Origin of the sequence: Paenibacillus jiangxiensis (assembly GCF_046098255.1) — a bacterium.
GTDB lineage: Bacteria > Bacillota > Bacilli > Paenibacillales > Paenibacillaceae > Paenibacillus > Paenibacillus jiagnxiensis.
In genome coordinates this window covers 112,742-170,412 of record NZ_JBJURI010000007.1, presented here as the reverse complement: position 1 = coordinate 170,412, position 57,671 = coordinate 112,742, and the positions used below count along the sequence as shown (strand labels likewise).

51 protein-coding genes and 1 riboswitch (2 of these 52 running past the window's edge) are annotated in these 57,671 nt (G+C 51.2%); of the genes, 38 read left to right on the top strand and 13 right to left on the bottom strand.

All coding sequences use genetic code 11. The annotated features are described in order from the left end of the window. The 8 genes from ACI1P2_RS09770 to ACI1P2_RS09735 form a co-directional block, all read left to right on the top strand. On the top strand, window positions 1-774 hold the 3' portion of the coding sequence (locus ACI1P2_RS09770; RefSeq protein WP_355319158.1) for an isopeptide-forming domain-containing fimbrial protein. Its footprint begins 3,186 nt before the window's first position; the window shows 774 of its 3,960 coding nt (coding positions 3,187-3,960); its start codon lies beyond the left edge, outside the window; its stop codon occupies window positions 772-774. Between the two features lie 231 nt (window positions 775-1,005). Next, window positions 1,006-1,821 carry an SDR family oxidoreductase gene (locus ACI1P2_RS09765; protein WP_355319156.1) on the top strand — a complete coding sequence of 272 codons (816 nt, stop codon included), beginning with the start codon at window positions 1,006-1,008 and terminating at the stop codon, window positions 1,819-1,821. Between the two features lie 317 nt (window positions 1,822-2,138). Further along, a riboswitch (cyclic di-GMP riboswitch) is annotated at window positions 2,139-2,234 on the top strand. A gap of 120 nt (window positions 2,235-2,354) precedes the next feature. Next, complete coding sequence (locus tag ACI1P2_RS09760) at window positions 2,355-3,296, top strand: thiamine pyrophosphate-dependent dehydrogenase E1 component subunit alpha (protein WP_355319193.1); 942 nt, start codon at window positions 2,355-2,357, stop codon at window positions 3,294-3,296. Between the two features lie 73 nt (window positions 3,297-3,369). Continuing rightward, window positions 3,370-4,329, top strand: a complete 960-nt coding sequence (locus ACI1P2_RS09755; protein ID WP_355319154.1) for a class I SAM-dependent methyltransferase — start codon at window positions 3,370-3,372, stop codon at window positions 4,327-4,329. Next, the gene (locus ACI1P2_RS09750; RefSeq protein WP_355319152.1) at window positions 4,316-5,062 is read left to right on the top strand and encodes an acetoacetate decarboxylase; all 747 of its coding nucleotides are present in this window, start codon (window positions 4,316-4,318) and stop codon (window positions 5,060-5,062) included. The genes ACI1P2_RS09755 and ACI1P2_RS09750 overlap by 14 nt, the downstream gene beginning before the upstream one ends. After that, complete coding sequence (gene fabF / locus ACI1P2_RS09745; protein ID WP_355319150.1) at window positions 5,063-6,298, top strand: beta-ketoacyl-ACP synthase II; 1,236 nt, start codon at window positions 5,063-5,065, stop codon at window positions 6,296-6,298. 18 nt (window positions 6,299-6,316) lie between these two features. After that, complete coding sequence (locus tag ACI1P2_RS09740) at window positions 6,317-7,135, top strand: SDR family oxidoreductase (protein WP_355319148.1); 819 nt, start codon at window positions 6,317-6,319, stop codon at window positions 7,133-7,135. Between the two features lie 490 nt (window positions 7,136-7,625). After that, a complete protein-coding gene (locus tag ACI1P2_RS09735) occupies window positions 7,626-10,835 on the top strand; it encodes an Ig-like domain-containing protein (RefSeq protein WP_355319146.1) in 3,210 nt (1,069 codons plus the stop codon). 57 nt (window positions 10,836-10,892) lie between these two features. On the opposite strand, the gene ACI1P2_RS09730 is transcribed toward ACI1P2_RS09735, so the two are convergent. Next, window positions 10,893-11,846 carry a helix-turn-helix transcriptional regulator gene (locus tag ACI1P2_RS09730; protein ID WP_355319144.1) on the bottom strand — a complete coding sequence of 318 codons (954 nt, stop codon included), beginning with the start codon at window positions 11,844-11,846 and terminating at the stop codon, window positions 10,893-10,895. Window positions 11,847-11,970: 124 nt separating this feature from the next. Here ACI1P2_RS09730 and ACI1P2_RS09725 point away from each other — a divergent pair, with 124 nt between their 5' ends. Continuing rightward, window positions 11,971-12,396, top strand: coding sequence for a VOC family protein (locus tag ACI1P2_RS09725; protein ID WP_355319142.1), 426 nt, complete (start codon window positions 11,971-11,973; stop codon window positions 12,394-12,396). A 155-nt stretch (window positions 12,397-12,551) separates the two neighbouring features. Here the strand turns inward: ACI1P2_RS09725 and ACI1P2_RS09720 are convergent, their stop codons facing one another. Together ACI1P2_RS09720 and ACI1P2_RS09715 are read right to left on the bottom strand one after the other, a co-directional pair. Beyond that, window positions 12,552-13,211: a L,D-transpeptidase family protein gene (locus ACI1P2_RS09720; protein WP_355319140.1), complete on the bottom strand. Its 660-nt coding sequence runs from the start codon at window positions 13,209-13,211 to the stop codon at window positions 12,552-12,554. Window positions 13,212-13,243: 32 nt separating this feature from the next. Beyond that, on the bottom strand, window positions 13,244-13,426 hold the full coding sequence (locus tag ACI1P2_RS09715) for a hypothetical protein (protein ID WP_408976186.1): 183 nt from the start codon (window positions 13,424-13,426) through the stop codon (window positions 13,244-13,246). A 154-nt stretch (window positions 13,427-13,580) separates the two neighbouring features. On the opposite strand from ACI1P2_RS09715, the gene ACI1P2_RS09710 reads away from it, so the two are divergent. The 9 genes from ACI1P2_RS09710 to ACI1P2_RS09670 all read left to right on the top strand — a co-directional run bounded on the left by ACI1P2_RS09710 (window position 13,581) and on the right by ACI1P2_RS09670 (window position 22,406). Then, window positions 13,581-15,146: a sensor domain-containing diguanylate cyclase gene (locus ACI1P2_RS09710; protein ID WP_355319136.1), complete on the top strand. Its 1,566-nt coding sequence runs from the start codon at window positions 13,581-13,583 to the stop codon at window positions 15,144-15,146. A 163-nt stretch (window positions 15,147-15,309) separates the two neighbouring features. Then, the gene (locus ACI1P2_RS09705; RefSeq protein ID WP_355319134.1) at window positions 15,310-16,179 is read left to right on the top strand and encodes a YitT family protein; all 870 of its coding nucleotides are present in this window, start codon (window positions 15,310-15,312) and stop codon (window positions 16,177-16,179) included. 253 nt (window positions 16,180-16,432) lie between these two features. After that, a complete protein-coding gene (locus ACI1P2_RS09700; protein WP_355319132.1) occupies window positions 16,433-17,047 on the top strand; it encodes a PH domain-containing protein in 615 nt (204 codons plus the stop codon). A gap of 263 nt (window positions 17,048-17,310) precedes the next feature. Beyond that, a complete protein-coding gene (locus tag ACI1P2_RS09695) occupies window positions 17,311-17,586 on the top strand; it encodes a hypothetical protein (RefSeq protein WP_355319130.1) in 276 nt (91 codons plus the stop codon). A 167-nt stretch (window positions 17,587-17,753) separates the two neighbouring features. Then, complete coding sequence (locus ACI1P2_RS09690; RefSeq protein ID WP_355319128.1) at window positions 17,754-17,876, top strand: hypothetical protein; 123 nt, start codon at window positions 17,754-17,756, stop codon at window positions 17,874-17,876. Window positions 17,877-18,024: 148 nt separating this feature from the next. After that, window positions 18,025-18,336, top strand: coding sequence for a hypothetical protein (locus ACI1P2_RS09685; RefSeq protein WP_355319126.1), 312 nt, complete (start codon window positions 18,025-18,027; stop codon window positions 18,334-18,336). A gap of 667 nt (window positions 18,337-19,003) precedes the next feature. Beyond that, window positions 19,004-20,434 carry a sensor histidine kinase gene (locus tag ACI1P2_RS09680; protein ID WP_355319124.1) on the top strand — a complete coding sequence of 477 codons (1,431 nt, stop codon included), beginning with the start codon at window positions 19,004-19,006 and terminating at the stop codon, window positions 20,432-20,434. Between the two features lie 76 nt (window positions 20,435-20,510). After that, window positions 20,511-20,954 carry a MarR family winged helix-turn-helix transcriptional regulator gene (locus tag ACI1P2_RS09675; RefSeq protein WP_355319122.1) on the top strand — a complete coding sequence of 148 codons (444 nt, stop codon included), beginning with the start codon at window positions 20,511-20,513 and terminating at the stop codon, window positions 20,952-20,954. A 57-nt stretch (window positions 20,955-21,011) separates the two neighbouring features. After that, a complete protein-coding gene (locus ACI1P2_RS09670; protein WP_355319120.1) occupies window positions 21,012-22,406 on the top strand; it encodes an MFS transporter in 1,395 nt (464 codons plus the stop codon). A gap of 332 nt (window positions 22,407-22,738) precedes the next feature. On the opposite strand, the gene ACI1P2_RS09665 is transcribed toward ACI1P2_RS09670, so the two are convergent. Next, window positions 22,739-23,221 (bottom strand): DinB family protein, encoded by a 483-nt coding sequence (locus ACI1P2_RS09665; protein ID WP_355319118.1) that lies wholly within the window; start codon window positions 23,219-23,221, stop codon window positions 22,739-22,741. Between the two features lie 183 nt (window positions 23,222-23,404). Between ACI1P2_RS09665 and ACI1P2_RS09660 the strand changes: the two genes are divergently transcribed. From ACI1P2_RS09660 to ACI1P2_RS09640, 5 genes are all read left to right on the top strand, one after another. After that, window positions 23,405-23,974: a CGNR zinc finger domain-containing protein gene (locus tag ACI1P2_RS09660; RefSeq protein WP_355319117.1), complete on the top strand. Its 570-nt coding sequence runs from the start codon at window positions 23,405-23,407 to the stop codon at window positions 23,972-23,974. Window positions 23,975-24,198: 224 nt separating this feature from the next. Beyond that, a complete protein-coding gene (locus ACI1P2_RS09655; RefSeq protein ID WP_355319115.1) occupies window positions 24,199-24,369 on the top strand; it encodes an aspartyl-phosphate phosphatase Spo0E family protein in 171 nt (56 codons plus the stop codon). A gap of 264 nt (window positions 24,370-24,633) precedes the next feature. Further along, complete coding sequence (locus ACI1P2_RS09650) at window positions 24,634-26,040, top strand: helix-turn-helix domain-containing protein (RefSeq protein WP_355319113.1); 1,407 nt, start codon at window positions 24,634-24,636, stop codon at window positions 26,038-26,040. Window positions 26,041-26,233: 193 nt separating this feature from the next. Then, window positions 26,234-26,611: a RidA family protein gene (locus tag ACI1P2_RS09645; protein WP_355319111.1), complete on the top strand. Its 378-nt coding sequence runs from the start codon at window positions 26,234-26,236 to the stop codon at window positions 26,609-26,611. Between the two features lie 252 nt (window positions 26,612-26,863). Continuing rightward, window positions 26,864-27,658 carry a hypothetical protein gene (locus ACI1P2_RS09640; RefSeq protein WP_355319110.1) on the top strand — a complete coding sequence of 265 codons (795 nt, stop codon included), beginning with the start codon at window positions 26,864-26,866 and terminating at the stop codon, window positions 27,656-27,658. A gap of 21 nt (window positions 27,659-27,679) precedes the next feature. Here ACI1P2_RS09640 and ACI1P2_RS09635 read toward each other — a convergent pair whose 3' ends face one another. The 5 genes from ACI1P2_RS09635 to ACI1P2_RS09615 form a co-directional block, all read right to left on the bottom strand. Continuing rightward, a complete protein-coding gene (locus ACI1P2_RS09635; RefSeq protein WP_355319191.1) occupies window positions 27,680-28,594 on the bottom strand; it encodes a sigma-70 family RNA polymerase sigma factor in 915 nt (304 codons plus the stop codon). Between the two features lie 89 nt (window positions 28,595-28,683). After that, window positions 28,684-29,136, bottom strand: a complete 453-nt coding sequence (locus tag ACI1P2_RS09630; protein ID WP_355319108.1) for a carboxymuconolactone decarboxylase family protein — start codon at window positions 29,134-29,136, stop codon at window positions 28,684-28,686. Window positions 29,137-29,237: 101 nt separating this feature from the next. Next, window positions 29,238-30,230 (bottom strand): NADP-dependent oxidoreductase, encoded by a 993-nt coding sequence (locus tag ACI1P2_RS09625; protein ID WP_355319106.1) that lies wholly within the window; start codon window positions 30,228-30,230, stop codon window positions 29,238-29,240. A 48-nt stretch (window positions 30,231-30,278) separates the two neighbouring features. Further along, window positions 30,279-31,196 carry an oxidoreductase gene (locus ACI1P2_RS09620; RefSeq protein WP_355319104.1) on the bottom strand — a complete coding sequence of 306 codons (918 nt, stop codon included), beginning with the start codon at window positions 31,194-31,196 and terminating at the stop codon, window positions 30,279-30,281. A 153-nt stretch (window positions 31,197-31,349) separates the two neighbouring features. Next, entirely contained in the window at window positions 31,350-32,108 is a 759-nt protein-coding gene (locus ACI1P2_RS09615) for an SDR family oxidoreductase (RefSeq protein ID WP_355319102.1), read from the bottom strand. A gap of 301 nt (window positions 32,109-32,409) precedes the next feature. Here ACI1P2_RS09615 and ACI1P2_RS09610 point away from each other — a divergent pair, with 301 nt between their 5' ends. From ACI1P2_RS09610 to ACI1P2_RS09580, 7 genes are all read left to right on the top strand, one after another. Beyond that, on the top strand, window positions 32,410-32,997 hold the full coding sequence (locus ACI1P2_RS09610; protein ID WP_355319101.1) for a TetR/AcrR family transcriptional regulator: 588 nt from the start codon (window positions 32,410-32,412) through the stop codon (window positions 32,995-32,997). A 131-nt stretch (window positions 32,998-33,128) separates the two neighbouring features. Beyond that, complete coding sequence (rnhA, locus tag ACI1P2_RS09605; protein WP_355319100.1) at window positions 33,129-33,794, top strand: ribonuclease H; 666 nt, start codon at window positions 33,129-33,131, stop codon at window positions 33,792-33,794. A gap of 161 nt (window positions 33,795-33,955) precedes the next feature. Beyond that, window positions 33,956-35,077: a hypothetical protein gene (locus ACI1P2_RS09600; RefSeq protein ID WP_355319098.1), complete on the top strand. Its 1,122-nt coding sequence runs from the start codon at window positions 33,956-33,958 to the stop codon at window positions 35,075-35,077. A gap of 29 nt (window positions 35,078-35,106) precedes the next feature. Continuing rightward, a complete protein-coding gene (locus ACI1P2_RS09595) occupies window positions 35,107-35,253 on the top strand; it encodes a hypothetical protein (RefSeq protein WP_355319096.1) in 147 nt (48 codons plus the stop codon). A gap of 625 nt (window positions 35,254-35,878) precedes the next feature. Next, the gene (locus ACI1P2_RS09590) at window positions 35,879-36,661 is read left to right on the top strand and encodes a Cof-type HAD-IIB family hydrolase (protein WP_355319095.1); all 783 of its coding nucleotides are present in this window, start codon (window positions 35,879-35,881) and stop codon (window positions 36,659-36,661) included. 238 nt (window positions 36,662-36,899) lie between these two features. Next, window positions 36,900-37,841 carry a bile acid:sodium symporter family protein gene (locus ACI1P2_RS09585; protein ID WP_355319093.1) on the top strand — a complete coding sequence of 314 codons (942 nt, stop codon included), beginning with the start codon at window positions 36,900-36,902 and terminating at the stop codon, window positions 37,839-37,841. Between the two features lie 3 nt (window positions 37,842-37,844). Next, the gene (locus ACI1P2_RS09580; RefSeq protein WP_408976185.1) at window positions 37,845-38,006 is read left to right on the top strand and encodes a hypothetical protein; all 162 of its coding nucleotides are present in this window, start codon (window positions 37,845-37,847) and stop codon (window positions 38,004-38,006) included. Between the two features lie 450 nt (window positions 38,007-38,456). Here the strand turns inward: ACI1P2_RS09580 and ACI1P2_RS09575 are convergent, their stop codons facing one another. Together ACI1P2_RS09575 and ACI1P2_RS09570 are read right to left on the bottom strand one after the other, a co-directional pair. Continuing rightward, on the bottom strand, window positions 38,457-40,160 hold the full coding sequence (locus ACI1P2_RS09575) for a response regulator (RefSeq protein WP_355319091.1): 1,704 nt from the start codon (window positions 40,158-40,160) through the stop codon (window positions 38,457-38,459). Window positions 40,161-40,162: 2 nt separating this feature from the next. Next, entirely contained in the window at window positions 40,163-41,953 is a 1,791-nt protein-coding gene (locus tag ACI1P2_RS09570; protein WP_355319089.1) for a cache domain-containing sensor histidine kinase, read from the bottom strand. 163 nt (window positions 41,954-42,116) lie between these two features. On the opposite strand from ACI1P2_RS09570, the gene ACI1P2_RS09565 reads away from it, so the two are divergent. The 6 genes from ACI1P2_RS09565 to ACI1P2_RS09540 all read left to right on the top strand — a co-directional run bounded on the left by ACI1P2_RS09565 (window position 42,117) and on the right by ACI1P2_RS09540 (window position 51,408). Beyond that, window positions 42,117-42,998, top strand: a complete 882-nt coding sequence (locus ACI1P2_RS09565; RefSeq protein WP_355319087.1) for a carbohydrate ABC transporter permease — start codon at window positions 42,117-42,119, stop codon at window positions 42,996-42,998. Next, a complete protein-coding gene (locus tag ACI1P2_RS09560; protein ID WP_355319085.1) occupies window positions 42,998-43,834 on the top strand; it encodes a carbohydrate ABC transporter permease in 837 nt (278 codons plus the stop codon). The genes ACI1P2_RS09565 and ACI1P2_RS09560 overlap by 1 nt, the downstream gene beginning before the upstream one ends. A 189-nt stretch (window positions 43,835-44,023) precedes the next feature. Then, window positions 44,024-45,337: an ABC transporter substrate-binding protein gene (locus tag ACI1P2_RS09555; RefSeq protein ID WP_355319083.1), complete on the top strand. Its 1,314-nt coding sequence runs from the start codon at window positions 44,024-44,026 to the stop codon at window positions 45,335-45,337. A 995-nt stretch (window positions 45,338-46,332) separates the two neighbouring features. Then, window positions 46,333-49,434, top strand: coding sequence for a DEAD/DEAH box helicase (locus ACI1P2_RS09550; protein WP_355319081.1), 3,102 nt, complete (start codon window positions 46,333-46,335; stop codon window positions 49,432-49,434). Window positions 49,435-49,445: 11 nt separating this feature from the next. Continuing rightward, on the top strand, window positions 49,446-50,150 hold the full coding sequence (locus tag ACI1P2_RS09545; RefSeq protein ID WP_355319079.1) for a phosphoribosylglycinamide synthetase: 705 nt from the start codon (window positions 49,446-49,448) through the stop codon (window positions 50,148-50,150). Between the two features lie 139 nt (window positions 50,151-50,289). Next, window positions 50,290-51,408, top strand: a complete 1,119-nt coding sequence (locus ACI1P2_RS09540; protein ID WP_355319077.1) for a D-alanyl-D-alanine carboxypeptidase family protein — start codon at window positions 50,290-50,292, stop codon at window positions 51,406-51,408. A gap of 324 nt (window positions 51,409-51,732) precedes the next feature. On the opposite strand, the gene ACI1P2_RS09535 is transcribed toward ACI1P2_RS09540, so the two are convergent. Then, entirely contained in the window at window positions 51,733-53,286 is a 1,554-nt protein-coding gene (locus ACI1P2_RS09535; protein WP_355319075.1) for an Ig domain-containing protein, read from the bottom strand. A gap of 204 nt (window positions 53,287-53,490) precedes the next feature. Beyond that, entirely contained in the window at window positions 53,491-56,742 is a 3,252-nt protein-coding gene (locus ACI1P2_RS09530; protein WP_408976184.1) for a DUF5695 domain-containing protein, read from the bottom strand. 116 nt (window positions 56,743-56,858) lie between these two features. Between ACI1P2_RS09530 and ACI1P2_RS09525 the strand changes: the two genes are divergently transcribed. Both ACI1P2_RS09525 and ACI1P2_RS09520 read left to right on the top strand, forming a co-directional pair. After that, window positions 56,859-57,482, top strand: a complete 624-nt coding sequence (locus ACI1P2_RS09525) for a hypothetical protein (RefSeq protein ID WP_355319073.1) — start codon at window positions 56,859-56,861, stop codon at window positions 57,480-57,482. Further along, on the top strand, window positions 57,479-57,671 hold the 5' portion of the coding sequence (locus tag ACI1P2_RS09520) for a hypothetical protein (RefSeq protein ID WP_355319071.1). It continues 191 nt past the right edge of the window; only the first 193 of its 384 coding nucleotides appear in the window; the start codon lies at window positions 57,479-57,481; the stop codon falls past the right edge of the window. The genes ACI1P2_RS09525 and ACI1P2_RS09520 overlap by 4 nt, the downstream gene beginning before the upstream one ends.

Here is a 57,671-nt window from a genome sequence, read left to right as displayed (position 1 = left end):
GGCGGTGGTGGCGGAGGTTCGCACGATGACGACGCTGTCGATCCGGCTTCCCCAGTGCTTGAATCCGAGAAATCGGCGAAAGATGTGAACGGAGGCAGCATCGAAGTCGGCGATGTGATTGAGTACACGATTCGCACACGCAACACCGTAGAGGACAGTGTCGTGACCAATCTGGAAATCTCGGACGCCCTGCGTGCCGAGCTGCAATATGTGCCAGGCATGCTGAAGGTGGACGGCATTACTGTAACCGATGCGCTGGACAGCGACAAAGGCTCATACGTCAATGGCATGGTGAGTGGACAGTTCGGCGAGGTTACAGATACGGACTGGCATACGATTGTATTCCAGGCCAAACTGGTGGCAGGCCAACCGGGCCAAACGATACAAAACGTAGGTGAAGTGAGCGGGGATAATCTGGACGATTCGGATACGCCGTCTGAAGACATCATCATTGGCGGCGGAAGCGGCAGCAATCCCGGCATACCGGGAGGAGAACCGAACGACGGCTCTTCCTCCGGCAATCCAGACAACCCGGGCTGGGGAGGTTCGGATTCCGGTTCCACAGACTCCGGTCAGTCCAGAAGCTCGGGTGGAACTGGAGGAAGCGGGCAATCCGGCACCTCGGGTGACTCGGAGAGCGGAAGCTCCTCCAGCAACGGGGATGGCACTGGCAGCAAGCTGCCGGCAACTGCAACGAATATGTACGGCTATTTGCTGGCCGGATGCCTCATCCTGCTTGCAGGCCTGTTCCTGCTGAGAAGAAAGAAAGCTTAACCGGTAAGATGAAAAACAGACTGCCCTCAAGCATGCATTACTTGGGGGTAGTCTCTCCTTTACCTAAAACTTGGTAGGTATGTCCTATTCAAAAACGGGATCTCGTCCAATATCATTATGGCAGCATTATACTTTGTACGATCATAGCAAACCCGTTGATTTGGTTTTCGAGGGCATATGTTTTGCGAGCGTTCCCAAAAAATACACCAATGATTTGCAGGAGGGCAAAACATGAAAACAATTATGATTACGGGTTCATCGTCTGGAATTGGAAAAGCTGCAGCCAGGTATTTTGCAGATCAGGGATGGAATGTGATTGCTACCATGCGTTCACCTGAAAGAGAAACCGAACTGTCGCGGCTGGAGAATGTTTTGGTAACGAGGCTCGACGTTGAACAATTGGAAACGATTCAAGAGGCATTAAGGGCAGGTTTGGAGCGATTTGGCACAATCGATGTCCTGTTAAATAATGCCGGTTACGGAGTTCTGGGCATCTTCGAGGCGGCTTCATACGAGCAAATTCGAAAGCAATTTGAAGTAAATGTACTCGGCCTTATGAAGGTGACCAAGAGCATTCTTCCTCATTTTAGAGCTAATAATAGTGGAATAATCATCAATTTATCTTCAATGTCCGGAAGAGTGGGGCTGCCTTCATTTTCGCTTTATCACTCTACTAAATTTGCAATTGAAGGCTTCACGGAAACTTTATCGTTTGAGCTTGCTTCTCAAAATATCCGGTTAAAACTAATTGAGCCTGGTGTGGTCAAAACGGACTTTTTTGGCAGATCTATCGATTTATTGTCCATTGAGTCTTTGCCAGATTATCAGGAATACTCCCAATCGGTTCAGCCCTTGGTGGAGGCAATCATTAACACGGACAGCGCATGCACTCCGGAAATGGTGGCGGAGACCATCTATCAGGCGGCAACGGACGGTACAAAGCAGTTGAGATATGTAGTTGGAGAAGATGCGAAAGCGTTATTGGAGCTCAGGAAAGAGATCGGCGAAGAAGCTTTCATCCAGCATATCACGCAACAGTTTTCCTGACATCAACCAAATCACAGATACGTCACAAGGTCTCTGGTCCGTCAGAGGCCTTTCTTGCTGTTTCTGGAGCAGGAAAAATTCCTTCCATATCCAAAAACCATAGCATAGATAAACGAGCAAAATTTGCCAAAAAAATTCCAAAAAAATTCCAATAAAAACCAATCAAATGTACCACGGAATACGTTATTTACGCATATGCCCCTACATAACGAAGAAAAGCGAACATTGTCGTATGCTGAAAAATATGGTAATGAAGCCCTATTCCAAAAAAGTAAATATCATGAAACAATATACAATATATTACAACTTTATACTATGTACGATAATGGCAAACCCGTTGAAAGGCGGTGACGCAAAGCTATAGGGACTAAGGCGGATAGTACCACAATCCTCTATGTCAGCCAGTTACCGAATACGTCGGAAACCTCCGTCTATTCATTTTCAGGTAACACCAGATGAAACCAAGAAGGGAGGTTTTTTGTTTGCCCAACAAGCATCGACAACTCGGTTTGTCGAATCAGCAGCTTCTGGATATGTACCGGGATATGGCTCTGGCACGGAAAGTCGACGAACGGCTGGGATTGTTTCATCGTGCTGGAAAAATCCCTTTCCACATGTCTTGTCAAGGTCATGAAGCCGCACAGGTAGGTGCGGCGTATGCACTGGATATGACGAAAGATTTTCTTTGCCCGTATGATCGCGATATGGGCATGGCCATTGTTTTCGGCATGACGGCAAAGGAACTGATGCTCACCGCTTTTGCCAAGGCAGAAGCTGCGGACAGCGGCGGGCGGCAAATGCCTGGGCATTATGGCAGTAAAAAAAATCGTATTCTTTCGACTTCCGGCCTCACTACCACTCATGTCCCGCATGCCGTAGGAATCGCCTTGGCCGGCAAAATACGGGGAGATCATCCTGTCGTGTTAGTCGCTTTTGGAAATGGAGGCAGCCATCGGGGGGAGTTTCACGAAGCAGCAAACTTTGCAGGAGGACACAAGCTTCCGGTCATTTTTTTCTGCGAACAGAACCAGCCCTATGGTCTTTCGGTTCTCTCCTCGAAGCAGACGGTACGTGATAGTGTTGCAGATCGGGCAAAAGCATACGGCTTTCCTGGCATCCGTGTGAGCGGCAATGATCCCCTGGAAGTATACAGGGTCACGAAAGAGGCCGTCGACAGAGCGAACAGAGGAGAGGGTCCTACGCTGATCGAGGCCGGTCTCTACCGCCTGGCTCCTTATCCAAGCGATGACGATGATCAAGGATATCGTTCCAGTGAGGAAATAGAGGAAGCCGAGAAGTACGACCCGCTTGAATCCTTTAGCCGTTATCTCAGAAAATCCGGGATATTGGAGGAACACGCAGAGCAGGAAATTCATGATCGAATCGTCAGGGAAATCGACGAGGCCGCGGAATATGCGGAACTTACCCCAGACCCAGCCCTCGAAGATATCTTTAAACACGTTTATTCAAATTAGGAGAGAATAGAGCCCAACTGCCGAATTGAATGGAATGCCGCAATCGTTAGGAGTCTTTCAGGGAGGGAAACTAATGGATCAGACGATTGAAAAAGAGTTTTTTGAAGATGTTGAAATGAAGATTAATCAAGGCCAATACTCTGAAGCATTAAGTACGCTTTATGATGGATTAAGAGACTTACGTCAACAGTACTCAACAGAAGATTGGACCCAGTTTATCCCCCGATATCGTGAACACTCCATAAGCCATTTTTTCTTGCAAGAACCACTATCCCGTCGAGCATTTGAAAGACCGCGCGGTTATGCAGGTGATCCCATAATGCTGGACCTGCAGTATGACTTTGAAAAGTTGGAATCGTCCCCCTACGAGAATGAAAAATCAGAGATTGCCGATTTTCTATATTACGACTTAAACCGCATGGCTCATGCCAATAATGCTAACCGCGAAAGAAGACGTATCCTTTCCAGCAAAATTAATCAAACCTCAGAACGTGTTGCGAATCCTTATATTCTCTCGGTCGCTTGTGGTCACTTAAGAGAAACATCAGATTGTGCTGCGGTGCAAAACAAAACGATTGGAAAATTTGTCGCCATTGATCAAGATCAGGAGGCTCTTTCGGTTGCTGCAGAAGCCATAAAGGATTTTGGCGAAGCGATCCCAGCCTCAGTTGTTGACATCATCAGAAATAAAGTCCCTCTTCCCACTTTTGATTTTATCTATTCCATCGGTGTATATGATTATCTTCCAGATAAAATTGCTAAACGATTAACGAAAAAATTATTTCAACTGCTCAATCCAGGCGGCCGCTTGTTAATCATTAACTATCATCCGGGCTCTCCCACAATTGCTTATATGGAAGCTGTGATGGATTGGTGGCTCATTTACCGTAATGAGGATCAAATGCAAGAACTATTAGAAGAACTCCCCAAAGAAGATATAAATGATGTGGATATATTTGTGGAAGATCACGAGACAATTATTTTTATGGAAATCGAAAAGCGGAAAGGTGATGACAAGAATGAAGAAAAGTGATGTGCGCAAGCAAATGTCGACTCCATTGGGGGCTCCTGCTTTTCCTGTCGGACCTTATTATTTTCGTAATCGGGAGTATCTGAACATTCTCTATCGTACGGATATGGAAGCTCTGAGACGTGTAGTCCCTGAGCCGCTTGAAATTGATGAACCTTTGGTCAAATTTGAGATCATGTACATGCCGGATGTGACCGGTTTGGGGGCCTATACTGAATCAGGCCAGGTGATACCGGTGAGCTTCAATGGCGAGAAGGGCGAATACCTGCATGCCATGTACGTGGATAATCATCCTGCGATTGCTTCCGGACGGGAGATCAGTGCATACCCGAAAAAACTGGGCTCTCCAAGACTGTACATTGATTCGGACACATTAGTCGGCACGCTGGACTACGGATCTTTACGTGTGGCCACCGCAACAATGGGATATAAACATCAGCCTCTCGATCCGGAGAAGGCTCGTCAAGAGATTATGCAGCCAACGTTCATGCTCAAAATTGTGCCGAGCTATGATGGAAATCCGAAGGTATGCCGATTGGTTCGTGCTCAGATCAAAGATTTGACCATTCATGGTGCCTGGACGGCCCCGGCCAGGCTGCAATTGTTTGCCCATGCGCTGGCCCCGATGGCAGATCTTCCCGTGCTTGAGGTTGTATCCGCATCACATATTGTTACGGATTTGGCGTTATCCCTGCCTGACGTTGTTTATGACTATTTAGCGGAAAGTAGTGATTAAATGAACAGAGTCGTCATTACAGGGATGGGAATTATATCACCGATAGGCAACGATATAGACAGCTTCTGGAATCATTTAATTGCAGGCACATCGGGCATTTCAACGATAGAATCTTTTGATGCATCAGGCTTAGAAAGCCGAATTGCCGGTGAAGTGAAAGATTTCGATGCCGAAGAGCGTTGGGGACGTAAAGAAGCCAGAACGATGGCACGCTTTGCTCAATTTGCGTTAGCCGCCGCAGAACAAGCCTTTGCACAATCCCGATTACAGTTAGAAAATGTCAACCAGGAGCGTTTAGGGGTATATGTGGGCACAGCTGCTGGAGGTATAGATACCATACTGGAAAATGTCGATCTTCTTTACAAGCGTGGATCGAACAGGGTAAGTCCCAATTTGGTGGCCAAGATGTTATCCAATATGGCAGCAACACAAATTTCCATTCGTTTTGGCGCATCAGGCCCTTCCTTAGCCTTCGTAACCGCATGTGCATCTGCAACCATGGCCATAGGCGATGCCTATAGGGTCATCCAAAGAAATGAAGCGGATGTCATGTTTGCAGGGGGCAGTGAAGCTGTTATAAATCAACTTATCCTTGCCAGCTTTAATAACGCAAAAGCCCTATCCACCAGGAATGATACGCCAGCTTTGGCCAGCCGGCCTTTTGCTGAGGATCGCAACGGTTTTGTTATCAGTGAAGGTGCTGGAATATTGATTCTGGAATCTTTGGAGCATGCTTTAAAGAGAGACGCGCCTATTCTTGGCGAGATCATTGGTTATGGATCAAACTCTGATGCGTTTAATATCGTCGCAAGTCACCCGGAAGGAAAGGGTGGGGCTTTAGCGATGAAAAACGCATTGTCAGATGCGGGTATAACTACCGACGAGGTTGACATCATTAGTGCCCATGCGACGAGTACGAAAGTAGGGGATATTTCCGAGTCCATAGCTATTCATCATTTGTTTCAAGAGCGAACTGCAAAAATACCCGTAGTTGCAAATAAGTCGACTATAGGTCATTCACAGGGGGCCGCAGGCGCAATGCAAGCAATCGCTCTATTGAAAACCCTGGAAGAAGACATCATTCCCCCTACCATAAACGTTGATCATCTTGATCCGGAAATAAAGCTGAACGTGGTTACAAAGCAAGAAAACAATAAAAACCTGAATATTGGCATATCGAATTCATTTGGTTTTGGCGGGCATTGTTCTGTTATCGTTCTTAAAAAATACCAATGATTTGTAGGAGGATGAAGAATGAAAACGATCATGATTACGGGTTCATCGTCTGGAATTGGAAGAGCAGCGGCCAAGCATTTTGCTGAACAGGGATGGAATGTAATTGCTACCATGCGTTCACCGGAAAAAGAAACCGAACTGACACGGCTTGATCATGTGCTGGTAACCAGACTCGACGTTCAGCAGGAAGAAACCATTCAAGAAGCCATCAAAACAGGAATAGAGCGGTTTGGGACCATCGATGTCCTCTTAAATAACGCCGGTTATGGCGCTATGGGTATCTTCGAGGCGGCTTCCAACGAGCAAATTCGCAAGCAGTTTGAGGTCAATGTATTTGGCTTGATGGCGGCGATCAAGGCTATTCTTCCTCATTTTAGAGCCAAGAACCATGGATTAATCCTCAATATTTCTTCGATGGGCGGAAAAATAGGATTTCCTTTATTATCCTTGTACCACTCAACGAAGTTTGCAATTGAAGGCTTCACGGAAGCAGTATCCTATGAACTTGCTTCTCAAAACATCCGTTTAAAATTGATTGAGCCCGGTGTGGTCAAGACGGAATTTTTCGGAAGATCCATTGAGCTCTTAACCGATGAGTCTTTAACAGATTATCAAAGATTCACCGAAACAGCTCAGTCGACACTACAGGAATCGGCAATTGCTGCTGATAACATATCCTCACCGGAAGTGATTGCGGAGGCCATCTATCAGGCGGCAACAGACGGAACAAACCAGTTCAGATATGTTGTCGGTGAAGATGCAAAAACATTTTTGAACCACAGGAAAGAGATCGGCGAAGAAGCTTTTGTCCAGCATATGGCCCAACAGTTTTCCTGACATCAGCCAAAATGGCAGCTACATATTAAGGTCTCTGACCGTCAGAGGCCTTTCTTGTTTTTATCGTTACTCTTGAAACGGGTTTTCACCCGAATTGAGAAAAATTCCTTCTATATATATATGGCTCAATCACAAAAAATGCATATAGCTGCAAGTGTGGTTTTAACAACTGTTTTTTTACCTGAAAAATACAGATGAAATGTGCCAAAATGCTGATGTATCAAATAAAATTTCTGTCAAAGTATCCGAATTTGCTCATGCTTTGTTTTGGGACTTATGACAAATTACACATGTTTAGGTAAAAATATTGTCTAAATTTGGATGCTCGATTATACTAAACGTGATAATTGTTAAAATTTGAAATAGAATGCCCGTGAAAGGTGGTGACAAATTCGGACGAGCGGCGGCAATTTCGATCATAGCAGCTTGAGGAGAGGATCTAAATACATCGCAACAAGAGCTTTCTTACTGGAAAATAGGGAGGACAACCATGAAAAGAAAAATCAAAATAGGCAGTAAGAGTCTGAAAATTTTGCTGGCTTTTTGTATCATCTCGTACATTCCATTTTTTCCTTTAAACCATCAAAGTGCCAATGCAGCAGAGGGCAACTGGTTGACTTACAAATTTGATGGATTCTCCGATGCAACGATCAATCAATTTACCGTAAATGGTGCTGCCGAAGTTCCTGGTGGGGCGGATTTTATAAGGCTGACCCCGGCAGTTACAAGCCAAATGGGGACAGCTTTTCACAACAAGGCGCTTTGTCCCAGATATAATTATTCATTCAGTACAGCCTTTTCATTTAATATTAGTAATGTAGGCGCTGGGGGTGCAAGCGACGGTTTGACCTTTACGGTCCAGGGTGGTACAACATCCGACCCGGGGTCCATTGGTGGCAGTTTGGGATTTCACAATATTTCACCCAGTTTTACTGTCAAATATGATACCTTCCTAAATCCGGGCTCCGATCCTTCTGCCAACTATATTGGCATTGCTGAGAATGGGGCTTACCTGAATCAGCCCGGTTGGTATACTGATTTGGATCAGTATAATACCGCGAATGGTACCAATTATGCATTATCTAACGGAACCCAGTATTATACATGGATCGACTATGATGGTGTATCCCAGAATGTTCAGGTTCGTCTGGGTACTTCGCCGGATCGGGCGAGTTCTGACAAAATACTGGATGTGAATAACATAGACCTTGGCGCCAAATTTGATGGAAAGCCTTTTCATGCCGGTTTTACCGCGGCAACAGGGTCCCCAAATTACGAGACTCATGATATCAATAGCTGGTATTTTGTAAATGAATACGCACCTATTGAGACGCTTGATCCGCAAAATGATTACATAGTGAACCGGCCGCCGACCATGTCAGATGACACACAGACGACGACGGTGAACACTCCGCTCCCGGGACAAGCAGGCGGTACGGACCCGGATAGTGACAGCTTAACCTATCAAGCTGGTACCCAGCCAAGTAATGGCACGATATCCGTTAATACCGACGGAACCTGGATCTATACTCCGGCTCCGGGCTTTATTGGTGAGGATAGCTTCACCGTGATTGTGAATGACGGCAAATGCGAAACGACAGAAGCAACGACTACCGTTAAAGTGGAGCCGCCAGCCAACCAGCCTCCGATAGTTCAGGAAGGCAATGTAACGACAGAAAAAAATACTCCCGTCTCAGACGCGGTCTATGCGGCAGACCCGGACGGAGATCCTTTGACATTTACCAAAGGATCGGATCCGGAGCACGGGGATGTTACGGTGAATCCTGACGGAACCTGGACGTATACGCCCGACCCGGACTTTGTTGGCGAGGATAGCTTCACCGTGATTGTGGATGACGGCAAAGGCGGTCAAACGGAGGTTACAATCAACGTTGGTGTGGGAGAGCCATCGGCTCCGCCAGCCAATCATCCTCCACTGGCTGCGGGTGATAATGTAACAACAGAAAAAGATACTTCTGTGTCGGACTCCGTATATGGAACGGACCCGGATGGGGACCCTCTGACATTTACCAAAGGTAATGATCCGGAGCACGGGGAAGTTACAGTTAACCCGGATGGAACCTGGACCTATACCCCTGACTCTGGCTTTGTCGGCGAGGATAGCTTCACCGTGATCGTGGATGACGGCAAAGGCGGTAAGACGGAGGTCACGATTACCGTCGGTGTAACGGAACCAACTGCTCCGCCAGCTAACCAACCTCCAACCGCTTCAGTTGACAAAACAACGACGGACAAAGGTAAATCCGTATCTGGTGCGGTCTATGGAACAGACCCGGATGGAGATCCATTGACATACACCAAAGGCAAGGATCCGGAGCACGGGGAAGTTACGGTGAACCCCGACGGAACCTGGACCTATACCCCTGACCCTGGCTTTGTCGGAGAGGATAGCTTCACCGTGATCGTGGATGACGGCAAAGGCGGTAAGACGGAGGTCACGATTACAGTCGGTGTAACGGATAATGGAGGTTCCGGCGGTTCCGGTGGCGGAGGAGGCGGCGGTTCGTCGAATGACGACAACGATGATTCCCGCTCCCCTCAGCTTGAATCTGAAAAAACTGCGGTGGATGTAAACGGAGGCAGCATCGAAGTCGGCGATACGATCGAGTATACGATCCGCGCCCGCAACACCGTTTCGAGCAGCCAAGTCACGAACATGACGATCTCGGACGACCTGCCAGAACAGCTGGAGTACGTACCGGGTACGATGAAAGTAGATGGCGTGTCCGTAACAGATAGCAATGACAGCGACAAAGGCAAGTATGTGGAGGGCACTGTGACAGGCAGCTTCGGTACTGTGACGGATACGGACTGGCATACGGTAGTGTTCCAAGCGAAGATTACCAAGGGAGAGAAAGGCGGCAAGATCGAGAACGTTGGTGAAGTCAGCGGGGGGAATGTAGGCACTCCTGACAAGCCAAGCGAAGAGATTACGATCAACGACCCGGCTCCTGTCCTGGAGTCCGAAAAAGCTGCGAAGGACCTCAATGGCGGTACAATTCAGGTCGGCGATGTGATCGAGTACACGATCCGAACCCGCAACACCGTGGAAGACAGTGTCGTTGAGAAACTGGAGATTTCGGACGCACTTCGCGCTGAATTGCAATATGTGCCTGGTACGCTGAAGGTGGACGGGGTTACCGTAACGGATGCTCAGGACAGCGATAAGGGGCATTATGTTAACAGTGAGGTTGTAGGCCAATTCGGCGACGTTACGGATACGGACTGGCATACGATTGTGTTCCAGGCTAAACTGGTTGCTGGACAAGTCGGCCAAACCATTGAAAATGTCGGTGAAGTCAGCGCGGGCAACCTGAAAGATGCGGACTCGCCATCTGAAGACATTATCATTGGCAGTGGAAGCGGAAGCTATCCGGGCGTATCTGGAGAACCGAACAACGGCTCCTCTTCCGGCAATGCGGGCAACGCGAACACCCCGGGATGGGGAGGCTCTGATTCTGGTTCTACAGATTCCAGCCAATCCGGCGGAGCAGGTGGAATTGGAGGAACAGGACAATCCGGCACATCGGGTGACTCGGTGAACGGAGGCGTGTCCAGAGACGGTAAAGGTACTGGCAACAAGCTGCCGGAAACCGCAACAGATATGTACGGCTATCTGCTCGCAGGAGGCATTATCCTGCTGGCAGGCCTGATCTTACTGAGAAGAAAGAAAGCATAAGAGTAAGGTTTAAAACGGCTGCCCTTCAAGACATGTGACTTGAGGGGCAGTCTTCTATTATAATGCTTCATATTTGGCCAGCAATTCAGCAAGCATCCGCTTCATGCACTCGATCAGTTCCGGAGGACCTTTTACCGTCGCTTCATTTCCCCAACCAATAAATAACCGGGCCAGATAGGGAATATCCAACTTCGGAACCTCACCCTCCAGCCACCCGCCCCCGTCCTCCCCTAGACGCAGTAGGGAAGCCAACCACATTTCCGTCTCTGCACGCTGCACTCCTTCTTTGCTTAGCTCCGCATAAAGACTTACACGTTCTTCCCCCAAGTGCGCGAATGCCGCCTTGTTGCCCAGGTGAATATGCTGAAGATCCACAGGTTGCGTACCGGAGTCATCGTACTCGGCAGACTGGATTTTGTCGCAGCGGAACACACGCAGATCTTTGCGCAGAAAGCAGTAAGCAGGGCAATACCATAAGCCATTGTTGGCGTAGATGCCGATGGGCTGTATTTTCCTGCAGGACTTTCCTTTCTTGGCTTCATAATCTATAACCACGATCTTTTGCTGAATGGCAGCATCGAGCAGGACAGCCAAGAAGGGTGCATCCGCCTGTCTTGCCGGAGTTACGAAATCAACCCGGTTCTTCATTTGATCGATCCGGTCTCTGATGTCGCCGGACATATAATTGTAGAATTTGCTCAGCACAGAGGCGGACTCCGTTTCAAAGGGAATGGACACATAGTGGCGCAGGGCATGAATGGCGAAAAAAATAGCGACAGCCTCATGCTCTGTAAACGCGATGGGAGGCAGTATTCTTTCCCTCAGCACCTGATAGCCGCCGTGGGGTCCCACTTCCGAATATAAAGGAACACCCAGCTCGCTCAGCTCCTGCAGGTCCCGCAGAATCGTCCTCGTGGATACCCCGAATTCGTTAGCCAATTCCTTGACGGTAAACTTTCTTTTTCGATTCACGGTCATCATTAATTCCATCAGCCGCTTCGATTTGGACATTGATTTCACCTTTTTCTCATTGACTATGACAAGAGTTGTCACTATTATCGGCTACAATTGAAATCGAAGCAAGCTGGTCTAACAAGGCCGAAATAACAACTACTTACAAAGGAGATGTCGGATTATGAGTTTAAAAGCCATTCCTTTTATCATGCTGAACGGAAATGCGAAAGAGGCGATTCAATTCTATGAAAAAGCACTGGATGCGAAGCTGCTTTTTAGCCAAACCATGGGAGAAGCGCCTGATCAGGACGAAAATCTTATTCCGGAAGAGGCCAGGGATCGTGTGGCCCATGCTGTTTTGCAAGTAGGAGAGACGGGGCTATATGTTGCTGATGTATTGCCCGGCGAAGCTGCTCAATCCGGGAATCAATTATCCATTTGCTTGACAACGGACGATGCTGAATATTCCAAAAAAATCTATGAATTGCTGCAAGAAGGCGGTCAAGTGAAGGTACCGCTGACTGAGTATTATTTTAGCCCCGCTTACGCGATGGTGACGGATAAATTCGATGTAACCTTTCAAATCTTCACCAAGCGTACATCGTAATCAATTAGCATCTAAGCAATACAGATAAAAGCGGGGTGGTGCGTTTGCACTACCGGTTAGGAAAAGGTCTAAAAGGCTTGTGCGAAACGCAAGGAATATATAAAAGCACGGCCTGCCGGGAATAATCGGAAGCCGTGCTTTTTCTCGGCATTCACTTACTCAATCAATCCCAGAGAAAGATAGTCTTGAATGCCAGCAACCCCGTCCACTGGAAGTCCATTCTTCTGCTCGTAGGCTTTGAGCGCGGCTTCGGTGGCGTTGTTGAATTTGCCTTTGACCTCCCCCTTGTAAAATCCTGCGCTCCGCAGACGGGACTGGATCAGCTGTACATCCCCGCCGCTGTCGCCTTTGGCCAGACGCCTCGGATTTTCCAGCGATCTTCCGAGGACATGTCCCCCGAAGCTCACTTTGGTGCCGACATTCACCCATTCATACAGCTCCTCCACATTCCGATTAAGCATCCGTATGCAGCCGTGGCTTGCATTGTGCCCGATGGAAGCAGGCCGATTCGTCCCATGAATGCCATAGATCCCCCACGGAACGCTCAACCCGATCCACCTCGTACCGAAGCCTTTGCCCCAGTTTTTGTACTTATTGATCACGGTATACTCTCCGACAGGCGAAGGAGTATTTGGTTTTCCCAGTGCAATGGGATATTTCTTGATAAGCCGGTCGTCGGAATATAACAGCAGCTGATGGTGCAGGGGATCAATCCGAATATGTACATTATCGTGGGAATTGAAAGGCTCGGCAGCCGGTATTGGATCAAGCGCCGCCAATAAATGAATGGTCAACCACAGCTTGTGCAAAAACATGATGCATTAATGTGCTCCTTTCATCTGCTTTCTTAACGGTTTTGATCATTATACAGCTTGTCTATTTTTTGCTCGATTCGGGCCAGCCTCCGCTTCGATTGCCTGTATACCGCATATCCGATGGCGGCTTTGATCAGAAAGTAAATCAGCGCCGCAGCGGCAATAAGTACATAATTGTGCATGATTCGATCCAGCCAATGCTGAAGCCGCTCCACCTGCAATCACCTCTGCCCTTTATAATGCCATCGGGGAGTGGAGTTTATCCTTTTGCCGGGCGGGGAAAATGGCTTTAAATGCTTGTTCAGGAACATGAGTTCGAACTATACTAGAGGAAGGATCAAGACTTAACTATCAAAGGTTGATGCATACTTGGCTCACACACCACGAGGAAAAATATCGCTCAAGAAATTGTTACCCGGTATCGTTATTCTCGCCTTTCTTCTGATCATGGCCATTGCCGTCACGGCTTCTTATCAATCCCAGCGGCAGCTTCTATATGAAAGAACGCTTGCGATGAATTACTCGTCAGCCGAGCGGATGGCCATTACGATGGACACACTGTTCTCCACGATGAGGGATAGCCTTTCCGCCGTCGCGGACCAGATTCATGATAAATCGGACATTGCGGAGGCCCAAAGACAGCTGGAGTTTCTGGACGCCAGCAGCAATTATTTTAACTCCATCATCTGGGCGGATGAGCGGGGCTTCATATTGAGTGTTGCCCCATCTTCACTGGATGCCATCGGGAAACGGCCAACCACCCAGGCGGTCAAGCAGGCGCTGACTTCCCGGCAGCCGGAGCTATCCGCGCCTTATATGAGCACAACCGGCCGTATGATCGTTCTTATGTCGGAACCCGTTTTCGACGAGAAGGGCAAATATATAGGATTTATCGGCGGGACGATCTATCTGCAGGAAGAGAATGTCATTCACGAAATATTTGGTGACAACAGCATAGATACAACGGGAACGTATTATTATGTTGTAGATCCAAGCGGTAAAATTGTGTACCATCCCGACAAGGCACGAATAGGCGGAGATGTCAGCACGAATGAGGCTGTCCGGGAGCTGGTGCATGGACAGAACGGCCAGGAGCTGGTTAACAATACGTATAACACTCCCTATTTGGCTGGTTATGTAACTGTATCTGAAAACAAATGGGGGATTGTTGTCCAGTCCCCGGTCAGCATGGTGGCGGAGCAGCAGAAACGCCAGATCACGAAAATGGTGCTCTACATGATTACCCCGTTTCTGCTGGTGATGGCAATCACGGTATTCCTGGCGCGCAGGCTCACAGCTCCGTTTGTAAATCTGGCGAATTTGGTGAACAAGGCCGCCTCTGGAACAGCTTTGCTCGAAATCCCGCCTCAGAAGCATTGGAACCGGGAAGCCGATCTCCTAACCCGGGCAGTTGTCTCCTCGGTGAATGAGATGCAGAGGCAGAATCAGCTATTGGCATACACCGCCATGATAGACCCGTTGACAGGTTTGCAAAATCGCAGATCCGTGAGGCCTGTTCTGGAGCACTGGATGGAAGAAGGGCAGTCCTTCTCTCTCGTCATGATCGATATCGACAGGTTCAAGGTGATCAACGACAATTACGGGCATCAGGCCGGGGACGAAGTGCTGCGCTTTTTCGCCAGGACGATGCAGACTTATGTACGGCCGGACTATCTGTGCAGCAGATGGGGAGGAGAGGAATTTGTGATCCTGATCCCCGGGAGTTCCCCGGAGGAATGTTTTCCACTTGCCGAGCAGCTGCGGGAAGGCCTGGCAAAGTCGGAGTCTCCCATTGGCATCCCTATTACAATTTCGGCAGGGATCGCCGGCTTTCCGTACCATTCGACTGAAATTGACCAGCTGTTCGAGTGTGCAGACAAAGCTTTGTATGAAGCGAAGAAAAGCGGCAGAAACCGCATTGTAATTTATAGTTAATTGTATGTACGACGCAGCTGCCAGCGGTAGGAGCTGCGTTTTTTGCTGTAAAATCTGTCGGCAAATGTCTGTATGATCCCCGCATTGAAAGGAAATCATTTGATTATACAGTTTCTAACTATTAAAATTATAGGTAATTCACTACATAGAGAGGATTGGATTCATGGGGAAAACTCGCAAAAAAAAGATGAGACCTGTCGATTTATTGCTGAAATTCATTTATATTACGGCAGGTGCCGTGCTGGCAGGTGTGGCGCTGGAGTTGTTTCTTGTTCCGAACCAAATTATTGACGGCGGCATTACCGGTATTTCATTGGTGCTGACTAATGTGACCGGCCTGCCACTGGGGATCTTCCTGTTTGTTATAAACCTGCCGTTTCTGGCGATCGGATTCAAGCAGGTAGGAAAGGCCTTCGCCATTTCCGCGCTGTACGGGATTATTGTGCTGTCCACTACAACTACATTGCTGCACCATGTGGAGGCTTTTACCAAGGAGCCCCTTTTGGCGGTATTTTTCGGGGCATTGCTGCTTGGTATTGGCGTCGGCCTGGTGCTGCGGGCAGGAGGGACTACGGACGGGGCTGAAATTGTGGCTATTCTGATTTCGCGGAGAACGAACGCATCCGTCGGACAGGTCATACTGGGCATCAACGTGGTCATTTTTATCGCCGCCGGCTTTATTTTGGGCTGGGATGCGGCAATGTATTCGATCTTTACGTTCTATATCGCTTCGAAGGTGATGGATATTGTCGTTGAAGGTCTGGATGAATCCAAGTCGGTTACCATTATCACGAGCGATTATGAAGAGGTGGCCGAAGCAATTATGTCCCGGCTGGGACGAAGCACCACTTACCTGTACGCTAGAGGCGGCTTCACCAAAGAAGACACTCAGGTGATTTACTGCGTCGTGAGCAGGGTGGAATTATCCACGCTGAAGACCGTCGTGCGTGAAATCGACCCGAAAGCCTTCATCGCCGTTGAGGATGTGGCTGATGTGTCCGGGGGAAGCTTTACGAAGAAGCAGGCTCATTAATTCCCGACCCCCTGGCTGTTTACAAGATTACGAACAGCATGTCTATGGTGTTTATCCTGATGGTGCCCATCTTGTCCTTGCTCTACAGGAAGGGATAACAATCGTTGAACGGGCGTAGAAGACCGGTGTCGGATGAGACATCGGTCTTCTTGTTTTGCTCTGAATTTTGCGTTGTAGGACTAAAGACTGACGGGTTATAATGGAGTGGCAATTTGATCCATGGAATACATGTTATTTTGAGGGGGAGAAGGGGATGTTTAAAAAAGCGGCGGCGGATATGCTGGGACTCAGTGACATCGGCTCGGTCATCAGACGGGAAGACTATGACAAGGTGGACGCGGATGACTATGTCATGCATGAGGACAATGAACGAATTTATTTTCTCATCAAGTCCAAGGCGGACGAGTATTGCTTCACTAACCTGGCATTAATTCATCTGGATGGAACAAGCGCGATCAGCAAGAAACGTATACTGGCTCGTTATCCGTATGCGCATTACCCGATCCGTGAGGTGTTCATGGAAACGGCGGGAACAGTGGATCTGGACGTGGAAATCAAATTCAAGATCGGCGAACAGCCATTTTCCATTGACGTACATAAGAAGTATATTCACGAAATTAAGGATCTTTATAAATCTTTGCTCAAAATTGCTGAAATCACATACGAGAATAATTTGAAGTTGCAGCAGGCACAACAGAGCCTGGAAATCGCATCCTCCGTGCTGGGGCAAACCAACAAACTGGATGCCAACCTTGTCGAACAGTTTAACGGCATTAAACAGTCTGCCTTCGAGTGGATGACGGAATCCCACAAGCAATACAAACAGAAGGATTTTGGTGCAGTATTCGAGCGTTATATTAATCAGTAACCGTTGCAAAAGAACCAAGCCCGGCGGGAAGGCCGGGCTATATTTATATGAAATGAGTAATCGGAAAAATCCTTTGGGAGTTAAACGATGAAAACAGGAGCGGAAGTTATAATTTAGCGAAAGTAAAAGGATTATTTGTGACACATGTTTGACTTTTTGGTGACACCGCGCAGCGTTTGATGGTGTCCTGCCGACCGTTTTGGTACAATTAGGCTAAACCTGCCGGACGCATATTTAAGGGTCTTGCCATTTGGAGGTATAATATGTTGGTGGAAATCTTGCTGTACTGGCTTTTGTTACTTGCTGCTGCGGCTTGCGTGGTTGTTGTATCGGGCAGAAAAAGGATCGCCAGTCTAATTGTTCTTGCCCCGATCGTTTTATTCTGTACCCTGCTGTTGATGCAAACCGCCAGCTATAAGGGGCAGGATGCGAACATCGGCCTGGGGCTTACAGTGTTCCTGATATGGGCGATTACAGCGCTGCTATTTATCCTGGCCGCAGTGATGTGGTTGTTAAAGCGCAGGAATAAAAGTTCTTAAGAGAAGGGCTGTTCTGAGCAGTGTTTGTTTCTGCTGCGGGACCAGTCCTTTTTTTACATAAAAGATACGGAATGAGAATAATAATAAAGCTGGCTATAATTTTTTTCACGCTCGGTGTTTATTGCAGGGTTCGCTGTGGGTATAAAAGTGGTAAGGAGGCGAGTGCGATGACAGAACAAATGTCCCATTTGCTGTACATTATCTTTTTATCAGTGCTTGCGCTGGGCGGCATCGGCTTGATTGGCTGGTGGATGATTTCTATCGGCCGCAAGGAGAAAGACAGAGGCTGACTAATCCTACTGAGCACATACGCAGTTTCCATCCGGGGGCTGCTCTTTTTCTGTCCGGGGACTTGAATAAAACGCATGATTTTGTATATAATAAGAACAAATGTTCTTATTTTTTATCCGGGGACGGATCGTAAGGGAGGAGCTTCGTATGCTGCCTGATTTTGAGCGCAAGCTGTTGCGTATTCTGTATAACTTCTTTGCCCAGCACAGGCGGATGCCAACGGCAGCGGAGCTATCGACCAGAACGGGCCGGCAGCCGCGTGATATCACAGCCGGTCTGCTGCACCTGGAGCAGGAGAGATATATTCAATGGGATAACCGGTCTTCGACCCAGCATGTGGTCATGCTGGAGGGATGGGAACGTCCGGAGCCGCGCCAGTCTTCGCCTGTACGAATGGAGAGAGGCAGTCGCGGGACTTCTGCCGTCGAGGACGGCACAAGGTATTGGACGGAATACTAGCATAGCCTATGTCAAGAATCTAAGGTCGAATGTCGAAAAATTCCCAGAAATTAATGTAATCTTAAGATTCATATCATATAAATTTAAGGTTGGGGCTCTATAATGACTGTATTAACCCCTTTTTCATCAAGTGCTCTTGGGCCCTGCCGCAGTTTGGCAGGGTCATTCTTTTGTATATAATAGAAAAGCCCCCGGAGTCATACTCCGGAGGCTGGTGCAACGCTCAGTACTTACACACCATTGTGCGGCGCTGCCGTATAGTTAACCCCTGCAATAAGGGATGCTGATTCCATAAATGGTTTTCCAAACGACGAAAGCCCTGCCTCTCTTCCATCCTTGCGGCTCCGATGACCGCGCCAGTGTGAATGCAAAACATACTGCAAAAGCTCAAAATTCTACTCTTAGGGTTATTGATAAAATTTGAAAATGCTCCTCGCGGTGTTAGGAGTTACTTGTTGCGTGGAATCATATGGGGTTAAAAAACACTTTCTTATTATAGCAAGTCTTTTACATAAAGTAAATAGTTATTATTTTTCTCTATCAAATCACTTAGCACTTTATTGGAAAAATTGGTATTTTTCTTGTCGAAAGATGGAAAATTCGTATATGATATAACAAGCAGTGAGTCCTGATTAACAACGGAATATGGTACAGCGGGAGTGAAATTATGGAGTTTACAAAAATGTTCCTTATAAATCTCGGTATGCTGATCGCTGTTGCCTATTTGGCCAATATTACTTTTAAATATGTTCTGAGCAGGGCATCGGCCGGAGTAAAATATATTTCCTCGATATTGCTCGTCGTATTTTGCGGCTGGATTTGCTCGGTATTCGGCTTCAGCATGAACGGCCAGGTGGTGTTCGAATTAACATTCGTTCCTTTAATTATCGCTTCACTGGTCTATCTCCACGCTTCCTCGCTTGTCATCATCGGTGTGGCAACCGGCCTTGCCCTCTTTACCTTCGGCGTCAACGAGGCTTCTGTCGCGGGATTTGTCAATTTGTCCATCCTCGGTTTGCTGGCAGCCGGGCTCAACTATTGGATGAGAAAGACGGATTACCGTTTGATGATCAAGGCCTCGGTCAGCATACTGGCCATCAATCTGGTTAATGAGCTTAACATTGCTATTTTTGATGTCATCCCTTTTGATCAATACCTTACGAAGGTTGTACCGTTTACGCTGCCGCTGGGTATTGCGCTCAGTTATCTGATCGCGTTCATTCTGCGTGATTTCCAGCTTGAGCAAAGACGGAAATATCAGATCGTTCAGGCTAACCGCAGACTGTCGAAGCAGAAGGAGCAGCTGCAGAAAGCAAAGCTGGCGCTGGAAGAACGAGCACAGCAGCTCATGAGGGCGTCACAGTATAAATCGGAGTTCATGGCGACGATGTCCCATGAGCTGCGCACACCGCTCAATAGCGTGATTAACCTTGCGCAGATGATCGCTGAGCAGGGGAAGGACATGGACGAGGATGATCTGAAGCAGTACAGCAGCATTATTTATGCTTCCGGTCAGGATCTGCTGCAGCTGATCAACGACATTCTGGACCTGTCCAAGGTTGAGGCGGGCAAAATGGAAATTACGAAGGATGATATCAGCGTCGAAGAGCTGCTGCAGATCATGTTTATGCAGTTTGAGATGGCGGCCAGCAACAAAAAGCTGGAGTTCAAGCTGCAGTTTGAAGCAGATGCGCCGCTCCGGCTGTATTCGGATTCGCAGCGGGTACAGCAGATTCTGCGCAATCTGCTGTCCAATGCGTTCAAATTTACCCATTCGGGAAGCGTGATGCTGGAAGCACGCTCTGAACGGCTGGCGGAGCCCGGAAGAGAAGGGGACTGGCTGGTGCTGTCGGTGATCGATACGGGCATTGGCGTCTCGAAGGGCAAGCAGCATTCCATATTTGAAGCTTTCCAGCAGGCGGACGGCTCCATCAGCCGCAAATATGGCGGGACTGGTCTGGGTCTGTCTATCAGCCGGGATCTGGCGCACTTATTGGGCGGGTTCATCCGTCTGGAAAGCGTGGAGGGCTCTGGCAGCGTGTTTTCTCTGTATTTGCCGTTGGAGGAAGCTGCGGAGAAAGATGAAGACAGGGGCTAATATAAGCATTGACATATGCTTGTTTAAAATTTTAATATTACTTAGAGTTCTAAGTTTTTTGGAGGCGAACAGCGATATGGAATCAGAAGGGCAATTGTGGGAACAGGAAGAAAGCACGGCACTTCAGATTAAAATGACGTTTATAGCCATCCGCCGGGAAATCGGGGCTGCCCTGCGGCCGCTTGGCCTGACTTCCCAGCAGGCGCAGACGCTGCATATTCTTGCCACAGCTCCCGGAGCCACCAACGCTGATCTGGAGAAGCTGCTTTGTATTGAAAAGCCAAGTGTAACCAGTCTGATTAACGGCCTTGAAAAACGGGGACTTGTCGTTCGCCGTGCGCATTGTGCCGATGCGCGGGTGCGGGAGATTTTTATTACGGAGCAGGGGAGGGAGCTGCACACGGCTGCGCATAAGCTTGTGGCAGAGGTAAAGAAACGTACGGAAAAGGCGATTTCCAGGGAAGAAGCGGCTGTGCTGCATCAGCTGCTGCGACGGATCCGGGAAGCTTACGAAGCATAGCCTTTTTTGAAATACGAATATGATATGAACAATACAGCTCAAGAAAGGATTTGAAAAATGGATAATGTACAAGCACGGTCGAATGCCGACAAGCTTATGCTGGTGCTGGCGTTCACGCTCGTTTTCTCCGTTATGAATGCAACCATGTTTAATGTGGTGATGCCGATCATTCGGGAGGAATTCGGGGTAAGCGCGTCACAGGTAAGCTGGCTGCTGACGGCATACATGATCGTGTACGCCATCGGTTCGGTGGCATTTGGCAAACTGGCTGATAAGTACCGCCTGAAGGATCTGTTGACCTTTGGCCTGGTCTTTTTTGCTTTGGGATCGATTGTGGGGCTTGCCGCCACACATTACTGGATGATTATTTTGGCCCGTGTGCTTCAGGCTGCGGGGGCGTCGGTTATCCCGGCTACGGCCATGATCGTTCCGGTACGCTATTTTCCGCCTGAGAAGAGAGGAAGAGCGCTTGGTACGGTAGCCACTGGTTTGGCCCTGGGAACCGCGCTGGCGCCCATCGTATCCGGGTTGATTACCGGGTTTGCCAGCTGGCGGTTTTTGTTTTTGTTGTCGGTCCTGCCACTGCTGGCTCTGCCGTTCTTCCGCAAATATCTTGATGACCAGACAGGTACGGCCAAGAAGATTGATTTTATCGGAGGGCTGCTTTTGGGGGCCACGGTAGCTTTGCTGCTCATGTCGATTTCCATGGGAAGCTGGCTGATGGCCCTGCTTGGACTGGTAGTGCTGATTCTTTTTATCATTCGGGTACGCACTGCCGAGGAGCCTTTTATACAGCCGGCCTTGTTAAAAAACAAGCAGTACTCCTATGGTTTGTTCATCGCTTTCCTGGCGACGGGAATGAACTTTAGTCTCCCGTTCCTGGCTCCGCAGTTTCTGAACGGGGTGAATCAGCTTTCACCGGCCATGATCGGATTGATTATGTTCCCCGCCGCCATAAGCTCGGCCTTCATGGGACGGCAAGGAGGCAAGCTGGCTGATGAGAGAGGGAATTCCTTTCTTGTGTATACGGCGGTGGGGCTGATCCTGATCTGTTTTATCACGCTGTCCATATTCGTGGGCTTGTCCCCTTATCTGATTATGTTCCTGCTGATCTTCGGCAATTTGGGGCAGACCTTCCTGCAAATTGCCATGTCAAATACCATTTCACAGACCTTGGCGAAGGATCAGGTAGGGGTGGGCATGGGCCTTTTCTCCCTGCTCAACTTCATTGCGGGTGCGGTGACGACCAGTGTGATTGGCAAAATGCTCGATGTTGGTACTTCATCCTTCCATTTGAATCCGTTCGCGCTAAAGGATAACGCTTATGTGTACAGCAATATTTTCAGTGTACTGGCTGTTTTGGCCTTGATGATTATGGTGCTGTATACACTGCAGTCGCGGATTTCCTCTCCCGGAGGGTTGAATAAGCAGTTGAAAGTAAGCGGTAAATAACGGAAGTCCGTTTGAATAGAAGAATGCACTTTGTCTGGGTTAGGAGGCGCTCCGAGAACGAAGCATTCCTGCAATCGCTGTTGACCCTCCGGGCCAAAGGCGAACGCTCCGCTTTTCCGGAATTGCTTCGTCCTCTCCGCTGCTTTGTGCGCATCCCCTAACAATAAGAAGCGATCGCTATTCAAAAGTGGACTTCCGTTATTTCTATTTTTGGAAAAAGGTCAAGAACAGGAGTGAATTTCCTCCTATTCTTGACCTTTATGTTTGTGAATAAGAAAAAGGGATGATTCTTCGACATGAGAATTCACTGTGGAGGCTGTTTTTGTGCTGCGTTATCTCCAGCAGCCTTGCAGCTTGCGCAGTAGTACGATTTGTCCGGCGTGGTATCCGTCATGCGCGATCCAGATCGCGAGATTTTCGCCAAGCGTCATCCCGTTTTGGCCTGTTACATCCAGCGCTTCGTCCTGCATCTCGGCTAGTTCTGCGCGAATGGAATGATAGATTGTCTCCGTCTCACGTACAGTGCGTTCCCATCCTTCATTATCACTCGGGTCTCCCACATCACCGAAGGTCTCATCGTTAGTGGCGGCATTGCCTGCGGGAGCCTCGCCGCGCAGCCGATTCAAGGTACGGGTGTTGTAATAGTTGATATGGTTCACCAACTGCCAGATGGTGCTGCAGCCTTCCGCGGGCTTCCAGGCCGCCTGCTCGGGGGTTAACCCTTTCAGGGCGACGGATAGAGGAACAATCCAGTCCTCCTGATCCCAGTTTTGATCCAGCTGTCTGAGAAATGTGTCGATCTGCTTGGTACTCATTGCGTGAACGCCTCCTTTTGGTTCATTACAGTAACTTTCCTGACCGGTTCTTGTTGTGGTAACTAGCAAGCATTATGAATAATGGTTACACTCATAATATAAACGATAAAAAGTGATTTGTAACCATCTATTTTATATTTTGAATGTTACAAAATATACGGATATGTGAATGAGGGGCGATATATGATGGAGTCACTGTGGATGGACTTCGCCAACAGCATGTGGCGGGACTGGAAGGGCGGAGGCCCTTCCGTGGACCGTCTGGAGCAGCAGGAATGGCAGCAGTCTTTTACAGCCAAACTGAAATATGCAGTGAACCAGCCGGATCTGGCGGAGCTGGAAAGGGCGCGGCTGCTGCGCGACCGGCTGCTCCGGTATGCCGGGAATTTGGCAGCGGGTGAGCAATTGGAGGGTTCGGACATCGAATACTTAAATGAAGTGATGGCCGGAGGGACAGTGACACGCCTGCTGATGGCTGACGGCTCGGCACTGCGGATGGTGCTGGAGCCGGCCGGCAGGGGCTGGGGTCAGGTGCTTGCGGACGTCGCGGCGGACTTTGCCCGCATGCTCTCGGAACAGGACATATCCCGTATCCGCTGCTGTGACAATCCGGACTGCCGCTGGGTCTTTTATGACGATACCCGCAGCCGGACGAAACGGTACTGTGACGACAAGCTGTGCGGCAATCTGATGAAGGTGCGCAGGCACAGGGCAAGGCGTAAAGCGGAGGCGCATAAGGAAAAGAATAGCTGACTTGAACTGCAGAGCTGGTGCCTGACGATCGGGCACCGGCTTTTCACTGCTTGCGGGGATGTTTAACTTATTCCACGTTCAAACATTGATTTCAGTGTAGTCTCTAAAATTATAAAAAAATTTTTTTTTAGGAGCCCCCGTGAAAAATAAACCGATGCGATACTTGGGATATGAGTTAGTACAGAAGTTGAACTTATACAAATTTTGAAATGGGGTGTATAATAATGAATTTGCGCGAGATGGAGAACAGGATCGAGGGCTTGCGCGAAACCCTGTTGAAGTCGGCCGCAGCCTTCGGACGGAATGATGAACGGGTGCTGAAAACTTCACAGCAACTGGATCATCTGCTCAACATTTACTGGTATGCCAAAACCAAATTGAAAAAAACCGTATGAAGCGCAAAACGACGAGAAGAGCAGGGAATCTACAGCATTCCTTCGCTCTTTTTTTCATGTTTTTTGCAACATTTGCGCTGAAACTTTGTCCGAAGAGACTTAATACCTAGAAAAATGGCCTAATAGAGCATTGACCCATGGATAATTTTTACATATAATTTCAATAAATTCAAGCATTCAACAATCCAATATTCGAGCATTCCACGTCCTAATAATAGATGAGGCAAACAATCCTATGCGATTTTGAGCGGGGAGGGAACTTTATTGGAACAGATGAATATGCTGCGTTCAGAAATTACGTCATATTTGGAACGCTCCAACTGTTCGCTTCAAGACTTCAGCAAGCTTACAGGACTGAATAAAGGGACACTCAGCGCTATTTTGAGATACCGCGACCCGAAGCCTCTTTCACTCAAGGCGCTGGATGCCATTACGGAAGCCATGGGCCATCCTGCCGGATGGCTGTATCCGTTATATTTGGATGAATGTCTGATCGATCAGAAGTGGAAGCTGTCCCGTGTCAAGGCCTATTTGCTAAGCTGTGCCCGTTTGGGGCGAACCGACTGTATTACGGCCGCGCTTCCTCTTATCCTGGATGATCTGAGCAGCATCCCTGTTATTTTTGCGGCAGGGGAGGAGCTGTACAAGGAAGGGGAGATGGAGCAGGCGGCCCTGTTCTACGAGGCTGTGGCGGAAAGCGAGCAGTTTCAGCATTCGGAAAGGCTGGCAGTCAGCCATTATCGGCTGTTTCACATTCATACCGAGACGGATCAGGAGGAGAGCCTTAGAGCGGCCATCCGTTTCGATCCTTTCCGCAAAAGGCTGCCGGAGGATGACCAGCTGGATGCGCTGCTGCAGCTGATTAACGTGTATTATTCGTTGAACCAATGGGAGCGGGTACTTGAGCTGACGGATGAGCTGAGCTCTTTTACAACAAGTATCTATACATACGACTATGATAGACAGGCCTATGATGAGAACGAGCGCAAAACGAAATACCCGCTGGTCGTATACTACGGGTATGCGTATCTGATGAAGGCCGCTGTTTACGACAAACTTAAGAAATATGCCGAGGCCAAACGGTTCACGGAGAAGTACGCGGATTTGAGCTGGTTCAAGGGGCTTGGCCCTGCGGGCTGGCAGGAGGTGGACCGTTTTAAGACATGGGCCAAGGCGAATATGCTGGCCTATGAGCTGATGCTTGGCAAAGCGGATATCATGTGGGAATACATCAGGCATATCGAGCATGATCCGGATGAAATTTTGCCAGCGTTGGAGAAAATCATGGGTGCCGCCAATGAATTTAATCTGGACGTCGACCTGATTCTGCATTACTTCAAGGGACAAATTGAGTCATATACTGACAGCCAAAATGTTACAAATAGTTACTATCACAAACAATTCAGCATGGAACGTTTTGTGAATTTTTGTTATGAAACGTCGTTATACTACTTCCAAAGATCGAATTTTGAAAATGGTGTAAAATTTATCCTGCAAAGTTTGTCATCAGCGATTAGAATGAATAACAAAGCTGGTTTTATTAAATGCGTGACATTATTCGAAGAATATCGGGGCTGCATACGTGTCGAAAACCAGCGGGAATATGAAAATATGATCAAAGGAGTGCGTAAAAATGCGGAAAACGAAAACCTGTTTGTTACTTACGCTTAGTGTGGGCCTTCTCTCCCTGACTCCTCTAGTATTCTCGGTGGCAGGCGGAATCACCACATTGACACACGGCGCAGGCGGTTATTAAGAGGCAGCCAGGCAAGAATGAATGTTGCAGAAAGCACCGGAATTCCGGTGCTTTTTGTTGTTGTGATATAATGTAGCGGTAATATGAACGCGAAGGGAGAATATTCATATGAAACCAGTCTCAACCGAGAAGGCGCCGGGCGCCATCGGACCGTACAGCCAGGCCATGCAGGCTGGCGGCTTTATTTTCACTTCAGGGCAGCTTGGTCTGGACCCTGCGACAGGGGAATTCGGCAAGGATGTCGAAGAGCAGGCGCGTTTGTCGCTGAGCAATGTCAAAGCCATTCTGGAAGAGGCCGGCAGCAGCATGGGGCAAATTGTCAAAACAACGGTCTTCCTGAAGGATATGAACGATTTTGCGCGTGTGAACGAGGTGTACAGCTCGTTCTTTGAACAGCCTTATCCGGCCCGCAGCGCGGTAGAGGTGGCCCGTCTGCCCAAGGATGCGCTTGTGGAGATTGAAGCGATCGCGCTGAAGAGCGAGTAGAATTGATACGCAGTATGCAGTTTTGCAAAATGCAGTAACTTGTCGAAGGAGGAGCCAGAAAGGTCTATGGACTGGCTCCTCTTTTTGTATTTATGAATCGATCTGTGCAGTCCATCCTATAAGTATCTTTTGGACGCCTTCCTTACTACTTTGTCCAGATGATCACCCGCTTCGCAAGCAGATTGCATCTCCGTCCGGACGGGTGGAAACATTTGGCGTGGATGCTTCGTCATGAGGTTGAGGTGATGAATCATGAGAGCTATCAGGCAGGCTGCGCTGACTTTGGTCGCATTTGTCCCCTTGCTGACAGGCATGGGGTGTGAAGCAGGGGACAAGAAGGGGGAAGCGCTGCAGCAGCAGGCTGCTCCTGAGACGGCTGCTGAAAGGCAGTCACAGACGACATCAGTGAGGGAATCAAAACCGTGTGGTGTAGCCGAATGGGTCGATTTTCTAATGATTAATGACATTAAGTATGTTCACAGTCCTGAAGATGGCCCGGATGTAAATGAGAAGCAACTGGGGGATGAAGTTGGACGAGTCGGTTATACATTAAACGAAAATGCGTGCTCGGATCATGTGTCCCGAAACGGAGACGCGGCATACATTCCGGCAGGCACAACGATTTACGCCATGAAGGGCTACAAGCCGGAGTTTCGCGTCATAGCGGACAACAAGCTTTATCAGGCTTCCGAAAATGTAAATGCCGCCACGCTGGGGGACTTGCTGGATATCGAGGGCAGGATGGCGAAGGTCAGCCTGGAAAGCGGCCGGGATGGCAGCGCCATCGGGGACTTTAGCGGGGAGGCTTCTGAGCAATTCGTAAGGCAGCTGCTTGCGCTGCCTTACGTTGGATGGGACGCTGTTTACAATAAAACAAGGCATGAGAGCGGCGTGTTCCTGCGGGTGCATCTGCAGGATGGAACTTCTCTGAGGTTAGTGTTCTATCCGAAAGGCAACGGATTCACGGCAGGCGCCTTTGGTACGGAATCATTACAGGAACTGATCATGACCGAAAGGGCGCGCATTAAGGCAGCGGTGGGAATGTAAAGCAAAGCAGCAGGGCAGAACTTAACGGATATAACCGAGCTTCTGCGGGTTGACCATCAGATACACGCCCTGAATATGCTTGCCTTCCGCCGTAAATTCGAGGCAGAGCGCGGCAGCCACGTGCCCCTCATGCCTGAACACCAGCTGTTCTTCGCCGTTTAGCATGGCGGTGGATATCTCCGCCTCACGCGGCCTCGTCAATACACGGCGGGAGGTGAGCAGGGCCAGCACACCATTGCGCACGGTCATCGGACGCATCACCGTATGCACGATGCCGCCGCCATCCGAGACAAAGACAGGCTGCTCGGCCAGCAGCTCCAGCATGGAGGGCACGTCATGGCTCATAAAAGCGGCAGTGAATCGTTCCAGCATCCGCTTGCGGGCAGGAGTGTCTGCGGGCGTCATCGAGGGCAGCTGCACATCATTATCAGCGCTGCTGCTGTCCCCATCCGAGGGCGCGGCCTGCGCCAGGCGCTTGCGGGAACGGCTGTACAGCTGGCGGCAGTTGCTGTCCGTCAGCCCGAGCAATTCGGCGATTTCCTTATATTCATACTGGAAAGCCTCACGCAGCACAAACACCGCCCGCTCCAGCGGCTTCAAGCGTTCCAGCAGCACCAGGAAAGCGTAGGAGACCATGCTTTTGCGTTCCGCCCATTCTTCAGGCTGATCTGCCGGTGCAGTGCTGCTGACCGGTTCGGGAAGCCACTCCCCGACATACGTCTCCCGCTGCTTGCGTGCGGAATGAAGCAGGTTCAGGCAGCGGTTGACCGTGATGCGCGTGATATAAGCCTTGGAGTTGTGCACCTCTTCCGGCGGCGTCTGCTGAAGCGCAGCGAAACAGTCCTGCACCACATCCTCGGCATCCGCCGCTGTTCCCAGCATGCGGTAAGCGATGGCGAAGGCGTAGTCCCGGTATTCACGGTACCATTCCTCCACCTCTGCCGCTTTCTCTGCTGAAGCTTCTGTATTTTGTTGGTTCGGATGTTTGCCGCCCTTCAACCTGCGCGCCCCCTTGCCGAAATATGTTAGGAATTGAAGCAGCCTGGATACATGCCTGTGGAAATCGCAAGCCGATTCCAGCTGTTAATTGTATTGATCGCTGCAATCAGGTCGACATATTCCCCTTCGTCAAAATGCTCTCTGACCCTATTATACAGTTCTTGCGGCACCCCTTGCTCGGAGATACGGGTTACCGCTTCGGCCAGTTCGAGCATAACACGCTCTTTTTCCGTAAACAAAGGAACCTCCCGCCACACCGACAGCAGCAGAATATGGTCCGCATAGTCCCCGAGCTTCATCAGGTCTTTTGCATGCATATCCAGACAGAAGGCACAGCCGTTGATCTGGGACACGCGGATTTTAAGCAGCTCATACAGCACCTTGTCTTCAAAAAGGCTGCTTGTGTATTCTTCCATGCCTCTCATGGCTTTATAGGTGTCAGGCCGGACTTTGCTGTGATTTACTCGTAATTGGGTCATGATTGTTCGCCTCCAAATTTTGTTGATTCTGGCCTGCTGATTTCAGGCTCTAAAAATAAAGACAAAACAGGAGGCCGATGTGTGACAAACAAGTCGCTACATCAGTCGCCGGCAGGCAGGAAGATCAGTTTGCCATGGGCGTGTCCGCTCTGGCTGATGTCGAGTGCTCTACGCCAGTCCTCAAGGGCGAAGGTCTGGGCGACCGGAACGGTGAACTTGCCGTCTGCGGCGTACTGGGCGAACTCGCTGAGAACATCATAGCGAAAGGTCTGGTCTTCTCCGCTGCTGGCGCGGACGCCGAGCTTGGCGGCTGCGGCGAAGTCGCTGATGGTTAGAACACGGCGGGGATCACCACCGGCGATCCGGATAAGATCGGGTAGTATGCCGCTGACCGGTGCAGTGTCCAGCACCAGGTCCACCGGCTGTCTGGCGAGCTCGGTTACCCGCTCGACCATTCCGTCACCGTACGAAGTCACTACCGCTCCCATCGAACGGAGCCGGTCGGCGTAAGTATTACCGGCGGTAGCGATCACACTGGCGCCGCGCATGAGGGCGATCTGGACGGCAGCGAAGCCCATCATGGTGCCTGCTCCATGCACCAGCAGGGTGTGGCCCGACTTAACGCCAAGTGAATTAAGGTGGTTGTATGCAATTGTAACCGCCATGGGAAGCGCCGCAGCTTGCACGAACTCGAGTCCTGCAGGGATGGGGACCCAATGGTCCACGATCGCCCGCTCCGACGCCCCGGCGCCCCGAGCGCCGGCAAAGTCGACGGTGCCCAGGACGGCGTCGCCGATGACAACATCGGTGACGCCCTCACCGACCGCGTCCACAATTCCGGACAGTTCCAGCCCGATACCGCGGGGCAGATTGCCGGGAAACAGCCCTCTGCACAAGGACCAGTCGACCGGATTCAGCCCGCAAGCCCGCACCGTCACGCGAATGCGTCCTGGGCCTGGGTCAGGGACCGCAATCTGTTCCATGCGCAGGACTTCGGCCGGTTCGCCGTATTCGTGGAAACGGATCGTCCGCATAGTAGCAGGGTTGGATGCCTGATTGTTCACACCTTTGCTTGACGTATCTAAATTCTCCATTTCGATACCCTCCATTTTGTTTTGGTAAATAATCACGGTAAATCTTCATCAAATACCGGGGCCGGCGAGTGCATACTTCACTTGAGTCAGCTCCTCGGAAACCGTCCACAACCGCCGTGCGACTGCTTCGTCATGCGAGCGCGCACTTGAATCGACCTTCTTGGGGTAGCCGCGCAATTCGAGACTGCTTGGCCCAAAGAACTCTCCACCTCGGACGTCTGGCGCAGTGGCCGCATAAAGGGTCGGCAATACGCCCATTTTCGGGGGCTGCGCGAAAATCGGATTCAGGCGTCGCATGAAGCTGGAATGTCGCAGCGCATTGGTCGCTGACCAGCCCGGGTGGGCAGCTACTGCCAGCGTTGATTGGCCTGCGGTAACAAGACGACGCTGCAGCTCATAGGTGAACAGCAGATTGGCCAGCTTGCTCTGAGCATAGCCGCGCGATGGCTTGTAATTCCGTTCCGAGTTCAGATCATCAAAGTGAATGATTCCCGACCGATGTGAAATACTGCTTACGGTCACAATGCGTGCGCCCGGCGTCGCGCCCAGCCGGTCCAGCAGCAAACCGGTCAGCGCAAAGTGCCCCAGGTGATTGATTCCAAATTGCTGCTCGAAGCCCTGCGTTGTCTTTCTGTAAGGTGGATGTGCCACGCCGGCGTTGTTGATCAGGAGATCAAGCCGCTGGTAGTTCTGGTGAAAGTCCGTCGCAAAAGCGCGGACGGATGCCAGATTGCCCAGATCGAGCGCCATGACTACGACCTTGCCCGCCGGCTTAAGTGCTTTAATCTGGTTAGCGGCGGGGGTGGCTTTGTCGATACTGCGGCAGGCCATAATGACCGCCGCCCCTTTGTTGGCTAGCGCCCGCGCCGCTTCCCAACCAATCCCGCTGTTTGATCCGGTTACAATAGCCACTCGTCCGGTCTGATCTGGCATGTGGTCTTCTGTCCATGGTGTTGTTATAAGCACTCGTCCTTCCTCTGTTCAATCCGAAAACTAGCTGTACAAGAATTCCGGTGTTCGTCCAGCAAACCGTTAACCGTTATTTCACGGTTTACTGGACAATTCAATTGCTTTAGCTCGGTGTTACCAGATTATGCAGCTGCGATCCAAGACACGAACTTAGATCTGAGAGCCGCCTCCGTCCACGGGGAACTCGGCTCCGGTTGTGAAAGTTGCGTCGAACGCAAGGAATGCGACTGATTTTGCAACCTCGAGGGGGTCACCGAAACGCAGCATCGGGATCTGCTGTCTCATCTGCTCCATGGTCTGTTCTGCAGCTTCCTTCGGCATCGACTTCTCCATGATGCCGGTATCGATGGGGCCAGGGCTGACCGCGTTGACGCGAATCTTCCGCGGCAGCAGCTCGCGGGCCAGACTGCGAGTCATGGAGCGCAGCGCTGCTTTACTGGCCGAATACGCATTGAGCATCGGGATACCCACTACGTTCGTGATAGAGGTGGTGAGCACCACGCCGCTTCCTGCGTTTAGCAACGGGGTCAGCTTCTGCACGGTGAAGTACGGACCTTTGGTGTTGATTGTAAGCAACTCGTCGTATATTTCCTCGGTCATCGACTCGAAGGGGACAAAGCGTGTGATGCCGGCGTTTACGAACAGGGCGTCGATCGTGCCAAACTCAGCCTTTACCCGACCGGCCAACTCATCGATATCCGTTAACGACGCGGCGTCGCTCAGTACCGCGACCGCATTGCTGCCAAGTTTTTCAAGAGCTGAGTCAAGCTTAGCCTGGGTACGACCGGTGATCAGAACGCGTGCTCCTTCATCCGTCAGCAGCTTCGCTGTCGCGAGGCCGAGCCCGCTGCTCCCCCCTGTGATTACTACTTTCTTGCCTGCGTATTTACTTACTGGACTGTTTTCCATTTTAATCTTCCTCCCTTGGTTTATCCGGTATATGATCTCCCCAAACTAACGGCCAATTGTGGATAAGGAGCCCATTATTTCCAGCCTTCTTGTTTTGCTTTGGACCAACGATTGACCCGACAGTGTAGTATAATCCACACTGTCTGTGTTAATCTTAACTAAGCGGCTTGGGCTGCACAACCAGTAAACAAGCGCATTTGTGGCTTATACAACATACGTGCTTATTTGTTGTCCTTTGGCTTTCCTAAAACGTAAAACGCGAGCTAACCAATATAGTCTGAGGGAGAGGGAGAAGCGTAACATGCCCACTAATACAAACGATCCACGTGTGAAACGGACACGTCAACTGTTGATGCAAGCTTTTATGGAATTGCTTGAGCAGAAGAAGAATAATGTCTCTTCCATTACCGTACAAGATATTACGGCCTACGCGACCGTTAACCGCTCCACGTTCTATGCTCATTTTGAAGACAAATTCGCATTTCTTGAGAGCTGGATGAGAGATAAATTTCAAAAGAAGCTAAAGGATGAGCTGCCTAATGTTGCTTTATCCGATATAGGGAGTCTGCGAATACTTATTTTAATCGTTTTCGATTTTCTTTTCTGTACTCGTCCATATATGACTTCAACTGATAATCAGTATGAAACGCTGTTTGAGGCCGCGATGCAAAAGGAACTATATAACCTGTTATTTACCTGGTTAAGCGAACAATCGGAACCATCTGTTTCACGGGAGACGGTGGAGACAGCCGCTCTGATCGCAAGCTGGGGCATATTTGGATCAGCCGTCGAGTGGAGCAGACATCCGCAATATAGATCGGCGGAAGACATGGTGCAAGATGTATTAGTAGTCGTTGCTGCTGGTTTGGCACCCGTAATAGGGCAATAATGAAGAATTAACCCCATTTGGAGCCGGCCAACAAAACGGGATATGATAGAGTTTGAAGTTTTTGTTTATAACGGTAAAATACGAACTGCAAAGGTTGTTCAGGCAAGCGACTGCCGGAGAATGGAGGACATATGGCAAAGCAAAAATATTATGTGGTATGGGTCGGTAAAAAAACGGGCATTTACGGAAGCTGGGGGGAGTGCCAGTCCCAGGTGAACGGCGTCGCGGGCGCCAAGTATAAGGCGTTCGAATCCAGAGCGGAAGCGGAGAAGGCGTATGCGCAGGGCTGGCAGGGATATTGGGGAAGCCAGTCCGCGAAGGGCGGATCGGCTAAAACTGCGGGGGCATCAGCCGCACGCTCTACACAGGCAGCCGCCGGTACGCGGGAAGAGATCGATTATGACAGCGTTTCCGTGGATGTCGGTACAAGGGGCAACCCGGGGCCCGTGGAATACAAGGGAGTGGACACGCGAACCGGTGAAGTGCTTTTTTCCTGCGGTCCTATATCTAAGGGAACCAACAACCTCGGTGAGTTTCTGGCCATTGTACATGCGCTGGCTTACCTCAAGAAGTTAGGAAGCAACCAGACCATTTATAGCGATTCGGTCAACGCGCTCAAGTGGGTAAGGCAGAAACAAGTAGTCTCCACGCTGAAGCGCGATGAATCGACGAAGGAGATCTGGGAGCTTGTAGACCGGGCGGAGCATTGGCTACGGACCAATACATACCAGAACCGAATTCTGAAGTGGCAGACCAGGGAATGGGGCGAAATTAAGGCGGATTACGGCAGAAAGTAGTGGATTGTCGGCAGGGAGTCTGGCGGTTAAAAAATGGATGTTTTAAAGCGTGCTGAAATACTTTATATTCGGCACGCTTTTTTGTTGATTTTTTCAAAATACCAAGCATATTCATATCCTAAGGGAAAAGGAATTGATTCCCAATTCTGAAAAGGATAGAGATGCCGATGACGAATAACTCGGGAAAAACGCCGGAAGAGCAGCTGGATTTACTATCTGAAAAATGGGATCGGCTGCTTGGTTATTTGAATACTGCTGAGGTCACACATCGGAATGAGGAATACAATGAATGGCTGCTTCATAAGAATATGCTCAAGGTTGGATTCAGGGCATTTAAGAACTGGAAAGTTTTCATTACCCCTGCCATTAGTGTTGTATTAGCTGGTGTTTTTGGATATACCGTATGGCAAAGCTTAGGATGGGGACAGAAGACGCTGGGAATTGCCATCGCAGCAGCAGCAATCTATATGTTCGTTCGGCGGGAAACGATTCGGTATATGGCTACCCCGCAAAATGAATTATTTCACATCCAGGCTTTTGCGCAAAATCATAAAGTTATGTATGATGCATTATCTCCATTTATCCGGGATGAATATTTCAAATTTTCAAAGCTTAAGGAAAGCCTTAAGAAGTCCTCCCTGGACGAGAAAGTGATCAAGAGTTATGAGGGCAGGATCGATGAGCTGTTAGAGGTGAAAAACAAAAACGAAGAGAAAATCATGGAACTGAGCCAACTCCTGAAGCTTCACATAGAAGAGCTTAAACATACCCAGGATGATATAAGTTATTATGCGAATAGGGTGGAGGAAACCAGTGCATTCCTGGATAAAATCAGAAACAACTTATCCTCTTTTGTCCGCTACCCGAACCTTCAATTTCTGGATTCATTGTCGTTTGATTGTTGTTATATTATTTATAAATTGGATGATAACGAGTTCGTGGATAAACATTCTCAAGGTTTAAACTCCCGCAAAATTAAAGCAATACCTATAGATCATCACCAAGACGGGATTGTCAAATCGATGGAAGACGGTGAAATTTACATAGATTTAGAGAGAGGAGAAGCCAGTCAGTGTGTGACTCTGCATGATGGCAGTACGTGGGGGATTCGTATTATTCTCGATGATACTCGCCAGGAGGCGTTGATGGGCAGTCAGGAGTATGCTAAGATCGAACTGTCTTTAATATTTGAACACATCTGGTTAAGTCTGGATTTGGTTGTCAGGTTTGAAAGCATGAGAACTGAGGCTTCAGGGATTTACGGTCAGGATGAGAATGAATGATCTTAATAATGATGAGAGGTGTACCTGTAATGAAAGCATTATCCGCCAAAAAGGTAACTGCTACTTCGCAGCTCATTCGTGAACAGGTTAAGAAATCCAACGACCGTACCAATGAAGTCATTCGCAAAACCCAATCGTATTTAAACGATTTGAAAAAACAAACTCCCAGGGTGTAATCCTACATATCATAATAAACGAAACGGACAGCGGGTCAGTTCCCGCTGTCCGTTTTTGTTTGATGCAAAGCTCTCTCCGTCTCTTGAATCAGGCGATTAATCCGTTGATTTATTCTTTCCAGATGTTCCGTAATCATTTGTCCGGTTGTCTTATGTTCAGGATTCAATTTCACAAGTTGCCTCATGCGCATCCCTCTTTTCGATATACTGTATAACTAGCGCTGCATTAACTTTTGCACAAGACAACCTGTGGCCCTGATCCTTTTCAGAATTCCGCAAAAGCTCTGGTTTCCGAGCCTGTTATAGCGCCTTTCGGAGATCTAACGGTTGCAGCAGCTGCTATTTTACGAAAAAAGACATTTTCCAAGTTCTAACGGTTATGACTGCCGCTATTCTTCTGAATCACGGCGAAAATACCCGCGTGAAGTGAAATAAGCGCCATGGCAACCGCTAGAATTTGAAATCAACGTTCTTGGAAGCAATAACGGTTGTGGTAACCGTTAGATACTGCACATCATATGCAAACCATTCCCACGGGTTTGTGTTTTAACTCTAGGGAAATAATTGATTTCCTGAAAATTTTCTATAATAATGAGAAACATAACTGAAATCGGGGGTCCCAGTAATGAAATATAAAGCAGTCTTTTTTGATATTGACGGTACCTTGGTAAATGAAGAAAAGCAAATTCCGCAGGATACGATTGACGCCATCCGGGAGCTTAAGGGAAAGGACATTCCGGTGTTTATCGCCACGGGAAGAGCGCCATACTACTTCACACATTATGCTCAACAGCTGGATATTGACTCTTTTGTGAGCTTTAACGGTTCTTATGTCGTGTATAAGGGAAAACCGGTTTACGAGCATCCCATTTCCAAGGAAACGCTGGAGCGGCTGGAGACGCTGGCATTGTCGCATAATCATCCGATCGTGATGCAGGGAGGCACAGCCGGGTATGCCAATTTTGAAGCGCATGAGGCTGTGGCGGAATCCTTTCAATCCTTAAGGGTGGAGGTTCCGGGCTACCGGACGCAATATTGGAAGGAAGAAGCGGTGTATCAGGCGCTGCTGTACTGCCAGGAGCATGAAGAGCACATTTACACCGGGCCGGATTCACCCTTCAAGGATCTGCAATTTGTCCGCTGGCATCGGGTAGCGATGGACGTTATTCCGGCGGGCGGCTCCAAAGCCAAAGGAATCGAAGCGGTGTTGGGGCATCTTGGCATCGGCAGGGAGGAGGCCGTTGCGTTCGGGGACGGTTTGAACGACAGGGAAATGCTGTCTTATGTAGGACTGGGCATCGCAATGGGCAATGCGCATGAGGAAGTGAAGCCTTTTGCGAAATATGTGACCAAATCGGTGGATGAAGGCGGAATCCGCCACGGATTGCAATACGCCGAATTGTTATAAGTCGAATTACTATAAGTGCCCTTTGACACTCCCACGGCTAAAGCCGCCAGCCTTATAAAAGGTGGGATTCTTGGATAAGCTTAATATGGCCTGCTGCCGGGAATGCCCGTGCGCGGGCCTTTTTTTGCATCAACGCTTCACTTTGCTAAAAAAATATTGTGGTCATGCTGTATGAATATGTAGTACAATACATACTAAAAAAAATTACTAACATGATGTGTAGAGGGGATGTAAGGACGTGAACACAGTAGAAAAGATAAGCAAGTTTGTGGGGAGCACGTTTTCTGTCTGGGTGATCTTGTTTGCTTTGCTCGGTTTTTTTGTCCCTGATGTCTTTACGGGGTTGAAGGGGTATATACAGATTTTCCTCGGCATCGTCATGTTCGGTATGGGATTGACACTGTCTTCGGCCGACTTCCGCGAGGTGTTCCGCAGACCGCTGGATGTGGCGATCGGTGTTGTGGGGCACTACCTGATCATGCCACTGCTGGCGTTCGGACTGGCTCTGCTGCTGCAGCTGCCGCCGGATATCGCCGTCGGCGTCATTCTCGTGGGCTGCTGTCCGAGCGGCACCGCCTCCAACGTTATGACCCTGCTGGCTAAAGGGGATGTGGCGCTTGGCGTATCCATCGCGTCCGTATCGACTCTGATTGCTCCGCTGGCAACACCTTTCATGATCAGCCTGCTGGCTGGCCGCTGGATGAACATAGACGCCGCATCGCTCATCAAGGATATCCTGATGGTGGTGATCATCCCGATTGTGCTCGGCGTCATTGTGAAGGCGTTGTTCCGCAGACAGGCCGAAGCGAGCGTTAAGGCTTTGCCCCTCGTATCCACGATTGCCATCGTGCTGATTGTGGCCATTGTAGTGGCAGGCAGCAAGGCCAAAATTATTGAGACTGGCCCGCTCATCTTCGCGGTTGTCATTTTGCACAACGGGCTTGGGTACCTGCTCGGTTTCTGGTTCGCCAAGCTGTTCGGCATGAATCTGGCGAAGCGCAAGGCCGTTACGCTGGAGACAGGCATGCAGAACTCCGGTCTGGGGGCAGCGCTGGCTGCCGCGCACTTTAACCCGGTTGCTGCCGTGCCAAGCGCAATCTTCAGCGTATGGCACAATATCTCCGGCTCTCTGCTGGCCACCTGGTTTGCACGCCGCGAGGAGCGCAAGCAGTCTGCATAATGAATGACAGATGCCCTGCCGGGCTGCTTGAATATGAGCTTAAATATGCAGCTTGAATATGTATGCCATAAGCGGCGGTTCCAAAATCACTTCGGTGATATGTGGAGCCGCCGTATTTTAGTTAAGATGTTGGAAAGTATGAACCTCAAAACACAAGCTTCCTGAGATCGTAAGAAAACATTCGCTAGATGCTGCCTGTCTTCAGTGTAAGTGCGTCGATAGACGTTTTTCTTATAGGGAGCAGTTGAACCGGACTGAAGAGCCCTTATTACAGTAAAAAACGGCTTTTTTTGCTTGGTTGCGGACAGAGATGCCGCTATTTTAGTAAATCTGCACTGTTTTGCAAGATAAGTGGGTCGATAAGGGCTTTACGGTCCGCAAACTAGCTCGGGAGAGGCTGAGTTGTGTGAATAGCGTCATCTCAGTCCGCCAGAACGTTGGAAGCTACTTATCCTGTCGTTTCCACTTAGTCCTACCTGTTATCTCGTACTTCTAAGCTGCCTCACGTCTGCCTGTAAATTATGCCTAATGCTGCCTTCACGCCTATCCGTTGCCTCACGACTAACTGCTGACCAGTGCCTTCCTCTTACCACGCCTCCCTGGCTGACTATCGCTTTAAGCTTGTTGATTACCTGCCGTATGCCCGTATGTCTGAATCGATTCCGCCCCGGCTTTTCGGTACTCTCCCGGGGTTATGCCCTCCAGTTTTTTGAACACCTTGCCGAAATACTTTTCGTCCTGGTAGCCGACCATTTCCGAGATCTGCTGCAGGCGCAGACGGGGATTGAGCAGAAGCAGCTTGGCCTGGCGGATGCGGAGCCGGGTCAGATATTCCGACAGATTCACGTCGAACTCCTGCTTGAACTTGCGGGAGATGTATTCCCGGCTGAGGTAAAACCTGTTTGAAATATCTTGCAGGGTGATTTCATCGGCGTAATGGGCATCCAGATATGCGGCGATGTCGCGGATGATATGATTTTCCGGCGCGTGAGCCTGCGCGAGCGCCAGTGCCCGGCCTGCGGCCTGCAGCCGCTTGGCGAATCCGCTTTTCCAGACGGGGAGAGAGAGCATGCCCTCCTCGTCGACAGGCAGAACGGCCGCCGCCGCTTCCGGCTGTGCCGGATCTTCTCCGGCCGTATCCTCCGGCCGGTCGTCCAGCCAGCGGCCGAGCATCCAGTCCAGCTCCCGGTTCCAGCCCCGCATCTGCTCGGCGGTCAGATCTGGCAGCCGGGAGGCCGCTTCGTCAATCCACTCGGCCGCCGCCTCGGCTATTTTGTCTGGATTGCCGCTGAGAACAACCAGCCGCAGTTTTTCTTCTGCGTCCATCAGTCGAAGGGCTCTGGACTGCGCTTCGCCGCCTTTCTCCGCATAGTGTAGACTGACCGTCGCATGAAGACCGTCTGCCGTATGAAGACCGTTCGCCGTATGGATCAGGCTGCGCCGCCACAAGGCCTGGCGGGCCGCCTGATACGAGGCGGACATACCCTGCGGGAAAGGGCCGGCCGGTCCGATACCGAAATGCATCCGCCTGCCGAGCGCCATACAAAATCCTGTATTCATGGCATTCAGCCTCTCCCCGAATTGATCCGGCTCACCCCAATGCAGAATCACGACTTCATCCGTGTTCTCCAGATGCCTGAAGGCAATCCCCGCCCCGGACCGTTCCAAAATTTCACTGCATATATTCAGGATGGTGAATGACAGAAGCTGACGCTTTGCCCGGTATTTAGCCAGAACAGTGTCATCCAGATGAGCCAGGCTGAGGACAGCGGCAAAGCACACGGCGGCGTCCTGCGGCAACGGCAGCTTTTCAGCCAGGCGGGGCAGGGCGCTGGCCGAGCCTGCCGGGGCCAGAACGAGCTCGGTCAGCAGCTTGTCGGCATAGTGCGGCCGCATTTGATTGACCTCAATGGCCTGCAGGGTCAGGTGCAGCCGTTGCTGTTCCTCCTCCTCCCAGGCCGCCACCGCTTTGGACAAAGCTTCGTTAATCTCGGCCTGTTCGACAGGCTTGAGAATATAGTCGGTGCCGCCGCAGCGGATGGCATGGCGGACGAGCTGGAAATCATCGTGTCCGCTGACGACCAGTACCTTCGTAAGCGGCGCATGGGCCTGCAGCCAATCCATCAGCCTGGTACCGTCATATCCGGGCATTCTCATGTCCGTAATCACAATCTGCGGCGCTTCCTCTGAAACCAGCTGAATAGCGCGCCCGCCATCCTCTGCTTCAAGCACCTCGGTGATGCCGTACGCCTGCCAGTCGACCAGAAGACGGATGGCGGCTCTTCCGTGTTGTTCATCGTCCACGATCAAGGCTTTCATGTTCACTCACGCTCCTCTGTTCTGATGTCCAGAATAACCCGAACGCCATGCGGCTCAATATTCGCGATGTCCAGGCGGCCCGCTTCTCCTGAATACAGGCAGACCCGCAACAGGACGTTGCGAAGCCCGATAGGCTCATCCATAGCTGTCTGCTCCTCCGGCACCGCCGCGTCAGCCTTGCGGGACAGCAGGCTGCGCAGCTGCTCCAGTCTGTCTTGTGGTATGGACAGGCCCGTGTTTTCAATCGTCAGGCGCACCATGCCTGGGGCCGTCCGGGTGCCGGAAATTCGCAGCAATGTCTTGCCGAGGCGGGCATCCATCCCGTGCTTGAAGTAATTTTCGACAATCGGCTGCAGAATCATTTTGGGTACCTGCTCCTCCAGAACCCCCGGCTCCCAATCGAAGATCACGTCAAACTGATCGCCGAACCGTTCTTTTTGCAGATCAAGATACATCCGTATGTGCTCCGCTTCATCCTTTAAATGAACAACCGTGCTCTCCTTCATGCTGTAGCGCATGATTCTGGAGAGGGAGGAGAGCAGGGAGTAGATGCGCGGCACTTCATGCTGCAGTGCCAGCGTACCGATGGACTGCAGGGTGTTGTACAGAAAATGGGGATTGATCTGCGCCTGCAGCGCCTTTAGCTGGTTGGTCTTATTGGCCAACTCCAGGCGGTACTCCCGCAGGATCAGGTTGTTGACGGTATCCATCATGCGGCGGAAGCGGCGGAAGACCACCCCGATTTCATCCCGGCTCGTCACCCGGATGTCAACATCCAGATGTCCTGCCTGAATTTTCTCCATGTACCGCAGCAGCTGCTTGATCGGCTGTGTAATCCGGATGGAGATCAGCAGCGTGCCGATGATGGCAATGGAGAGTGCGGCGCCGGTAATGCCTGCATTAATCTCCGTCAGGCGGGTCGCGCGCGCATACAGCGTTTCATAGGGAATCTGCTTGACCAGCGTCCAGCCGGACAGCTCCGCATTCAGCTTCTGGTACACATGAAGGGCTTCACCTTCTTCAAAATATCCCTGATCCTGCTCGCCGCTTATGCCACGGATAAGGTCCGGGTTTTCCAGCTTCTGTCCGATCATGGTTTCATTTCCACTGTAGACCACAACACCTGCGGAATCCAGCAGATACAGCTGCTCGCTTCCTTCCTGATACAGCTCCCTGCAGATGCTGCGGACCGTATCCAGGCTAACGTCAATGGCGAGATCGGCCAGCCTGCGCGGGGAGGGGATACTCTGGATCGAGCGGTGAAGGGTAAACACCTTCGCATCCTTTCCGTAAGCGGGTCCAGGGGAAGAAAACCCGTACAGATGGGTGGGGTGGGATGCTTCAATATATAGGCTGTTGCTGCGGTACGGTACATCTTCGGTATAAGAGTGCTCCCGCAGCCCCCGTTTGGGCGCGCTGCCTGTGATAAGCGTGGACTGGCCCGCTTCATAAGAATGCATATATACGCTGACGACTCCCGGCACGGTGTTGCGGATCGTCTCCAGCGTCGTGTAGATTTCAGCCGCCGCCCGGTAATCGTTCGGAATCCGGGTGAGATTGGTGAGAAAATGCGGATCCTTGTACACAGCAATGGAAGCCTGGTTCACGCTCTGCAGGTAATGTTCAAGGTTTACGGCTCCCTGAAAAATAAGCCGTTCATTCTCCGCGGTCGTCTGCTCCCGCAAGGATTGCTTGGTCACCAGGAAGGTGATGGTCATCGACAGCAGCAGCGGAATGGCGACTGCCGCAAGCATGAAGGCACTGAGCCGGAAGCGGATGCTGCGGAACTTCACGGTTGTATTCCCCTTTCAGCAGTGGTAATTGTGCTTTTATCTCTGGAGGGGCGCGAGAAGGTCAATATTTTCCTCCTAAAGGCGCAGAATTCTCCATATTCATCCCTACAGCGGTCATTCATAATGAGGGAACGGCAAGCCAAACACAAAAGGGGAGATGCAAATGCACCGGGCCAAAACATCGCAGCTGCTGCAGCAGCTTGTATTCGTGGGTCCATCCACATTGTTTTTTGCCATCATCATTGTCGTCCCTTTTCTGCTGGGGATGTACTATTCGTTCACGGACTGGAACGGTGTATCCAACCAGGCGGGCTGGGTAGGGCTGGACAACTTCCGGCAGATTCTGCTGGAGGACGCTAAATTCCGAACCGCCTTCTGGTTCACCGTGCGCTTCACCGTGGCATCGGTCGTGCTGAGCAATGTGCTGGGTTTTATCCTGGCTTATTTCCTGATCAAACCGTTGAAATCGCGCAATGTACTGCGTACGGTCTTTTTTATGCCCAACGTCATCGGTGGTCTTTTGCTCGGTTTTATTTGGCAGTTCATATTTGTGAAAGGGTTTTCATCCATAGGCGCCGCAACGGGTTTTTCCTTCTTCAAGCTGCCGTGGCTCGGAGATGAGGTCACCGCCTTCTGGGGAATTATTATTGTATTTATATGGCAGACGGCAGGTTATTTGATGGTTATTTACATCTCATCCCTGACCAATGTGCCGCAGGACATTCTGGAGGCGGCCTCCATTGACGGGGCAAGCAGGATGCAGGTGCTACGGCAAATTATTATACCGCTCATCATGCCTGCGGTGACGGTGTGTCTTTTTCTGGCCATATCCTGGTCCTTCAAAATGTTCGACCTCAATCTGTCCCTGACCAAGGGCGGTCCGTTCGGATCGACGGAATCCGTTGCGCTGAACATTTACAATGAAGCGTTCGTGAACAATCGTTATGGACTGGGCACGGCCAAAGCGTTCATCTTTTTCATTATAGTAGCCTTGGTCACAAGCCTGCAGGTCCGTCTTACCAAGAGCAGGGAGGTGGAAGCCTGATGTTTACCGGAAAAAGCTACCGGCTTGGCACCTTTGCCGCTGAATTGGTCATGATCGCGGTTGGCCTGCTGTTCCTGGTCCCCTTTTATTTTCTCGCTGTGAATTCTGTCAAAACGTTCGGTGATCTGCTGATGGACTCGGCAGCGTGGCCGAAGGCCTTTGAATGGAACAACTATGCACGGGCCTGGAGCATTACCCGTTTTCCGCAGGTGTTCTGGAATTCGCTGCAGGTTACAGTGGTCAGCAATCTGCTGCTCGTCCTGATCAGTTCCATGGCCGCTTACCGGATGGTGCGGCACAACTCGCGGTACAACCGGATTCTGTTCGCCCTCTTCGTGGCGGCAATGGTGATTCCGTTCCAATCTGTCATGATTCCGCTCGTCAAGGTGGCAAGCGGTCTCGGCATGATGAACAGCATATGGGGATTGGTGATCTGTTATCTCGGCTTTGGCGCCCCGATGTCCATCTTCCTCTTTCACGGCTTCGTGAAGTCGGTACCCGTGGAGATCGAGGAGGCGGCCCGGGTTGACGGCTGCAATCCTTACGGGGTGTTCTTCCGCATCGTTTACCCGCTTATGAAGCCGATGCTTGTCACGGTCATCATCCTGAACACCCTCTGGATCTGGAACGATTACCTCCTGCCTTCGCTGGTGCTGCAGAGCGCGGAGCTGCGTACGATTCCGATCGCAACCTATGCGTTTTTCGGTCAATACACGAAACAGTGGGATCTGGCCTTGCCCGCCCTCGTGCTTGGCATTTTGCCGGTGATCGCATTTTTCCTGCTCATGCAGAAATACATTATCCACGGCATTACCGCCGGATCGGTGAAGGGCTGAGAAAAACTCTATCAATGTAACTCTAAAATGCCAGACCGCGATTAGCAGCAGTTATTCTTGCGATAACAGGAAGCCGTATGCTTTGAAGTCGACTCTTCCTGATATCATAAAAAAGGCAAGCGTTTTCATCAAGTGGAAAATTCGTAAGTCAGCAACAGGCGGCATACCATATCAAGGGGGATTCGGCACATGAAAAAACTCTTTAAATTATCGTTCATACTCGTTATGGCAATGGCACTGATTTTGACAGGCTGCGGCGGAGGCCAGCAGGGCGGGGGCAGCGCGGCAGAAGGCGGAAGCGGCGGGAACAGCGGGAATAGCGGGAACGGCGAAAAAACGATTCATATTTTCCAGTACAAAGTGGAAATTGCGGAAGCGATGAACCGGCTGAAGGAGGAATATGAGGCCTCGCATCCCGGCATCAAGCTGGACATTCAGACCGTCGGCGGGGGAAGCGATTACGGCGCGGCGCTGAAGGCGAAGTTTGCGGCTGGCGAGCAGCCGGATATTTTCAACGTCGGGGGTTATCGCGAGCTGGATACCTGGCTTGAGTATTTGGAGGACTTGTCCGACCAGCCGTGGGTTGGAGATGTCGTGGATGTTGCCAAGGAACCTATGACCAAGGACGGCAAGCTGTATGGACAGCCGTTGAACCTGGAAGGTTACGGATTTATTTATAATAAGGATCTTTTCGCCAAAGCAGGCATCACGGAGATTCCAACGACACTGACGGAGCTGGAGGCTGCGGCGAAGAAGCTGCAGGCAGCGGGAATTACCCCGTTCTCCAACGGGTATCAGGAGTGGTGGGTGTTCGGCAACCATTTGCTGAATGTGGCCTTTGCCAACCAGGACGATCCGGCGGCGTTCATTGCCGGCCTGAATGACGGTTCGCAGCAGTTTGCCGGCAATCCCATCTTTGAACAGTGGTTCAACGTGTTTGACCTGACGCTGAAATACGGCAATGAAAATCCGCTGACGACAGACTACAACACACAGGTAACGACCTTTGCCACGGGCCAGGCGGCCATGATGCAGCAGGGCAACTGGACGCAGGTGCAGATTGATGGCATCAATCCCGACCTGAACCTGGGCATTCTACCGATGCCGATTAATGATGATCCTGAGCGCAATGATAAATTATTCGTTGGTGTCGCCAACAACTGGGTCGTGAATAAAAATTCGCAGGTGAAGGATGAGGCTAAGGAATTCCTGAACTGGCTGGTCTCGTCTGAAGAGGGCAAACGCTATATCACCAAGGAGTTCAAGTTCATTCCTGCCCTGAAGAGCATTGAAGCATCACCTGAGGATCTGGGTGATTTGGGAACAGAGGTAGTGAACTACAGCAAGCAAAACAAAGTGATGAACTGGAACTTCAGCAACTACCCTGAAGGAGCAGCCCAGGAATTCGGAAGCTCCATGCAGGCGTACGCAGCGGGCAAGTTGAATAAAGAGCAGCTGCTGGAAGAGTTTCAGAACACATGGAACAATCTGAAGGCAAAATGACATTCCCATGGCAGTTGGCCAAATAAGCTGTTAACTTAACAGCCCTTAATCGAAGCAGACTCATCCCATGCCCAAGGCCATGGACTTCTCAACTGAATTTTTGTAATGATTGGAATATAAATGGTAAAAATAATGTGCATGAAGGCCGAACGGTCGGGTGCACAGCATAAAGAATGCCGCGGCTGTTGGGCCGCGGTTTCTTTTTTGTAGGCGGGTGAGGGGGGATTAAGCTGATAGCTGCCTCCTTTTGACACAGTGTTGTATAGCGGACCTGAGAGACTTTATTGTTGCCAAACCCTTTTCATGCCTTCAGGCGGGACAGAGGTGCAGCTATTTATTCCGTGATTGACTGTTTACCGACAGATTTGGGGGAATAAGGGCTGTGTAGTTCTGAAGCTAGAGCAAATGAGCTTATACACGCGGATTAACGGCACTATGGCCGGGTTCTTATACGGGATTTGTTCAACAGCTTCCGCCGCCTCATCGGGCCTGCGGCTGTGAACTGCCCGTTAACGCAATCTTTTGAGCAAAAGGGTTTTGAAAAGATTGGGTTTTCGTATATGATGGAATTTGACACTCCACACGACTAAAGCCGTGGGATTCTTGGATCGTTAGCTCACTATTTCTGCTTCGTGCAACTCCCAAGTTCAGGGCTGTGTCATCAGCTCATCCTAAGACAGTGCATATAGCATCTTAGGCTGGCAGACTGTTACCATCTGCCACAGAGGGGTGTTCAAATGTTTTTACGTCTTGTGCTTGACGGACTCCATAGATTGTACGCTCGGAAAGTCCTCTTTAAGTCCGAGCAACCGCATATCTATGCTGTTTCCAAAAGAGCGAACACCTGTTTTCATTATATCAAATGAAGCCTTGTCGAGCAGTTGAACGGCCCAAAGGCAGTTCTTGCTCGAAGCCGATTCATCCCATACCAAAAGGCAAGGGTTTTCTCGGCTAAATATTATGTAACAATTCGAAAGGCTGGACGGGAGACAGACATGGATCAACCGCTGTATGGAATTTGGCTCGGAGATGTATTTTTTTGTTTTTCCGGTGAGACGTCGGAACCACGCGTAGACGCTTGGAGCAGTATCGTACGCAAAATGAAGCTGAAGGACGGCTCACAGCCGTTCCGTCAGGCTGCCCTCCGGCTGGCGGAGCTGCGCCTGGCAGGTCCGGCGCGGCAGGAGCCGGTCAAGGGAGGCAAGCGGCGCGCCATGCTGGGACGGATGCTGGAGGGGCTTGCGATTGACGCGAAGGAGACGGCTGCTCTGCTTCTGCGGCTGAATGAGCAGGATTGCGCGGCTGCCGGCGTCCGTCTTGGCGAAGAGATCGGATACTGGCAGAAAGCGGCGCTGTTTGCGCTGGAGCTGCTGCAGCGGGGAGAGATCGTGCCCGGGTTGAAGGAGCTGCAGCAGAGCGGAGCAAGACGGCGCGGCGGTCAGGAGACCGCAGTGGGGGTGTGGCTTCCGCGGCTGAGCGGAGAGGAGAACATCGCCCGTTTCCGCGAGCTGGCCGCGGCGATGCCGGCCATCGGGCTGGCGGCGCCTGCCGCTTTTGCCGGGAGCGAGCCGGGCTCGCGTGAGGAAGCGGCCTGTACGGTGCTGCATTCCTTTATGTCCGCGATGATCCATACGGAGACGGCAGCAGCCGTCGCTCAGGCGGAGCGGGAGATCGCCAAATACCGGGCGGATTACCGACGCGGCCGGTCCCCGCTGGCGGAGCTGTGGTGGAACAGCCTGCTCACAGGCTCGCGCCCGCTGACGGTGCAGGGCACTGCGGCGGAGCTGGAAGAACTGTCGGAACAGATATTTTCGCTGCCGGGCGCAGCGATTCCATATATTGAACGGGAGGAGAAGGAGCCGGAGGAAGGCAGCCTGCGTTTATGTCTGCGGCTGGAGCCACCGCTGGAGGAGATGAAGGAGTGGCGGGTGTCCTTCTGGGCCGAAAGCGATGTAGAGCCGGGCATGCGGCTGCCCGCAGGGGCCATTTGGTCCTACCCGGAGCCGGATCTGATGCGCGGGGATGTCGTATACCGCGATGTCCATGTACAGCTTCTCACAGTGCTGGGCCGGGCATCCGAGCTGTCGGCGGATATCCGTGAGATGCTGCGGCATCCCCGGCCGGAAAGCTTTCTGCTGGCGGCGGAGGATTTCTTCCACTTCCTTGCCGAGGCGGTCCCGCTGCTGCAAAAGAACGGGGTTACCGTTCAGATGCCTTCCCGCTGGAGCCGTGAAGGACGGCGCCGGGCGGGACTCAGGCTGCGGATGAGGGACGCCGGGCAGGCGGAAGGGCATTCCACACCGCTTGGAATGAGCCAAGTCGTCGCTTTTGATGCGGAAGCGGTGCTTGGCGGAGAGAAGCTGTCCGTGGAGGAACTGGAGGCCATCGCGGCTGCCAACCTGCCTTATGTCAGGCTGCGTGGCGAATGGATCGAGGTGGACCCGAAGGAGATCCGGCAGGTGCTTCGCTTTATGAAGAAGCAGGAGGAGGGAGAGATGTCCTTCTCCGAATGGATGCACCTGGCAGCGGAACAGGATGCGACGGGCGAAGCCGTATGGAAGGGATTGTCCATTTACGGAGCGCAATCGTTCGGCCAGCTGGCTTCCCTTGCCGAAGGCGGCGGCCTGCGTTCCGTCAAGCCGCGTCCTGTACCTTCAGAGCTGCACGGCCAGCTCCGTCCTTACCAGGAGCGGGGGTATCAGTGGCTGGCGGCAATGCGTGGCCTGGGCTTCGGGGTATGTCTTGCGGATGATATGGGGCTCGGCAAAACCGTGCAGGTGATTACCTGTCTGCTGGATTACAGGAAAATCCGCACAGAGAACGGGCCCGCCCTGATTATCTGCCCCACTTCCCTGCTGGGCAACTGGCACCGCGAGCTGCAGCGCTTCGCTCCCGACCTGTCGCTGTACATCCACCATGGAGTACAGCGGGTGCATGGAACGGATTTTCAGGAGCAGGCGCGCATGCATGATATCGTGCTGACGACCTATCATCTGGCAGGCCGGGACGGGCCGGATCTGTCGTCTCTCACCTGGTCGTCCATTGTCCTTGATGAGGCGCAGTATATTAAAAATGCCCGCACCAAGCAGTCGCAGAGTGTCATGAAGCTGTCCGCCCCGCACCGCATCGCCATGACAGGCACGCCTGTCGAGAACCGGCTGAGCGAGCTGTGGTCGATATTCCAGTTTCTGAATCCCGGGTATCTCGGAACTGCTTCATCCTTCCGTCATCGTTATACGACGGCAGGGGATGAGCGGGGGGTGGCGCTGCGCGAGCTGCATCGGCTGGTGTCGCCCTTTATGCTGCGCAGGCTCAAGAGCGATCCCGACATCCGCAAGGATTTGCCGGAGAAGCTTGAGCTTAAGTCATACTGCGCCTTGACGCCTGAGCAGGCGGGCATGTACCGGGGCGTAGTGGATCAGCTGATGGGCCGCATTGACGGACAGACGGGCATCGCCCGCAAAGGTCTGGTGCTGTCGTCGCTGACCAAGCTGAAGCAGATTTGCGACCATCCCGCGCTGCTTGCCCCAGGGCGAAGCGATCTGGCGAAGCCGGAGGCCTCCGGTAAAATGCAGCGGCTGCTGGAGCTGGTGGAGGCGATCCGGGAGAACGGAGAAGCTGCGCTTATCTTCACCCAGTATGTGGGGATGGGCGAGCTGCTCGTATCCCGGCTGGAGCGTGTATATGGACAGAAGCCATTTTTCCTGTACGGCGGGCTCGCCAAATCGCAGCGGGACGACATGGTTCAGCGCTTTCAGCAGGGCGACGGCCCCGATTTGTTCGTGCTGTCCCTGCGCGCTGGCGGCGTGGGTCTGAACCTGACCCGGGCCAGCCATGTGGTGCATTATGACCGCTGGTGGAATCCGGCGGTGGAAAACCAGGCTACAGACCGTGTCTTCCGCATCGGGCAGAGCAGGAACGTGCAGGTGCACAAGCTGATCTGCCAAGGGACGCTGGAAGAGCGGATCGATGAATTGATAGAGAGCAAAAAGGCGCTCTCCGAGCAGGTTGTCGGCTCCGGCGAGAACTGGCTGACAGAAATGTCGGACGAAGAGCTGCGCGGGCTGATTTCTCTGCAAAACGACATCTGGGTATAAGGGGGAGCGTTATGCAAGTCAAGCTGCAAATTTCCGCAGGGCACTGGGAAGCAGAGGTTACGCCCGCGGCCGGTCCGGAGAGTGATCCGGACCAGGCTGTATCGGCCGGATGCCGCGTCTCCGGCACGGCCACGCTGCTCACAGCGGAGCAGAAGGAGCAGCTGCTAGCGGAGCTTGGGGACTGTCCGCTGGAGCTGTACAAGCTGCTCCAGGGTCGGGACAGTCCCCTGCTGGCCGCGTGTGGCCTGCCTCCTGTGCAGGCGGAGGCATGCTCCTGCGGAGACGCGGACTGCTGTCACGCGGCCGCCGCGGCGCAAGCTCTGGCTGCTTCGCCGCTGCAGCGGCTGGAGCTGGCGGGCCTGCCGCGGGAAGAGCTGCTGCGCGGCGTCTTCGCCGCATGGCCGCAGGAGGCGGAGGCAGCCTCCTCCACTGCGGCCACGGCTGGAGCCGGTGCGCGCAGCGGCAGCTCACGCGGCGGCGTGGCCATCAACGAATGGATTGCCGAGGCGGCCGTGGAGGACACGCTGCACCGGCCCGGGCCGGGCTTCCATTCGTTTGAGGTCAAGCTGCCACAGGAGCTTGCGGCGGACGGCGGCCTGCCGGATGCAGCGAAGCTCCTGCCCGGTCTGCCGCGTGCCGCGCAGGCGCTGGAGTTGGTCCGGGAGAAGGCTGCCGCCCGCGCCCGGGAAACGTCTTTGCCCAAAAACAGCGGATAACGCCGCATAGGGCCGCATACTGGAGCATCGGAGCATAGAGGTGCGCGGAGAGCCTTTAGGCGTGTTTCGTGCCGCCTGCGTTTTGATGTAAAATAAAAGTTGATTGCCTTATTTACATGAAGAGAAACGGAGAAGCGACATGAAACGAAATAAAGAAATCATATATGGAACAAAGTTGTTATCTGGTACAAAGCTGCTGTTCCCGGCACTGCTGCTGCCGGGCCTGCTGCTGGCAGGCTGCGGGACGAACGGCGCGGGAGCCCAAGGAAGCCCGCAGGCCAATACACCTGCTGCTGACGCACAAGCGCCGCAATCCGATACTCCAACAGCTGACGCTCCGACAACTGATGTACAAACCCCGGAAGCCGATGTTCCAACATCTGACGCTCAGACCCCTGAGTCTGATGCGCCGGGTGCTGACGGCCAGACCGTGAAGCCGGCCAAGCCGGAGACATCTTCTGGGGAGAAAGAAGCAGAAACGGAACAACAGGCCGGGAACAATGACGGTGGAGGAAAGGCCGATGCCGCTGACAGCAGTAAGGATGCTGATGACAGCAGCAAGGACGCTGGTGACAGCAATAAGGATGCGGAGGCAGCCGATCCGGTTATGGCAGCACGAGCCGCAAGCTCGCTGCAGACAACCATCAAGAAGGCGGGCGGAGTCGCCGTTGTAACGAATGCCACCGCCCAGACGGTGATTGTCAATAAACAGCGCAGCCTGCCCAAAGGTTATGAGCCCTCCGATCTGGTGGTGCCGAATGTGCCGTTTTCCTTCGATGGCCCTCATGAGAAGCGGCATATGCGGAAGGAAGCCGCAGGAGCGCTGGAAAAGCTATTCGCAGCTGCGAAAAAGGACGGTATTAAGCTGCGCGCAGTGTCCGGCTACCGCTCCTATGCACGGCAGAAAACGATCTACAATAACAACGTAAAAACCAAGGGGCTGGAGTATGCGTCCAAGGTCAGCGCTGTTCCCGGAATGAGCGAGCACCAGACCGGCCTTGCCATCGACGTATCCAGTCCGAGCGTAGGCAACGCGCTGGAGCAGTCCTTCGGCAGCTCCAAGGAAGGCAAATGGCTGGCAAAGCATGCCCCTGAATACGGCTTTGTCATTCGTTATCCGAAAGGAAAAGATGACATCACCGGTTATGTATACGAACCGTGGCATATCCGTTACATCGGGGTTGACCTGGCGGAGGATGCAGCAACCAAGGGACTGACTCTGGAAGAGTATTTTGATGAGGATCATATTAAGTTGTAACGGTACGGATAGGAATATAGCCTGTCCGCCCGTTTCAAGAACCGTCTTCAGCCGAAGGCGGTTTTTTTTGTAACGTTTAAGCATATCACATACACGTCGGTACTCTTTTCGGTCAGTAGATGCTGCGGGATCTTTAAATATTTGATATTCAACACACGAGTAGCCCGCCCCAACGGGGCAGGCAGGATACTCCGGGTAGATACAGGCTCTTCTCCCCGTTCTTATACAAGGCAACTCATCAGTGAGGAACGGACTCGTTTAAGACTAAGAACGGCACGCATGAAAAAAAGCTAAATGTCCCTCAGCTGGAATAAGCGCCGCTTCCTATAAACGAATCGTAAAGCTGCGTGTGAACGGCTTCGCCAGCTCATCATAATCCCGAAGTTCAATCGTAAATGTGTAGCTATTTTGCGATTGGCTGGCAGATACGGTGCCGCTGATCGTCCCGGTGAAGCGGTCGAGTGTCAGTCCGGCAGGAAGACTGCCGCTTTTCAGTGTCCAGTCGTAGAAAGGAACACCGCCCTTGGCTGTTAGCTTTTGGTTGTAGCTTTGCCCTCTTGTGGCATTAGGCAAGGAAGTTGTAACAATTTCCGGTTCGAGAAAAGGGGTTAGCTTGCGGTTCAGCTTCCAGCCGGCTTTCTCGGCAATGAGCAAGGTTAGCTTGGTGAGCATCCAGCGGCGTACCGGAAATTCTGCCGACCAGCCTGCGCTTTGACCGCTGAGACGGTCCCAGTATTGCCGGTCTCCCGGGATATGGTAGCTGCTATCCAGCGGAACACGTACACCCTGGTACGCTTCGACGACCGCGTCAGCGCCGCCGCTGCTGTGATAGGCTCGCATTCCTGCCCACGAATCGCTGAAAGCAACGGCATGGCCGAACTCATGCATAATGAGGCCATATACATCCGTCACCTGTGTGAGATCGGTTTTGTACCAGTCGTCATCATTCAGCGAGGTGAACACTTGAGCATCGGGATAAAAATCCAGCGCGGTTCCTAAGGAACGATGGATGGGACCTGGCACCCGTACGCCGTTTCTTGTATGGTAAGAGCCGCTGTTGCCAGGCCATCCCGTCGAATACGGGCCGTCGAGGCCCCGCAGGAAAATCCATTCCCCATTATATGGCGCGTTATTCGTTCCAATCGTATGCCCGTTCCAGTCATTGTTCGGAATATAGTTGCGTTCGGCTCCGGCAGGAACGGTATCGAATGGCTCCATATCGAAGAAGTAGAACCAGTCCTTAATCGCCTGCTCGGCGGCTTTGCGAATACCCGGATCATCAAAATAGTGATTGACTGTATCGTAGCGGTAATCGAATACCAGCGGAAAACGGGTTTCTTGATTATCGTCCTGGTCCCATACCCGGATCGGAATCGTATGCGTTCGTGAAGCTCCCGCACTGTCCGCAATGGTGAGGGAGAGCGTATAGTGCTCAATCTCGTCCGGGCCGCCGTTGCGGTCTGGTGCAACCTCCAGCTTGAAATCCTTCCTCTCGGATGCATTATTAAAATTTAACACCTTCGTAGCACCAGTGGCAGATAATGTGCTGGGCAGATTCATCATGAGCCGGGACGTGCCTTGTGCCCTGAGTGTGATGGTGATCGGATACGCCGCACTGGCAGGAGGCTTCACGGTCAGATTAATGAAGGGGTTGGCGATATAGCCCTGCCAATCCACCAGATCAACGCCGTATCCATTAATGATACGTCCGAAGCGGTCAATGACCTCGGCATCGCTGCCAATCGCTTGCGGGGACATGCTGGAGGCCGGGACTTGTACGGTTTCGTTATTGACAAGAGACTCCTTCATAGAAGCAGAGCCGCATGAATCAGATTCAATGTTTGCCGACAGGGGTGGTCTTGCATGTTCTTTACACATAACAGCATCCTCCTATAAGCCGGGCGGCCTCTAAACCGGGCAGCAGCAAGGCTTCCACGTAAACCGCCCGCCTTTTTAAATGATTAGGGCATACGGATGAATCATTCACATTACAAGCCATTCACATGTTAAAAAGTTAACGTCATAAAATGTTCGTTTTAATCGGCTCCTTCGGCATACGAATTGGCTCCCAAAGGACGAGCATTAACGGTTGCTTGCTGAGACCAAGCCCTGGATTTCCTGTGCCGTCAGCGCTTTGTTGTAAATGATCAGCTCATCTACCGCGCCGTTCAGATAGGGATCATCGAACTGGGATTTACCGATATAATTCCGGTCTGTCAATCCAAGACTAGACGGATTCAACGTCATATTAGCGTTACGCGTTGCTTCCACACCGTCCACATACAATATCCCCGTATTGCCTGACAGGGTCACGGCCACATGCTTCCAGATGCCTGTAGCCAATTCCGGTGCGTTCAACTGCTGCTCTTCCCCGTTCCCCGAGATGGTGATGGCAAAGCGCATACCTGTCCCTTCGGCCTTCGGGGTCAAAAACATATACCGATCCGTTCCTGTTCCAAAATCAAACAAGCGAGCCCAGCCGTTATGCGTGTTTACTCGTACCCAGGCTGCAATCGTAAAGTCATTTACGCTGCTAACGATACCGGCAGGCAGGCTGGCATAAGCGTTTGTACCGTTGAAGTGCAGGGCATTGCCCTTCCGTCCGGTACCCCACGTGCCACCGCTTACGCTGGCATGCTGCCCGTGACCGGACGAATCGGCTGCGGTAGATCCGGCTGTTTCATTAAAATCATAACGGGCTATAATATCTCCGGCAGGATCCGGATTGCCTGAACCTGACTGAATACGAATATCGTAGGTGGCCGCAGTTCCAATATTCAGTCTGACCGTCGTCGGCAAGGCATTGGCAGCCGTGACAGAGCCGATCTTTGTGCCGTCCACGAGCACGTCATACGTACCTGCCGCAAGCCCTGTCATAGTCAAAGCAGTGGTATGAGCCGTGCCCGGTGTCGTATTTTTCAGCGTCAGACGGACGTTGTTCTTGGACTGGGATACGATGGCCGAGCTATATTGGTCCCGGTTCAGCTCCAGGCTCAGCTTTTGGGTGATCAGATGCAGACGTTGAAATACACCGTCCTTTGGAATAACCGTATAGCTGTTATTGCTTTCCGTAACGTCACAGCCGTAGCCGTACAGGCCGAATATCGGATCGACCGCTACATCCGAGCTTAGTATTTTAATCGCTCCAAACAGCCCCAGATCGGCTTCCCCGGCCATGCCGCGCCATCCGTTAAAGAGAGGACCGCCGTCCAGGCCCAGAGCGCCGTAATTGCCCTTGCCTGCCTGATACGTCCACGCTACTGTCCCGATATTGGCAGGATCAGAACTGATCTGTCCTGAGTTAATCGCTCCGATGTTCGCCAGCTTGGCGGCATAGGATAGACGTTGGTCCACTTCAGGCTTGGATGAATATCGTCGTGTCCAATCGTCCATGGCATAGCCCGCCAGCGAGGTGGTGTACTGGAAGTTCCACCAATTCTCCCCGGTAATAGTGACTGGATCGGCATAATAGTACCAGACAGGCATATGACCGCGCGCGGCGCGTGTTTTGGCATTGATTTTGCTCATCATCGTCGTGTTGTTGTTCATTTTGGCCAGCGTATATACCGCTTCCTCGCCTGTATTGTCGTAATTGTATTCGGAGCCGTAGGGATAGGTGGTGTTTTTGAAGTTGTTGTACTTGGTGGACATTTTGCCAATGACATCGTTGGCCTCAGTGGTCAAGCCTTCTTCCTGAAGTGCTTTAATGATATCTGGTGTGGTCAGCTCACCCATGAGCCCCGTGTTCCAGTTATAAGCGACAGGACCTTCATACAATGCCTTGAAAATACGATAAGCACGCAGCAAATACGTATTTCTGCTGTTGCGGTAGCTGATCAGGTTGGGATACAGCTTGGCGAGCTTATACATACTGAAAAACGTGTTGTAAACATGCGGATAGGCATAGCCGCGGTATGTCGGTGTCGTATTAGGCTGCGGCATCAGGAAATCAGGAACCAGATAATCGGTATGATGTCCTTCCATCAGATTCGTCCAGATCGCCACCTCCAGATAATCATCGACTGCCTTGATCTCGGAGGCTACAGGTTTCTGGACATTTTTCTCCGCCAGAAACTGGCCGTGTGTCAATCCCCAATCATCCCCCCAGCCCCAGTAGCCTGCAAAGCTGTTGCGCTTGGCCTTGTATTGCATCATCCAATCGTCAAACACCTTGTCCCGCAGATCGCCAGGTACCTGCCACTGCGTGCTGTTAACCATGAAGGTGGAGTGACGCTGGAGCGCAGCATCAACAGGTTCGATCGCATAAAACTGCAGGACTGTTTTTTCGCCGTTGCCATAGTTCACCGTAATATTGTTGTGTCCCAGCCGTCCGAGCGTCAGTTCATATATTTTATGATTTGTAGAAACCGTTTGCAGATAGCTGATCGTGGTTTCGGACGGGTATTGGGCGGTAACAGAGGTAATGGATTTGCTGGTGTGCAGATCAAACTTGGCTTTGAGATTGGTTGGGACGATCATGCCTGGAACTACAGTCACATCCACATGGGCCTCGCTGTACAGCCTTTCCTTTACAGCCTGCTCGTCCGCTACCTTGAAAAATTTAAAGGCATATGTTTTGCTTTCGCCCGGAGCAAGTGACAGGCTGGTGTTCCCGAGATAGCCGCGATTGGTGCTTTTAATGACATTGGAGTGAATATAGAATACATTCAGCCCTTCGCTCCAGCCGCCTTGGTCCATCGCCCATTTACTGCCGGGATGTTCCTCCACTCTCCAGTGGTCCTGATATTCGAGACCCGCGCCGGTAGAGGCATCAGGGAGAAGTAATAAATACGGACCGATACCGCTAGGACGCGCAGCAGTAATATAGGAGCTGTTATGTCCTACAAAGGAGTGAGAGAGCACCCTTGTTTCATAGATTTGTTCGTTATTGCCGCCGGACCAAAATTCATTGAAGGGAAGCGGCAGTCCCCAATCTCCGATTTCCAGCGTTTGATTAGAGGTGTTGGTTACTTTCATTTGCCAATGCAAATAGTCATTAACCAACGAATACGTCTCAAGTAAAGTAAAATTGCGTATTCCCTGAGCATTTGATGAATTTTGATAGGACACCTGAACACTGTTGCCGGAAGAGGTGATATTGCGTGCATCAGCAGAATTGCTTGTCCATGCCCGCGTCCATGCTCCGTTACCAAGACGGTAAGTGAACATAAGCTCACCGAGCCACTGATGATCTGGTGTATTTTGATTAGGTGCGTTGGAGCCGTTCATAACATAATTCGTATTGAATGTGTCCCCTACCAGACGTAAGGAAGAGATATCTCCGTAATCTCCGACCGAGATGGAGAATACCTGATTAGATAGCTGTATTGCCATGCTATCAACCTCCTTGAAAAGATTTGTGAGAGCATACTCACAGCCTTAATATATGTAGGAGGAATGCTTTTGCAACCTTATGTGTGGAGATTGATAGAAAATAGATTCATATACTAATGCAGAAGAATAAAGGGGAAATGAACCTTCAGGCCGGCAAATCGCGTATAGTTGTAAATAGTGCCATAATCGTCAGACACGGACTGCTGCGTGAAGGGATAAAGCAGTTATGCACAATGGATGAAGAAAGGAAGGGAACAGCTATTTATTATTCGCTTATGTATCGGGAATGGTCCGAGGAAAAGAAGTGGGAGGTCCGCAGTCTGGCGCATGAATCCGTTTCAGGTGATGAGCTTTTCTTAAGAAAGCTTGTGGATGCGACATATCTGAACGGGCGATTGTGGGGACATACCTCTCATGAAAATGAAGATAATCTGGCGCATTCCATCTATGTGGCACCATTTAAGGAACAGGTGTCGGAGCCGTATGCTTCGGCGATTACAAAAGCCTTGTCCGAAGAACGATCCATACCGTCGATATTAAAGCCCTCGTACTGGTTATGGAACGAACACGGCTTCCATCCCATGGAGCGAAATGAAGCTTCGGTATTCACGCTGGAGCTGGCGAGGCGGCTGCTGGACCACTATACCGTGCTGGATGGCAGAACTTATCAATATTTATATTCCGTGCTCGATACCGGCCGCAACAGCGTGCATTTCTTCCTGGAGGAGGTCGATTTATGATGCGTGAGGAGTTCAAGACGGTGGTACCGTCAGACCTCAGCACAGGTGTGAACGGGTTGCCTTTCGTCCGGGACGAAAGCCTGACAACCGACCGCGGCGAAGGCCACGCTGCCAAACCGGGCTCCAAGGTGAAAATGGCGGCCTTCGCGCTGATGCTGGTCGTTCCGGCTGCACTGACAGGCTGCGGTA

Excerpts from the sequence above, each read along its gene's own strand:
- ACI1P2_RS09765 (WP_355319156.1), top strand. The coding sequence starts at position 1,006 with ATGAAAACAATTATGATTACGGGTTCATCGTCTGGAATTGGAAAAGCT.
- ACI1P2_RS09760 (WP_355319193.1), top strand. The coding sequence starts at position 2,355 with ATGTACCGGGATATGGCTCTGGCACGGAAAGTCGACGAACGGCTGGGA.
- ACI1P2_RS09755 (WP_355319154.1), top strand. The coding sequence starts at position 3,370 with ATGGATCAGACGATTGAAAAAGAGTTTTTTGAAGATGTTGAAATGAAG.
- ACI1P2_RS09750 (WP_355319152.1), top strand. The coding sequence starts at position 4,316 with ATGAAGAAAAGTGATGTGCGCAAGCAAATGTCGACTCCATTGGGGGCT.
- fabF (WP_355319150.1), top strand. The coding sequence starts at position 5,063 with ATGAACAGAGTCGTCATTACAGGGATGGGAATTATATCACCGATAGGC.
- ACI1P2_RS09740 (WP_355319148.1), top strand. The coding sequence starts at position 6,317 with ATGAAAACGATCATGATTACGGGTTCATCGTCTGGAATTGGAAGAGCA.
- ACI1P2_RS09735 (WP_355319146.1), top strand. The coding sequence starts at position 7,626 with ATGAAAAGAAAAATCAAAATAGGCAGTAAGAGTCTGAAAATTTTGCTG.
- ACI1P2_RS09730 (WP_355319144.1), bottom strand. The coding sequence starts at position 11,846 with ATGTCCAAATCGAAGCGGCTGATGGAATTAATGATGACCGTGAATCGA.
- ACI1P2_RS09725 (WP_355319142.1), top strand. The coding sequence starts at position 11,971 with ATGAGTTTAAAAGCCATTCCTTTTATCATGCTGAACGGAAATGCGAAA.
- ACI1P2_RS09720 (WP_355319140.1), bottom strand. The coding sequence starts at position 13,211 with ATGTTTTTGCACAAGCTGTGGTTGACCATTCATTTATTGGCGGCGCTT.
- ACI1P2_RS09705 (WP_355319134.1), top strand. The coding sequence starts at position 15,310 with ATGGGGAAAACTCGCAAAAAAAAGATGAGACCTGTCGATTTATTGCTG.
- ACI1P2_RS09700 (WP_355319132.1), top strand. The coding sequence starts at position 16,433 with ATGTTTAAAAAAGCGGCGGCGGATATGCTGGGACTCAGTGACATCGGC.
- ACI1P2_RS09695 (WP_355319130.1), top strand. The coding sequence starts at position 17,311 with ATGTTGGTGGAAATCTTGCTGTACTGGCTTTTGTTACTTGCTGCTGCG.
- ACI1P2_RS09690 (WP_355319128.1), top strand. The coding sequence starts at position 17,754 with ATGACAGAACAAATGTCCCATTTGCTGTACATTATCTTTTTATCAGTG.
- ACI1P2_RS09685 (WP_355319126.1), top strand. The coding sequence starts at position 18,025 with ATGCTGCCTGATTTTGAGCGCAAGCTGTTGCGTATTCTGTATAACTTC.
- ACI1P2_RS09680 (WP_355319124.1), top strand. The coding sequence starts at position 19,004 with ATGGAGTTTACAAAAATGTTCCTTATAAATCTCGGTATGCTGATCGCT.
- ACI1P2_RS09675 (WP_355319122.1), top strand. The coding sequence starts at position 20,511 with ATGGAATCAGAAGGGCAATTGTGGGAACAGGAAGAAAGCACGGCACTT.
- ACI1P2_RS09670 (WP_355319120.1), top strand. The coding sequence starts at position 21,012 with ATGGATAATGTACAAGCACGGTCGAATGCCGACAAGCTTATGCTGGTG.
- ACI1P2_RS09665 (WP_355319118.1), bottom strand. The coding sequence starts at position 23,221 with ATGAGTACCAAGCAGATCGACACATTTCTCAGACAGCTGGATCAAAAC.
- ACI1P2_RS09660 (WP_355319117.1), top strand. The coding sequence starts at position 23,405 with ATGATGGAGTCACTGTGGATGGACTTCGCCAACAGCATGTGGCGGGAC.
- ACI1P2_RS09655 (WP_355319115.1), top strand. The coding sequence starts at position 24,199 with ATGAATTTGCGCGAGATGGAGAACAGGATCGAGGGCTTGCGCGAAACC.
- ACI1P2_RS09645 (WP_355319111.1), top strand. The coding sequence starts at position 26,234 with ATGAAACCAGTCTCAACCGAGAAGGCGCCGGGCGCCATCGGACCGTAC.
- ACI1P2_RS09640 (WP_355319110.1), top strand. The coding sequence starts at position 26,864 with ATGAGAGCTATCAGGCAGGCTGCGCTGACTTTGGTCGCATTTGTCCCC.
- ACI1P2_RS09630 (WP_355319108.1), bottom strand. The coding sequence starts at position 29,136 with ATGACCCAATTACGAGTAAATCACAGCAAAGTCCGGCCTGACACCTAT.
- ACI1P2_RS09625 (WP_355319106.1), bottom strand. The coding sequence starts at position 30,230 with ATGGAGAATTTAGATACGTCAAGCAAAGGTGTGAACAATCAGGCATCC.
- ACI1P2_RS09615 (WP_355319102.1), bottom strand. The coding sequence starts at position 32,108 with ATGGAAAACAGTCCAGTAAGTAAATACGCAGGCAAGAAAGTAGTAATC.
- ACI1P2_RS09610 (WP_355319101.1), top strand. The coding sequence starts at position 32,410 with ATGCCCACTAATACAAACGATCCACGTGTGAAACGGACACGTCAACTG.
- rnhA (WP_355319100.1), top strand. The coding sequence starts at position 33,129 with ATGGCAAAGCAAAAATATTATGTGGTATGGGTCGGTAAAAAAACGGGC.
- ACI1P2_RS09600 (WP_355319098.1), top strand. The coding sequence starts at position 33,956 with ATGCCGATGACGAATAACTCGGGAAAAACGCCGGAAGAGCAGCTGGAT.
- ACI1P2_RS09595 (WP_355319096.1), top strand. The coding sequence starts at position 35,107 with ATGAAAGCATTATCCGCCAAAAAGGTAACTGCTACTTCGCAGCTCATT.
- ACI1P2_RS09590 (WP_355319095.1), top strand. The coding sequence starts at position 35,879 with ATGAAATATAAAGCAGTCTTTTTTGATATTGACGGTACCTTGGTAAAT.
- ACI1P2_RS09580 (WP_408976185.1), top strand. The coding sequence starts at position 37,845 with ATGACAGATGCCCTGCCGGGCTGCTTGAATATGAGCTTAAATATGCAG.
- ACI1P2_RS09575 (WP_355319091.1), bottom strand. The coding sequence starts at position 40,160 with ATGAAAGCCTTGATCGTGGACGATGAACAACACGGAAGAGCCGCCATC.
- ACI1P2_RS09565 (WP_355319087.1), top strand. The coding sequence starts at position 42,117 with ATGCACCGGGCCAAAACATCGCAGCTGCTGCAGCAGCTTGTATTCGTG.
- ACI1P2_RS09560 (WP_355319085.1), top strand. The coding sequence starts at position 42,998 with ATGTTTACCGGAAAAAGCTACCGGCTTGGCACCTTTGCCGCTGAATTG.
- ACI1P2_RS09555 (WP_355319083.1), top strand. The coding sequence starts at position 44,024 with ATGAAAAAACTCTTTAAATTATCGTTCATACTCGTTATGGCAATGGCA.
- ACI1P2_RS09550 (WP_355319081.1), top strand. The coding sequence starts at position 46,333 with ATGGATCAACCGCTGTATGGAATTTGGCTCGGAGATGTATTTTTTTGT.
- ACI1P2_RS09545 (WP_355319079.1), top strand. The coding sequence starts at position 49,446 with ATGCAAGTCAAGCTGCAAATTTCCGCAGGGCACTGGGAAGCAGAGGTT.
- ACI1P2_RS09540 (WP_355319077.1), top strand. The coding sequence starts at position 50,290 with ATGAAACGAAATAAAGAAATCATATATGGAACAAAGTTGTTATCTGGT.
- ACI1P2_RS09535 (WP_355319075.1), bottom strand. The coding sequence starts at position 53,286 with ATGTGTAAAGAACATGCAAGACCACCCCTGTCGGCAAACATTGAATCT.
- ACI1P2_RS09530 (WP_408976184.1), bottom strand. The coding sequence starts at position 56,742 with ATGGCAATACAGCTATCTAATCAGGTATTCTCCATCTCGGTCGGAGAT.
- ACI1P2_RS09525 (WP_355319073.1), top strand. The coding sequence starts at position 56,859 with ATGCAGAAGAATAAAGGGGAAATGAACCTTCAGGCCGGCAAATCGCGT.